Source organism: Halovenus halobia (genome assembly GCF_051414135.1).
Classification (GTDB): domain Archaea; phylum Halobacteriota; class Halobacteria; order Halobacteriales; family Haloarculaceae; genus Halovenus; species Halovenus halobia.
This window is the reverse complement of sequence record NZ_JBLKOA010000002.1, coordinates 281,611-336,655: the sequence shown is the minus strand read 5'-3', so window position 1 is coordinate 336,655 and position 55,045 is coordinate 281,611. Positions and strand designations below refer to the sequence as shown.

Sequence of the window (55,045 nt, the reverse complement as noted above, 5' to 3'; positions counted from 1 at the left end):
GTCAGTGACCGAGACATCTGGTTCTCGTAGTACTGTTACCGACCCATCCTGCACCTCTAAGACCCCCCCGCCCTGGTAGACGGTCAACACGCCATCCTGTCCTTCGTGTGTGATTGTCCCGAGGGTAATCTTTTCGGAGTTGAACTGTGTGGCCGCGTCGACTAACCCCCCGTCTACCCTACGGCTGGCCGTCCAGTAGGTGTCGTTTGTCCGTGCGGTCACGTTGATCGTCCCCTTGTCACCGTCGGCCTCAAAATCCTCTGCAGTCCCCTGCGGAACCTCCCACGTTACCGAGTTTCCGACCTCGTCATCGTTCAAACTGCTCAACCGGTCGTCGAGTTCGAGCACCGAATCCTGTGCTAGACGGTCGTTTGCGCTGGTTGTCGTATCATTTAACACAAAGAACCCCACACCAACGAGCGCGACAGCCGTCACGAATACGAGCGCGAAAATCAGAACTGTCCCGTATATCTCAGAGATGCCACGATTGTCTGTCTGTCCCGTAACTAACCCCATTGTTACAGGATACAATGCAACTGGTATTTAAAAATACATTGTCTGGTTTCAGTTTTGTTTATTACCCCCTCTGGTCGAAAGACCTGCCCTCCATCTGTTGATTTCACTTCTGATATTTGCGAAAATTTGTGGGAGTCGTTAGCACATATCGCTTCAACTCCCGGTGGCTGCGGTACTGTGCAAACACGATGTCACAGTGTCCGGCGTGGGAGAATTGCCAGTTCGATGGTCGACACTCGGATAACGACGGTTTCGACATCTGGCCCGAAGCTGTAGACGTTGTTGGTATTGTCCCAACTTCCAGATTCGATTTCCTCGAAGAAGTATCCCCACTGGCGTGGATAGGCTGTGTCTGAAACGTCGATTTCGAGGTCGTCGGCACTGGTTTCGTAGACTCGTTTTTGATCCTGCCATTTGGCGCTAAAGCTGACAAATTGTCGGTCTGTCGATACCGGCGAGCGCTGTGGAACGGAGGTTGGGTCGAGCGTGATATCGGGCCTGTATGCTCCCGAGCGGTCGATGCTCTCGTCGGTGGTCAGGTTGACCAACGAGACGATTGCGGTATCACCGTCGACTTTGATTCCCGGTTCGTATCGCGCCCGAGCAGTATCAGAGCGGAAGACACCGCCGCCTTCGTAGGCAATATTCACTGTCTCATCGCTGAGGTCGAACCGGTGTTCGAGTGCGTTGAGTTCGATTCGAGCCTTGTTGCTTGTCCCACCAAGCTCCGTGAGATTGGGGTCTCCGGTCGGTGTCTTGAGTGTCAACGCTGTCTCGTTGAACCAGATATTCCCGCCGCTCAGTGAGAGGTCGAACTCGCGGTAGGTGTCGTTACTCCGGTGAACGTCATCGACGGCAACGGCCGCCGCCTCCATCCCACGTTCGCCGTTGTCAACTTGCTGGTCGGCGGTAAACTCGGTGAGTTGGTCGAAGCCGCCCGTCGAAACGACGCCGACGCCGGTGATGATAATCGAGAAGGTGAGCACGAACGCCACCACATCGGACACCCCGCGGCTACTGTCAGTTCGTCTGCTCATATGTCACACTCCCCCAGTTTGATTTCTTCGCCCTCACAGAGGTTGATTTCGGCGTCTGCACCGCTGATACCGGACGGGCCAATCTCTGTCTCTGTCTCTATCGGAAACTCCACTGAGCGGCCCAACTGCGTAGACCGCACCACGAGACTGTCGTTGTTGAGCTGTATCGTGTACCGGAACGACCCGGCGATTCGCTCGGGATACTCGGGCTTGACCGAGACATTGACATTATCGCCGGTTGCGTTCAGTCGGTCGAAGGTATTGATATAGCTCGCGGCGTCACTTCCGATTTCCCGGAGTTGCTGCTCACCGACGTTTTGCTGTTGCGATTCGAGCAACGTTCCCGCACCGATGATGAGTCCAGAGACTAATACCGTCGAGATAGCGACTGTCAGTGCGTGCGTGATTGCGACTGATACTGCGCGCGTGTCTCCGTTCATTCGTCGGCCCCCGTGAACAGTGTATACTCGCTCTCGTAGGCAACACTCGGCGTCTGATAGGAGATTTCGACCGTCGGGTTAACGATGACGTTTCGCTCGCGGACTGCGAACCCAGGCTCAGCGACGTCGCTGCCGTCGCGAACACCGCTGACGTTGAACGTACCGTCGCCAGTCCCGGTGCCGCCGATCTCGATAGTATAGGTGTCGAGTTCGCCGCGTTCGTACAGCGTGAACTGACACAGGCCACCAGTAGCGCCGCGAATCTCACCACTCCCATGGGTCAATATGAGCGTTGCCCGCCCGGGAGACAGCGAACAGTCCTGGAGACTCCCGGTTTCTCCATATTCTGTATTCGCCCCATCGAGTACAACTCGCTTGTTTGTCCCGCCGGAGCCAGTGATATCGATTTCGACCGGTTGCTGTGAATCTGAGGCGTTGACCCGCAGGTATGGGATTGACTCGGCATCGTCAATCACCTGTTCCGGAACGAGGCTCGGGATTGACCCGGCGACGAAGTCACCCTCCGCACCGCCGAGGTATGTGACGTTGGTAACTACTGGTTTCTCTCTGGAAACAAACGTCCCCAACTGTGCGTTGTACGCCGTGACGTTTGGCCCAAGCGCTCCAATCTCGGCGTACGGCTGTTGTTTCTCCCCATCGCCCGTACTCGTGGCAAAGAACAGCTTCCGGACGTGGTGGTGGAGTTGTTCAGTCATCTGTTCTGTGTCCGAGAGGCTCTGGGCGTCACTCTGTGCCTTCACGTTCGGCGAGGAGTGGACGGCATTCAACAACACGACTGCCCCGAGAATAGCTGTCGCAACCAGGATGGCTGCGATCAGGACTAACTGCCCCCGCTCGCGGTGACTGTTCACCATGCGACCACCCTGACCCTGACAATCGCATAGACGTGCTCGTCACTCGACGGATTCTGGTCATCGAGGTAGATATCGTCATCGTCCTCACCGAGGGTCCCGACCTGTCGACACCGTCCGTCTTCGACCTCGTAGACCGGGTCGGTCTCCGACAGCGTGAGATACCGCGACGCGCTCACTGTGTCGACATCTGCCAGCGGCGGTCGTGGCCCGATCTGCTTGCTTTCGTACCCGCTGGCTGTGGGATACGTGATACTAATCCGGTAGGTGTACTGGCCTTTGAGTGTTTGATTCAACACCGGTCCGAACTCGGTTACGTTAGCGTCGGCTGCCGCGACCTCTGGATGAGGGTTGCCGTCAGCGTCGACACATGTCACTGCCGTCTGTAATGCACCAACGTCTTCGGCCACGGCCAGCGTATCTGTAACCTCGGCTCGGGTTTCGGAACTACCGAACTCCTGGTTGCCGGTCCACGGCGCGATATCGACTGCTTGCAGTCCCAGTACCAGCGCCGAGATGACGATAATCGCACCAATAATCCCTTCCAGAGCGTACGCTTGTCCCCGTCTGTCGTGTTCCATCGGTTGCATTGTCACCACACCCAGACTACGAGTTGGCACCCATACTCGCACGGACCGCCGGTTGTCCGCACCGTCCGTACGGTCGTGGCCGACGGTTCGTTCCCAAGTCGCTCGTCGCCGGCCTGTGCAATCGTTTTCGTCCGCGTTTGTACGGTAATATTGAGGCTGCGATACTCGTTCACCCCCGCCCGTTTTTTCAGCCCCTCCACGTAGTCGTCGTCACCGTCCAGTCCGCTCACGTTGAGCGTCCTATCACCCGCCACTGTTGCGTTATCTTCGAGCACTTCTTCGGCGACTCGGTCGGCCATCTTCTCTTTGTCTGCCGATACCGGGTCGACGAAGGGGCCGAATACCTGCGGGAACAGTGATAGCGCCGTAATAATCGCGACCAATAGCAGTACGATCCCCAAGAGGTAATCGTACGCTGTCTGTCCCCGCTGGTTCATGACTCGGGGTGACTCGCTCGTATCTTTTCAATCTTTTGACTTGCTCTGGTCACGACCGTCCGGCCGGCCGGTGTCACGAGCAGGAGCAGGGCGGTTGCCGATTCGGAACTGTTCGCGCTCGAGATCTGCTCGACGATCGTCCACGTGATCAGCGTTATCGTCGCCAGGATGACGGCGTATTTCAGCCCGGCCATCAGTTCGACACTTCTGATGTAACCCGCGATGAACGAGGAGACGACAGCCTGCAGCGTCACCGCGTGGAAGAAGACCATCGAGAGATAGCCAGTATCGATATCTGCCCCGAACTCGCCGGAGGCGCCCTCACTGCCGCCGCCAGTGCTGCCCAGGTTCGCCATCGTGTCGAGGAACTGCACGCGCAGTAGCCCCATCACCGCAAGCAACGTCAGGAAGGTCATGATGATAATGACCATCTGCATCCGCGTTCGGGCCTTCCGCTCTCGGGCGATTTCATCCTGATTCTCCGAGGCCACCGCCGCTGTCGAGAGCACGTCCTGAATCTGACTCGACGCCTCCTGTGCCTCGCTGATGAGTTTCACAGTTCTGGCGAGTCGCGGGAGGTGGTATTTGTTGTTGAACTCCCGCATAGCGTCTTTCAGACTCGTCCCGTAGTTCACCTTCGCGTGCATGGTCTCGAACTCGTCGGAGAGTTTCCCCGAGGAGGTGTCAGAGACGGTTCTGATCGACTCCAGCAGCGTCATTCCAGTGTCGTTCGCGCTCGCGAGTTTCCGCAGGTTCTCTGAGAGGTTCCCGAGAATGCCTTTCCGCGAGATGACATTCCACTCGTGGAAGACTGCGAGCGGCAACATGTTCATGTAGATCGGGAGATACATCCAGACGAACGTCCCCCAGACCGGGCTGTCCTGAATTCCGCCAACCGATGTCGGTGCGCTCCCCGACACCACCAGCCCGATCATCACGAGCGCAGTCAGCGGCGTCGTGATCAGGAGAATCATCTTCGGGTGGTCTTTGAAAAAGAGGTGTGGCGACCGGAGAATCTCCATCAGTTCGTGGGTTCCTTCACGGCGCTTGATCTGGTCGAACACCTTCTTGTCGCCGGTGTACTCTTCGACGAGTCCGGGGTTGAACACGCCAATCCCTTCTTCGACAGTGAACGCCTCGTCGGCCTCTGGGCGCAGATACCCGTCACCGAGTTCGTCCTGTGTGACCGTCGAGACGAGAATCAGAAAGGCCGCCCCAATCAGTGGAATCAGGCCATACACCGTCCCATTTAGCAGGAATCGGTCGAGTCCGCCGCCCATGAGTCCCATGATCACCAGAATAATGATCAAAAGCAGTGGGAACAGCGACAGCGTCATGTACATCTCGCCGAACAGCTCTAGCGTGTCGAGCTGTTTTTTCTGCTCCTGCTGGGCGGTCCGGAGCTGTTTGTTCTTCTGGTCTTCGAGGAAGTCGGTCATGTCACCCCCGGAGTCGACAATCGACAGCATATCGGTCAGGAACTGTGAAAGCTCATCGCTGGGCGTTTCCAGCGCTTGATTTCGTATTGCAGTCCGATAATCTGTATCGAAATACTCCGTTTCGAGAACAATCGATTGGAACTCCTTTGCCACCTCACCATACGTGTCGTCGGCCTTGGCCATCGCCCGGAGAATCTCCAGCTGGTTCATCCCCCCGACTGACAGCGCGTACATGAACGACACTGAGTCCGCGAGCAAAATGTTGATCTCACGCTCGCGCGCACCGGACCGGAAATACGGCACCGAGATCAGTGACCCGAACCCGATTGCGAACCCAATGGAACCGAATATCAGCCCGGACACGATCAAAATTGCTGGTTCACGGATGATATCCACCACCTGCGAGAGCGCGTCGGGCAACGGGACGAGTCCTTCCCAGCCGACGATCTGGAGGAAGAGATAGCCAAGCAACATGCCGAGAATCCACAGTCCAAGTCCGGCGATAAGCCCGACGGCAAGCGCACGCGAGATGAACAGTTCGACGTTGTCGGCCATCCGGGCCTGTGCGAGTTTCTTCTCGACACCGCTGACGAAGTCACTATCCTCGTTGAACAGTCGCTTGTACAGCGGATAGAATCGCCCGCCCAGCGAGCTATCCTGGCGGGCTTCCTCTGTCTGTGCTTCCTTGGTCTCGATGCTCATTCCTCCTCAGCCTCCGAGCCTGCTTTCGGGACGAACTGACCGAAGTCGAACTCCTCGCCTTCGTCGGCGTCGGCCTCGATCTCTTCGGTGTCGTTGGCACCCGACAGCGCCGCCACGAGGTCACCTGTCTCCCTATCACGGTACTGCTGAAGCAGGCGTTCGGCCTGAGAGAGGACCTCGTTCGTCTCGTCGACCAGTTCGTCGCCGGGGTCTGGCCGCGGCACGAGTTCCTCCTCGTCGGGGTCGACGTTGATTTTGACTGATTCCATCTCTCGGAGGTCCTCGAGTGACCGCGCGAGCTTATCCTGTGAGATGATTGCGAGGATAGTTTCCGGGTCGTTGATGAACGCCTGCACAGTCGCCGCCACTTCTGTGTAGGTGTTCAGCCCGTTCTGGATGAGGTACGCGAGGACTGTCTTTCGTTTGAACAGCTCCTCGTTGAGTCGTTCGTCGGACCACCCGCGGTCGAACTTGATCTCTTCGAGGGTCGAGGACGACCCCATCTGAATGTAGTTGTCCGTCTCGGCGCGCCACTCGTAGACGTCCCGGACGTTGATCTCGTCGTTCTCCGGCGAGTACTCGTTGATTTCGGTGAGCACCTTGTTTCGACGAACCTTGTGGCCGTCGACACGGGTCTGGGTCTGAATCGAGACCAGGTCCAGCGCGGTAAACAGCGTCTTCGAGACGTTAATCGGGTCCGTGGTGAACCGCTTGATAACCTCACCCACCGAGTCGGCGTGGAAGGTGGTGTAGGTGGTGTGACCGGTCGACATGACCTGGAAGGCCGTTCGACCCTCCTCACCACGAATCTCACCCATCACGATATAGTCTGGGCGCTGTCGGAGTGCGGCCTCCAGCAGGTCGAACTCGTCGACGTCGCCGGTATCGTCTTCACCGAAGGAGGGCCGGGTCACGCTTGCCACCCAGTTCCGCTGTGGCAGTTCGACCTCGCGGGTATCCTCGATAGAGACGATCTTTGCACTCGACGGAATAAACAGCGACACCGCGTTCAGGCTCGTCGTCTTCCCTGACGCCGTACCACCAGCGAAGATCAGCGATTTGTGGTTCTCGATACAGAGCCAGAGGAAGGCCATCTCGTCGAGGTTGAACGTGTTCCAGTTGATCAGGTCGACCGGGGTGAACGGCACATCTTTGAACTGACGGATGGTGTAGTTCGTCCCGTGGTCGGACACTTCCGCACCGAGGGTCAACTGGGCACGCGAGCCATCCGGGAGGGTGGCGTCGACCTGTGGCTGGCGTTTCGAGATACCTTTGCCCGACCGCTGTGCGAGTTTGACGACGAAGTCGTCCAGTTCGTCTTTGCCGTGTTTGACGTTCGTAATAATCTGCTCGTAGTCGGTGTGATAGGCGAAGACACGGCTGTTGTACCCGTCACAGGAAATATCCTCCACGTTGATGTCGTGTTTGATCGGGTCGATTCTGGAGTAGCCGATGAAGTTGCGTTTCAGAATGTAGAGTAGCTTTTCGACCTGATACTCGGAAAGTGTCTCGGGGTCGTCGGCGACAATCTCTGGTTCCGGCCGAACAGTAATCCCTTCGAGCTGTCGCTCGGCGGCCTGGATTGCTGTCTCACCGCTTCCGTTCGTTGCGGCGTCGCTCGGCTGTTCGTCTTCCCCACCAAAGACGCCCTTGAGCGAGGCCATCAGCCCGCCGTCGCCGTTGTTTGCTGCCGTGGACTGCCGTTCCTGTCTGGACCGCCCCGAGTACAGGTCGTACCGCCGGAGCAATCGTTCAGCCTCCCGCTGGATAACCTCCGCGCGGTCGGACTCACTCCCCTGTACGATCACTTCGTCTTCGGAGTATTTGATCGCAGTCTTGAGTTTCTGTGACAGGAAGTCGAGCAGTTCGTCTTCGATAGAATTGAAATGTGGCTCGATGACGTAGTACTTGATCTCGTTTTCTTTCTGCGATTTGAAGATGATAATGAACGCGTAGGGCTTGTTTACCCAGTAGCGGTCCTGCTCGATGAAGTGGGTCTTTTTCTCCATCGGCACTGCTTTCTCCATATCGTACCGGTTCGCAACGGTGACGCCGCCCTCGCGTGTCGAAAAGAACGCGTCCTCGTCAACCTCTTCGTTGACATTGATCGTGCGCTCGTCGACGAGGTCAGCCAGTGCTGACGCCTTGTCGCCGGCCGCACTCAGTCGATTCTCGGTCTGTTCGGGCTCGAAGCCGAGATACTCCTCGGGCTCGAAGGGGACCTTCTCGCCGTCCTTCCGCGGCGGCAGTCCCTCGTCGTCGTAGTAGTACTCCTGTTTGAAGTGTTCCCACGTGTACTGTCCCCTGACGACACCATGGCTTCCGGGGTCGCGGTAGTGCTCGACAATCTCGTTGAGTGTCTTTGCGCCGCTTGCCCCGGCCTGTACGTGCCGTGCTGTGTCCCGCGGGTCGAAGCCGAGATACTTGCTTCGGTCGAATCGTCCTTCGTCGTGTTCTTCTCGGCGAAAATCGCTCCACGAGTACTCCCCGACAGTAACTCCCTCGTCGAAGCGAACACCCACCCCGGAACCGCTATCGTCATCTGACCCTCCCGTTTCGTCTATTGCCATTACAGAACTCCTACTGTAAACAGACGAAAAAACTTTGCGGGAATTGCGTTCTTGTTTACGAGAATTTATATACAACAAATACTGTCTGGATAGGACCAACCTATCGGCGGTGTGAGCGGGGAAACGGCGGTTCCGTCTCGCTGTTTCTCCAAACCGTTGACTGAGCGATACCCGCCAGTATCACTCGATGAATTGCTCGATACGGTCCAGCGCCTCCTTCAGGTCCTCCATCCCCGTCGCGTAGGAGACGCGGAGGTGCCCCTCGCCGCCCTCGCCGAACACCGCACCCGGCACGACGGCAACTTTGGTCTCTTCGAGCAGCGCCTCCGCGAACTCGTGGCCGTCGTCCCACGGACAGGCCGGGAAGGCATAGAAGGCTCCTTTCGCACGGAAACAGTCCAGGCCCATCTCCTCGAACCGCGAGAGAACCAGTTTCCGGCGGCGGTTGTACTGCGTGCGCATCTCCTCGACAGCGTCGTCAGAGGACTCCAGTGCTTCGATTGCGGCGTACTGTGCGGTTGTTGGCGCCGACAGCATCGTGTACTGGTGGATGCGGTTCATCGCCGTAATTGCCTCTGTCGGGCCGAGCGCGTAGCCCAACCGCAGGCCGGTCATCGCGTACTCTTTCGAGAACCCGTTGAAGACGATGGTCCGCTCGCGCATTCCTGGAAGCGTGGCAATCGAGGTGTGCTCGTCCTCGTAGCTAAGCCCGGCATAAATCTCGTCTGAGAGCACAGTCAAATCGTGCTCGCGCGCGAACGTGGCAACCTCCTGGAGTTCGTCGCGCGTCATCGTTGCCCCGGTCGGGTTGTTGGGGTAGCAGTAGACCAGCGCCTCGGCGTCGGCCGCACCGCTTTCCTCGAGTACCTCGTAGGTGAGTTTGAAATCGTCCTCGCGGCGGGTCCGAACCGGACAGACTTCGCCGCCGGCGAAGGTCACGCCCGGCGAATAGGAGACATAACAGGGCTGTGCAACCGCAACCTTGTCACCCGGCTCGATTACGGTCCGGAAGGCAAGGTCGAGTGCCTCACTTGCGCCCGCAGTGACGAGAATCTGCTCGTCGGGGTCGTAGGAGAGGTCGTAGCTGTCGTCCATCGTCTCTCCGATCAGTTCCCGGAGTTCGCGTTTGCCCCGGTTCGCAGTGTAGGAGGTCTTGCCCTGTTCGAGGGAGGTGATTGCGGCGTCACGGGCGGCCCACGGTGCCGAGAAGTCAGGCTCACCGACCCCCAGCGAGATGATGTCGTCCATCTCCTCTGCGAGCTCGAAAAACCGACGGATGCCCGACGGAGGCACCTGTTCGACGCGGTCTGCGATTTTCATGGTGACACGGAGAGTCGGTCGTCGTCGCTGCCGTCACCGAACTCGATGCCCTGCTCTTTGTAGGTGGTCATCACGTAGTGCGTAACCGTCTGCGTGATTTCGGGAACGGGCGCGACCTTGTTGCTGATGAAATTCGACACCTCGCTCATCGAGTCGCCCTCGACTTCCATCTTGAAGTCGAAGTCGCCGCTGACGAGATGCAGCGCTTCGACGTTGGGGAACTTGGCGATTCGTTCGGCAACGTCGTCGTAACTGGTCTCGCGGTCGAGCGTGACGTTCAGTTCGACGACGGCCCGAATCGTCTCGTTTTCGAGTTTGTCGCGGTCGACAACCGCGCGGTAGCCCACGATGACACCATCGTCTTCGAGGTCTTCGATTGCGGCCTCGACCTCCGACGGGTCGCTGTCGGTCTGGCGGGCGATATCCTCGACGCTGTATCGTGCGTTCTCGCGGAGTAACTCCACGACTTCGTCGGAGAGGTCCATATCTGAAAGCACCGGAGTACGCACAAAAACGTTGCTATGGTGTGCCAGCAGTCACCACGTGCCCGGTGGATTAAGTGGTTCGCGGCCCCAGATTCAGGCATGGTTGCACTCGATTCCAAAGACGTGCTCGAACCTGGTGACGAAGCGCCGGACTTCGAACTCACGGGGACGGACGGCGAGACATACTCGCCTGCAGATTTCAGCGAGTACGACGCGCTGTTGCTTGTATTCACCTGCAATCACTGCCCCTACGCCAAGGCGAAATTCGCGGAGATGAACCAACTTGCCGAGGAATACGACGACGTTGCTGTCGTGGGTATCAACCCGAACGACGAGACCGAGTACCCAGAAGATGACTTCGAGACGATGGTCGAGCGCGTCGAGGATGGAACAATTCAGTGGGACGCCTACCTCCGCGACGACGAGCAGACTGTCGCCGCCGAGTACGGCGCAATGTGCACACCTGACCCGTTCCTGTTCGCCAACGAGGAGGGTTCCTTCCGACTGACCTACCACGGTCGCCTCGACGACGCGCCAAATCCCGACGACGACGCAGAACACCGAGAGATGACCGGCCATATCGAGAACCTGCTCGCTGGCGAGGCGGTCACTGACGAATTCCAGCCGTCTCGTGGCTGTTCCATCAAGTGGCGCGCGGGCAACGAACCCGAGTACTGGGACGCCTGAGATGTTCGACGGCGACGGCGCACTGATTGGGATGGTCCATCTCCCGCCGCTACCCGGTGCGCCCGAGTACGAGGGCTCTCGTGAAGCCATCCGTACGGCCGCCCGCAAAGACGCTCGCACGCTCGCAGACAGTGGCTTCGACGCCGTCCTCGTCGAGAACTTCGGCGACGCGCCGTTCTACCCTGACTCGGTCCCGCGACACACCGTCGCGGAGATGACCGCTGTTGTCGAGGACGTTACGAGGGCGGTCGATTTGCCTGTCGGTGTCAACGTCTTGCGCAACGACGCCGCGGCGGCCGTCTCGACTGCTGGGGCCACTGGTGCAGATTTTGTCCGGGTCAATGTCCATACGGGCGTTCGTGCGACCGACCAGGGCTGGCTCGAAGGACAGGCCCACGAGACGATGCGCCTGCGCGACCGCCTCGAGACCGATGTCTCTGTTTTCGTCGATATCGACGTGAAACACTCCGCAAGCCCCGTCGACCGCGACCTGGGCGCACTTGTCCGGGAGACCATCGACCGCGGACTCGCCGATGGGCTGATCGTTTCTGGCCCGGAGACTGGCTCAGCAACCGATTCTGGGCTGCTCAGCCGTGTCCTCGCTGCTCGTGATGACTGCGCACCCGACGTTCCGGTGCTGGTCGGCAGTGGTGTCCGTCCGGACAACGCCGCGGCGCTACTGGGACCTGCTGACGGCGCAATTGTCGGCACGGCACTCAAAAAGAACGGAGAGACGACGAATCGGGTCGACGCCGAGCGGGCGGCGCAGCTAGTCGAAGCGGTTCAGAGCTGATCGAGCCAGTCTTCGGCGGCTGACTCGCTGGTCTCTGCAATCTCTGCGAGTTCTTTGGGACCGTACTCGGCCAGCTCAGCGCGTGATTCGATTCCAGCCTCGAGTAGTCGCTCAGCGTAGGTCGGACCGATACCGTCGATGTCTTCGAGACTGTTTTCCTCTGCTGTCTCGCTTTCGTCCTCACCGACGGATTCGACTTCGATGCTCGCGGCAGCCTCGTCTTGCATCTCGTCGACGCTGGCTTCGGCCTCGTCTTTCGAGACGTCGTGGAACCAGTCACAGACCTGCGGCCAGACTTCGGCGTGGGTCGACCCAGACACAGACATCCCGATGTGGCCGGTCGGATATTCGATGGTCGTAATCTCGTCGTCGGGTGTACCGACAACGTCGTTGAACGGTTTGGAGGCCTGTGGTGGGATGAGGTGGTCGTACTCGCCCATGATTTGGAGGATGGGTACCTGAATCTCGTTCACGTCGACGTGCTCGCCGTTGAGCTCCATCTCGTTTTTGTAGAGGCTGTTGTTCTGGTAGATGTCCTGCAGGAATTCGACGTAGGCGTCGCCTGCGAGGTCAATCCCCTCGTCGAGCCAGCGTTCCATCCGGGCGAAGTTCTCGACGAACTCGTCGCTTTCGAGGTTCTCGAACAGCGTGACGTACTTCCGGACGTAGTTGTCGACCGGGTCGGTCATCTTGAAGCCGTCGTCGAGCATCGTCGAGGGGACGTTGCCGTAGGTGTCGACGACCGCTTCGGGGTTGTAGTATTCCTCGCTGCCCCAGCGTTCGAGCACGCCGCCGGTGTCGTCGAAGTAGAGTCCGGCAGCCATCAGCGCGAGCGCGTTGACTTTCTCGGGATACAGGGAGGTGTAGATGGCGCTGAAGGTGCCGCCCATACAGTAACCGAGGATGTTGATTTTGTCCTGGCCGGAGCGCTCGCTGACCTCGTCGACACAGTTGTCGACGTAGCGGTTGATGTAATCGTGCAGCCCGAGGTGCTGGTCGAGCCGCGATGGCTCGTTCCAGTCGATCATGTAGACGTCGTGACCGTCTTCGAGCAGGCGGCGGATGACGCTGCGGTCTGGCTGGAGGTCCAGAATGAACGGCTTGTTAATCAGCGCATAGACGACGAGAATTGGGACCTTATTCTGCTCGTCTTCGGGAACGTCGATGCCCGCTTCTTCTGGCTGGTAGTGTAGCAGTTCGAGCTTGTTCTCCGTGTAGACGACTTCCGAGGGAGTCATCCCGACGTCGATATTCTGAATTGTCTCGGCCTGCTCGGGAAGCTTCTTTGCGTTTTTTGTTGCGTCGGCGATGGCGTCGAGCGTGTTCGTGTGCGCATCGAGTGCCGCGCTGAATGGATTGTACGACATGGTTACTCCTCGAGTGCGTCGAGAATCTGGTCGAGCTTCTGTTCGACGGTGTGCTGGCGGCGTTCGAGTTCGATCAGGCGCTCGCCTACTTCTTGGACGTCCTCGTTGGTCGCAATGCCCATCGTGGCGAGTTGGTCCTCGGTCATCTCGGTCATCTCTTCTTGCATCTCCATGACCTGCTCCACCAGCTGGCCGTTTGCGTGGGCGAAGGCTGTTGTCGAGAGCACTTCCGAGAAGGCTTCGTTAGCCGAGCGCAGCCAGATGTCACGGAACTCCTGCGGTGCGACGTCGTCTCCCTGTGCGGCATCGGTGGTCCGCTCGAACATTTCCTCGGCAGCACTCATCCAGACTTCGTAGGCACCGGCCATCCCCTCCATTCCGTCACCCATGACTTCGTCATCCGGCACCGAATCCTCGAACGACCCCATCCACGACTCCATCATCGCGCTCTGTGCTTCGAGGTTCTTCTCGAACGACTCTGCGACCGCTTCGTTCATCTGTCCGAATAGGTCTCCCCATTCCTGTTGCTGATTGCTCATACCAACCAGTACGCACGGAGAATATATAAAGGCCCGGCTATCTCCGGCCAGAACCGTCTCGCGTGTTCGGCTACCGCCCTCTGTCGTCTTTTGGCAGTTGCTGGTGGTTAGATTCATACCAGTGCTGCGGTGTGGGACTTGCCGCTACACTGCTGAAAAAGAACCCTCGATTCAGTTCTGCATGTCGCTGACCTGCTGCTGGACGTTCTCGAGCTGGCCCTGAAGCTCTTCGAGCTGTTCTGTGACGCCTTCGGCAGCCTCGACGGACTGCGATTCGAGGTCTTCGTGGGCGTCGATGACCATTTCGAGTTGGTCGTCGAGGGCGTCTAGGTAGTCGGCGACGAATTCGTCGTAGGTCTGGCTACCGTCTTCGATACCGGAGGCGATGCTCTCGAAGGCTTCTTCGTGGTTATCGAGGAGCATGTCGAACTGCTCGTCGACAGTCGAGCGGACCTCTGCGGTGGCGTCTTCCGCGCCCGGAATGTTCGTCTCGACAGTTTCGAGTGTGTTGAGCAGCGCCTCGCGCTGGAGTTCGACGACTCGTCGCTGGGCGTCTTCCTGCCCGTCGAGTCCGTCAACCATCGCCTGGTTGAAATCTTTCTGGAATTCGATGCCCTGTTCGAGGGCTTCCTGACTCTGTTTGATTGTCTGTCGCTGCAACTCGAATGTCGCCGTGATTGGTGACGTGTAATCTACCATTGGTATTATTCGTCGTCGCGGTTTCGTTTGACAGGAACGACAACAGCCTGCACGATGTCGCCTTCCTCGATGTCCAGCGTCTCGCGCTCGGCGTCGGGAATACTGATCCGGCCGCCACTCTGGACACGTGTTTTGAACGTGGCCGTCTGACTCATCGCACCAAGCTGGTTCATATCCATCCCCCCGGACATACCGGCTCCGAGCATCTGTTTCATCAGCTCCTGCTGTTTCTCGACGGCCTGCTCGCCCGTCTCTGTGAACAACTTCATCATATTTGGCGGCCACGACGGGCCATCGCTGTCGTCTGCCATCTGTAATAAAGAGGTAGCTCTTGCCTGTACATAAAGGTTGTGCGTTCTGCCACGTTGGACCATCATACGGCATTTAATGTCGCTCAGGCCGCCACAGCTCCCCCTCTTTCCGAAACTTCGGCCCGCCACGCAGGAGTAGTGGCGTTTGCAAAAACGATAATCTATCCTCAGTATTTATTACCCGTTACCACATAGCGGTAAGAGATGAGTACTGACTGGTACGGTAATCCATTTCTTGACAAATGGGCCGAGACATCCACCCAGATGGTGGAAAATGCTATCGCTGCCAACCGGGCCGCCGTCGAGGCCTGGAGTGTCCCCGCAGACGACACTGGCACAGAGACCCCGCCGCTCGACCGCATCGAACCGGCCGGTGACCTGCCCGAGTGGCACGCCGAAATGAGTGCTGAAGACCCGACAGAGGTCTCCGTCGGCGACTCGTTCACGTTCACGAAAACGATCAGCGACGGCGACGTGAAGAGTTTCGCCGCTGCCAGCGGTGACACGAATCCGCTCCATCTCGACGAGGAATACGGGTCGAAGACCCGGTTCAAGGGCCGCATTGCTCACGGTACGTTGGTTGGGGGTCTGATCAGTGCCGCGCTCGCGCGAGTGCCCGGACTGGTCATCTACCTCTCGCAGGATCTCGAGTTCCTCGGTCCCGTTCGCATCGACGACCGCGTCTCCGCGAAATGTGAAATCGTCGAGGATCTGGGCGACGACCAGTATCGGCTCCGGACGCGGGTCCTCAACGGCGAGGATGTCGCTATCGACGGTGAGGCCGTCATCCTCATCGACGACGAACCCGACGAGTAAGCATCTGCTGCGGCCGTAGTTAGCACACGACCAGTCAGCGTCACCGTTCGCAGTTCGATTTCTGTCTGTGAAGTAGACTGTCTGGGAGAGGGACTCCTTTAGGGACGGCTCTCGTGAGTATGACGTATGGATAGTCGGATCACAGAACACGCACAGACACTGGTCGACTGGAGTGCCCGTATCGAAGACGGCGACGACGTAGTTGTCTCCGTCGGCGAGGGGGCACACGAACTCGGCGTCGCTGTTGCTGAACAACTCGGCGAGCGTGGGGCCAACATGGTCGTCACCTACGACTCCGAGGAGATGGACCGGGCCTACCAGCGGGCCAGCGACGGGAGTTTCGAGACTGACCCCGAGTTCGAGCACGTGCTGTATGCTGAAGCTGACAGCGTCCTCTCGCTGCGCGGGACGCGTAACACGACCGCGGGGGCAGACATCCCCGAGGAAACCCAGACTGCATTCGCGCAGGCCCGCGAAGGAATCCGCGAGGCCCGCCTCGACACCGACTGGGTCTCGACAGTCCACCCGACACGCGCGCTCGCCCAGCAAGCGGGGATGAGTTACGAAGCCTATCAAGACTTCGTCTACGACGCGATCCTCCGCGACTGGGAGGCACTTGCCGAGGAGATGGCCCAACTCAAAGACCTGCTCGACGCGGGGAGCGAGGTCCGCATCCGCAAAGGCGACGGGACGGATCTGACGATGTCCATCGCGGACCGAACCGCGGTCAACAGCGCCGCAAGTGTCGCCTACGACTCGCACAACCTCCCCAGCGGCGAGGTCTTTACCGCCCCTGCCGAAACCGAGGGCGAGGTGTGTTTCGACGTGCCGATGACCATTCGCGGGACTCGCGTCGAGAACGCTCGGCTCACCTTCGAGGACGGCGCCGTGGTCGATATCGAGGCCGACGCTGGGGAAGATGTGCTCAGAACTATCGTCGAGACTGACGCGGGTTCGGACAGACTGGGCGAACTCGGCATTGGGATGAACCGGGGCATCGACCGGGTGACGGACCAGATCCTCTTCGACGAGAAGCTGGGCGGGACAATTCACCTCGCGCTCGGCCGCGCCTACAGGGCCTGTCTACCAGATGGCGAGGACGGCAACCAGAGCGCAGTCCACGTCGACCTCATCACGAATATGCAAACCGAAGGGACAGTGCTCGAAATCGACGGCGAGGGTATCCAGCGCGACGGCCACTTCCGCTGGGAGGCTGGCTTCGCTGACTGATTGGTCAGTCAACTAGTAGTTCTGTTCGCTGAATCGCCGGAAATCGGGCGTGTGAGTCTCTCACGAACCGTACAAGCTTTTTTCACCACCCGGCTCCTGATACTGGGTATGAGTGGTGTCGACTGGAAAGACGACGATCCGTTCGAACAACAACGGGAGAACATCGAGAACCCGATGAAACGGCTCTTTTTCGTCTACGGGGCCGACTACAAGGGCTCGGTGATCGTTGGGATCGTCTCAAGCCTCTTTGCCCGTCTCCTCGATTTGGTCCCGCCTATCCTGCTTGGATTCGCCCTCGACGCGATCATCCGACAGGACAAGAGTTTCGCCGCCATCTGGTTCGTCCCGGACCGGTTCATTCCGGCCGACCCGCAGGGACAACTACTGTTAACCGTACTGTTGATCGGTGGTGCCTTCGGTCTCGGCGCGCTCTTTCACTGGGTCCGCAACTGGGGATTCAACAACTTTGCACAGAATATTCAACACGACGTCCGGACAGACACGTACGACAATATGCAGCGGCTGAATATGGATTTCTTCGCAGACAAGCAGACTGGCGAGATGATGTCGATTCTCTCGAACGACGTCAACCGCCTCGAACGCTTCCTCAACGACGGGATGAACTCCATGTTCCGCCTGAGTGTGATGGTAGTTGGCATCGCTGCTATCCTGTTTTACTACAACTGGCAACTCGCGCTGGTTGCGCTGCTTCCGGTGCCGCTGATCGGGCTGTTCACCTACTACTTCATCCAGATCATCCAGCCCAAATACGCCGAGGTACGCTCGACGGTCGGTCGGACGAACTCACGACTCGAAAACAACCTTGGCGGCATCAAGGTCATCAAGTCCTCGAACACCGAAGAGTACGAGTCTGATCGGGTCAACGAAGTCAGTCAGGATTACTTCGACGCCAACTGGGACGCCATTGGCACGCGAATCAAGTTCTTCCCCGGTCTGCGTGTGCTCGCTGGTATTGGCTTCGTCGCCACCTTCCTCGCCGGTGGACTGTGGGTTCTCTCCGCAGAGGGAGAAGCCCCGTGGATTTTCACCGAACCGCTCTCGACCGGTGAGTTCGTCACCTTTATGCTGCTCACCCAGCGGTTCATCTGGCCGATGGCGCAGTTCGGCCAGATTATCAATATGTACCAGCGTGCGCGGGCTTCCTCCGAACGCATCTTCGGGTTGATGGACGAGCCATCTCGCATCGCCGAAGACCCTGCGGCAGAGGACCTCGTGGTCGGTGGTGGCCGCGTCGAGTACGAGAACGTTGACTTCGGCTACGACGACGAGCAGATTCTCGACGACATCACCTTCGAGGCCGACAGCGGCGAGACGATTGCGCTCGTCGGGCCGACCGGTGCCGGGAAGTCGACGGTGCTCAAACTCCTGCTCCGGATGTACGATGTCGACGACGGCGCGATTCGTATCGACGACCAGGACCTCCGGAACGTTCGGATGTCGAGTGTCCGACGCGCCATCGGCTACGTTGGCCAGGAGTCGTACCTGTTCTACGGCACGGTCGAGGAGAACATCGCCTACGGCTCCTTCGAGGCTGACCGCGACGAGGTCGTCGAGGCCGCGAAGATGGCAGAAGCCCACGACTTCATCGAGAACCTCCCCGACGGCTACGAGACCGAGGTTGGCGAGCGCGGCGTGAAACTCTCTGGTGGGCAGCGCCAGCGCGTCGCTATCGCCCGAGCCATCCTCAAAGACCCCGAGATTCTGGTGCTGGACGAGGCGACGAGTGACGTGGACACGGAGACGGAGATGTTGATCCAGCGCTCGCTAGACAACCTCAGCGAGAACCGGACCACCTTCGCCATCGCGCACCGACTCTCGACGATCAAGGACGCAGACCAGATTCTCGTCCTCGAAGACGGCAAGATTGTCGAGCGCGGCACCCACGACGACCTGCTCGACGACGACGGGCTCTACGCCCACCTCTGGGGCGTTCAGGCCGGCGAAATCGACCAACTTCCTGAAGAGTTCATCGAGCGGGCCTCGAAGCGACAGGCTCGTACGCAGGTCAACGACGACGACTAATCGAACGAGACTGTTTTCAGCGAGGCTCTCTCTACAGGACGATAATGCTCGTCTCTGTTTCCGACACCCACCGACGCGACGACCCGGGCCTGCCGGCACACCTGCGCTCCGTGATTGACGACGCCGATGTTCTCACCCACACTGGCGATTTCACGACCGAAGCGGTGCTCGACGCCTTCGCCGAACGTGCGGACTCATTCGTGGCTGTCCCCGGCAACCGCGACAGTCCGGCGGTGGAGAATCGACTGCCTGCCACGACAACGACCGAGTGGGCTGGCTATCGATTGCTTCTCGCTCACGGCCACGAACACGACGAAACGCAGTTATCGCTGTTGGCTCGGCAGGAAGACGCCGACGTAATCATCACGGGTCACACGCACCGTCCGGTCATCGATACGATTGGCGAGCGCCTCCACATCAATCCCGGCAGCTACGCCGACCCACGGCGGTATCGGCCCGCCTACGCGGCTGCTGAGCAGACCGCCGACGGGCTTCGAGTCGAGCTGCGCGAGCCCGACGGCGAGGCCTTCGAGAGCAAGAGTCTGTGAACAACCCCGCCTAACTCTCAGTTAGAGCCAGTCGCCCGGAACGAAAAGCACTGTCCCGGAGAGGTCGTCAGTGTACGCTTCGATTCGTCGGACAGCAGTTGCAATTTTGCCTGGCGACGCGGCGGTATCGCACGCTAATACCCCAGGGTGTGTGCCGACCGCTAGCTCGGGATTCGCTCCGCGGAAGTCGGTATCTTCGCTCAGAATGGTGCGGTTCGTCTCGCGGGCAAACTCCAGGAGGACGGTATCTTCGGACCCGAGTTCGACTTCATCACCGACGACCGCAACATTGTGGCCCTCGCCACGCAGTGCCGAAATTACCGCTGGCGGTACGTGCTCGTCCGTCAGCAGTCTCATGGTTCGGGTTCGGAACGCGCTTCTGTATCGAGGTCTTCGGGACCGCGAACCGTCTCGACTTCCTCGGGAACTGACCGACGCGCTGCCTGCACCCTGCGCATCTCGACAGGGTTGTCGTAATAGTAGGTGAGTGCGCGGTGTACGTCGGCGATATCGAGGTCGTAATCTGCCGCGACCTGCTCCGGCGACTCGCCAGCCTCGATGACGCGCTTGGCGACGTGGTGGACGCCGATACGGCGGCCGTCGATACGTGGTGCACCACCCAGCACACCGTCAGTCGAGACGATTTCACTCATTGGTCGGTGATATGTGACAGCTACAGATAAGAATGCTGCTGGATTGTCCCTGTACGCCCCCCGCGGTGAATAGGAAGAAACTTAACGCCGGACGGCTTCAGCAACGATTGCGAGCGCGGGTGGTCTAGTCTGGCATGACAAGGGCCTTCCAAGCCCTTAACCCGGATTCAAATTCCGGTCCGCGCATCCACTATTCTTCCTCGATGGCTTTTTTGACGACTTCGCTGACGCTGTCGACCAACTGGTCCACAGTGTCGCTTTCGGCGTAAATCCGGACGTACGGCTCCGTCCCGCTCGGTCGCACGAGCGTCCACTCCCCGTCAGCGAGTTCCAGTCGCACACCGTGGTCGGTATCGACGCCTGCGTCGGGGAACGTCTCTGGCAGTCGCTCGCGGAGTGTCTCCATGACCCCACCCTTCGCCTCGTCGGGACACTCGATACTTACCTTTCGGTAGGGTCGTTCGCTGACTGGTTCACGCAGCGCTGGCAATCCGTCTGCGGCGACGAGTCTCGTGAACACCGCTGCCGAGGCGACGGCGTCGATCCAGCCGCCTAACCCGGGATGAATGTGTTTCCACGGCTCTGCCGCGAAGACGATTCGAGTCTCGGGGCCGCCCGCCTGTTGGGCCGCTGCGATTCCTTCGTGGAGCGCACCGAGTCGGACGCGCTCGACACGGCCGCCCGCCGCGTCGACGCGCTCGTCGATTCGCCCGGAGGCGTTCGGTGTTGTGACGACAACTGGGTCGGCGGCGGTGCTGGCCTCGACGTACCGCTCGGCGATGATTGCGAGAATCGTATCTTCGTGGACAACCTCGCCGTCGCCGTCGACGATGACGATTCGGTCGGCGTCGCCGTCGTGGCCGATGCCCAGTTTCGCTGGCCCGGTGGCGACGAACCGACGCAGGTCAGTCAGCGATTCGGCAGTTGGCTTGCTCTCTCGTGCGGTGAACTGCCCGTCGATGTTCGCGTTCAGTGCCTGTACGTCCCCGCCCAACGTCGTCAGTATCTGTGGGGTCGCCAGCCCGGCCATCCCCGACCCGCAGTCGACGGCGACGGTCAGTCCGTCCAACTCCGCGCCAATCCCGCGGGAATACGTTGCCACGCGTTCGCGGTACGCTTCGAGTGGGTCAAGACGCTCGACGTCTCCCCACTCCATCGCACCGGCCTGTGGAGGCCCCTCCTCGACCAGCTGGGTGATTTCCGCTTCGGCCGTACTGTCGTACTCGCTCCCGTCGGCGAACAGTTTGATGCCGTTGTCCGCGGGCGGGTTGTGACTGGCCGTAATCATCATTCCGTGCCGACCCTCCGAGGCACAGGCCAGCGCCGGCGTTGGCAACTGCCCCGCCCGCCTGACCGGACTGCCGCCGCTGGTGAGCCCCGCCTCGGCGGCGCTGGCGAGTGTCTGCCCCGTCTCTCGCCCGTCACGTGCGATGACGACCATCTCGCCGTCCAGTCGCGCGGCGACCGCTCGGCCGACCGTCAGCGCCAGCGAGGGCGTCACCTCCGTGACCGGCCCGCGAATCCCTGCTGTCCCGAACAAGTCCATATGCCTCCTACCGGTGGCTCCTATATGAGCCCCGGGGATTTATCGGGCGGTTCAGACGCCCCAGAACACGAGTAGCCCGACAGTTGTCACGACTGCGAGCAACAACTGCAGGGGCGCGCCGACGCGCAGGAAGTCGGTGAACTTGTAGCCACCGGGGCCGTAGACCATCAGATTCGTCTGGTAGCCAATTGGGGTTAACATCGCTGTCGACGCGCCGAAGGTGACCGCGAGCACGAACGTGAATGGGTCGGCACCGATCTCTGTGGCCGCCTCGACTGCTACGGGGATCATCAACACGACACTTGCGTTGTTGCTGATCAGGTTCGTGATCAGCGCGGTAAAGAGATAGAACAGGCCAAGCACCAGCGCTGGCGAGAGCCCTGCCGTGACGAGGAGAATGACAGCGGCGAGCCACTCCGCAGCGCCGGTCCGTTCCATCGCGACACCGAGTGGAATCAGCCCTGCCAGCAGGAAAATCACACTCCAGTCGACGGACTGGTACACTTCCTCGGGCTTGACACAACCTGTTGCGACCATTGCAACGATGCCGCCGAGTGAACTCACCACAATCGGGAGAACCTCGAACGCAGCGAGGCCGACAACTGCCCCAACAATCCCGAGCGCAACTGGAATTCGCTCCGAGCGAAAGTCAGGCAGCGTGAGTGACTGCGCCACGATGAAATCTCGGTCGTTGGCAAAGCGCTTAACTGTCGTCTCTGAGGCCTGAACGAGCAGCGTATCCCCCGGCCGAAGTTTGCGCTCGTCCATCCGTGCGTGGATCACGTCGCCGCCCCGGCGAATGGCCAGCACCGTGGCGTCGTAGCGGTCTCTGAAACTGAGTGTTTCGAGTGTCTTGCCCAGAATTGAGGCTCCCGGGGCGACGACAATCTCGACGAGTTCCTGGTTTGTCGAGGGCTCAAGCTCTTCGGCGGTCGCGTCAAGGGTATCCTCTGACACCGGGGCGTCCGGTGCCAGTTCGAGACCCTCTGTTTCGAGGAAAGTCATCACGCTCTGCTGGTCGGTCCGCAAGACGAGAATGTCGCCGGGTCGGATTTCCTTGCGCGCCAGTGGCTCGGTGTACACTCGCTCGTCTCGTATTACCTGGATTACGTCTCCTTCCACGTTCAGCTGGGCGACACTCTGGGCGACTGTCAGTCCGACGAGGTCTGAGTTTTCGGTGACGACAACCTCCGTCAGATACTCTGCCATCCCGAACTCGTCGATGAGTTTGTCGCCCGTTTTGATCCGCTCGGGAATCAACAGCGGGCCGACGGTGCCCAGATAGACAACGCCGGTCAGCAATACCAGTGCGCCCAGTTGCGTGAACTCGAACATCGAGAACGGCTGGCCGATCAACCGCGCGGACACATCTGAGGCGAGAATGTTCGTCGAGGTGCCGATCAGCGTCAACATCCCGCCCAACATCGCGGTATACGAGATCGGAATCAACAGCTTCGACGGCGAAATTCCGGTCCGCTCGGAGAGCGTGCTGACCATCGGAATCATCACCGCGACCACCGGCGTGTTGTTGATAAAGCCGGCCGTTCCGCCGGAGAGTCCGAGCACTGCGAGCAACTGCTTGTACTGGCTCGACCCGTAGCGCTCGGCGATGGCGTCGCCGATCATGTTGATCAGGCCGGTCCGGCGGATACCTTCGCTGATGACGAACATCGCCAGCACTGTCAGCGTCGCCGAACTCGCAAAGCCACCAACACCGGTTTCGGCGCCGACGCCGGTCCACGGTTCCAGTACGATCAGGCTCACCAGCACCGCGAGCGCGACGATATCGATTGGCAGTGGTTCGAGAACGAACAGCACCAGCGCTACCGCGACAATGGCGAAGACGAGCAGAATCTCAGCTGTCAGTGGCGGGACGCTACCAGCCTGCGAGAGCACGACCGGGCCCATCTACTGCCACACACTCACAGCAAGACAAAAAGCCACGCGGTTAGCTGGTCACTCCGAGAGAATCGACCGCGAGCCGTACCGAAAGGAGCCAATTTCTTCACTACCGGTCGGTGACCCGTTGCGGTCGGTCGTGGACTCTCTGCCTGTGACGCTGTGGGCGTACTCCACGACAGGTTTCGGTCGTTGCCCGTCGTCGGCGCGATACGCCTCGACAATCTCCCGGAGGTGTGATTCGAGTGACACCCCCCGCTCGTCGGCCTCGGACTGCAACGCCGCTGTTGTCTCTGCCGGCAGACGAAGCGTAATCTCGTTCATACACTCACGAACAACCCGGGGATACAAGAACTCACGTCAGTCGGCTGGCTGACTTCTGTCTGACAGTTACAGTTCACCGAGTTCGTAGTCGTCGATGTCGACGCCATCTTCGGTCACTTCTGCGACGAACACGCCGTTCCCGGAGCCAGTGTCACGCTCCGCGGCGGCTTCGATGGCGGCGGCGGCCGTCGACCGCGCTTCGTCCATCGAGAGGTCTGGCTCGTAGCGGTCTTCGAGCGTCCCGTAGGCGACGGTCAGGCCCGAGCCTGTAACGGTGTAATCGTCCTGCATGACACCGCCGGCGGGGTCGATACTGTAGACGTGGCTGCCATCCTCGTCGACACCACCGAGGATGGGATTGATGGCGAGGAATGGGCCGCCGCGGGCGAAGTTGCCTGCAAGCGTCGCGAGCGCCTGAATACTCATCTGCTTGTCTCGCCGTGTCTCGTAGAGCTTTGATTCTGCACGAAGCGTTCGGATAAACGACTGAGCACCGCCGACAGAACCGACGAGCGTGAGCGCCGCAGTCGGGTGAATCTGCTCGACCTTCTGGACGTTTTTGTTCGAGACAAACCGACCGCCGAGACTCGCTCGCTGGTCGGTGGCGACCACGACGCCGTTGTCGGTAGCGATGCCGATGGTCGTCGTCCCGGTCTTGTTGACGGCTTCGTCGTCGTTGTCAGCCGCAGGAAGCGAGCCAAGTTCTGGCTCTGTCGGGTTGGTGTTGAACCGGTCGGTGTGCTGTCCGATTGAAAACTGTGAGTCGGCGTTGTGTTCCATTACCTACGGCTACCGCGTGGTCACGTAAGAAACTATTTGTTCTGAAAACTGCTTAGTTCGCTGTCGCCTGCTCGTAGCGCTGTTTCAGCCCAGTCACCAGTCGGTCGACTGGCGGTCGAAAGCCAAGCCGCTCGGTCAGCATCGCGACCGGCAACAGCAGGATGCCGGCCAGCAGCGTGAATTGGTACAGGACCAGTAGCGCGAATCTGTGGAGTCGTTCCATTTTCCGTATCTCTCTGGGGACGACGTACACATATAAGTCTTCGGGGCGAGGCTACTGGCATAATTCGACTGCAGTCTGGTGGTTTTACGACTTCACCTGAACACACCCTATGGACTCGGTCACTGGCTGGAGTGTCACGTAATCGAACCATACCACAGTGTCGACATCGTCATAACTTATGCGGATTATTGCAATCCGGTGCGCCGTGATCTGTGACGCCCGGGGGAAATCAAAAAAGACGAGTAGGGTGGGCGTCACAGTATGTGTATGAACTACCGTGTCTGGCTGGAAGCCGCTTGGTTGGTCCACGATGTAGACAACGTTGACGACGCGATCGGTGTGGCAGTCAGCGAAGCAGGGAAACGATTGAACGAAAAAGACATGGACTACGTCGAAGTCGAGGTGGGGCTGACGGACTGTCCGGCCTGTGGGGAGCCGTTTGACTCGGCTTTCATCGCCGCCGACACCTCGCTCGTTGGTCTCCAACTGGAAATGAAGGTGTTCAACGCCGAGAGCACAGAACACGCCCAGCGAATCGCAAAAAGCGACATCGGCGGCGCGCTCCGAGATGTCCCGCTGAAAGTCGTCGCTACCGAGGAATTCGCGGACGACGAAGCCGAAGCAAGCAGCTAACGTCGCGGCGCTGCCGGTGCTTTTTTATATTACTACTGGTTATTGTCGAGTATGGACTTACCGACGTCGGAAGACCTTCGAGAGCGGCGAAATGAGCTGGGCTTGACCCAGAGTGACCTCGCCGAGCGAGCGGATGTCTCACAGCCACTGATCGCTCGGATCGAGGGTGGTGATGTCGACCCGCGGCTCTCGACACTTCGCCGGATTGTCAACGCGTTGCAGGAGGCCGAGGGTGGGCTATTGCACGCCCGCGAACTGATGCACTCGCCGGTCGTCAGCGTCGAACCAGACGAGAGCGTTCGCGAGACGACCGAACTGATGGACACGAAAGGCTACTCACAACTCCCAGTCATTCGCGACGGCGCGCCGCTGGGGCTGATCAGCATGTCCAGTATTCGCCAGCAGGCCGACGAAAACGTCGGCGACCTGCCCGTTGCTGACGTGATGAGCGAATCCACCACAACGGTCGAACCCGCCGAAACCATCGCCGATATCGAGAGTTCGCTCGACCACAACGACGCCGTGCTGGTCAAAGAGGACTCAGAGATTGTCGGGATTATTACGGAAGCAGATATCGCTCGCAAGAAATCCGAAGCCAACTCCCCGGAGTAACTCACTCCATCGACGGCAGCGTAAATTCGTGTTCCTGGACCCCGCCGTCGGCGCTCCGACCAAGTGCGGCGATTCGGTCTGGTGTCTCGACAAGAATGGCCTCACCGCCGTCGCCTCGGCGGTTGTTTCTGATGACGTTTTGGCAGATGACGCTGCCCCGACGAACCGGACTGTCCTGGCGCGTGTGGCCAACAATCTGTGCCGGTGCGTCCTCGGGCATGAACTCGAAGTCGAGCCACGCGATTCCAGCCTCGGGGCCCCGGCCAGTCTGGCCGTCGACGCCAAATACCGCTGGATACTCGACGACGAGTTGTTCCTGCCTGTCGACTTCCTCTGGGTCGCCGATGACCGATTCGAGTGTTGACGCCCCGGCCGCAAACTCGTCGTTGATTGCACTGGCCTCGTAGGGGGTCGGTCGCCCTGCGTGGGCGTACGTGACGTTGTATCCTTCGTAGGCAGCAGTTACGTGTCCCTCCTGAATCGACCGGATGAACTGCTTGCGCTGTTGGTCGCTTCGCGTCACCGAGTACCAGTCTCTCCACTCGAAGAAATCCGGCGTGAGAATACCCATCTCGTGGTTCCCAAGGAGGACGCGGACGTGGCCCGGTGGTGCTTGTTCGGCGAGGCGTTCGACCATCTCGACGACTCTGTCACTATGTGCACCTCTGTCGATCAGGTCGCCGTTGACGACCAGCACGTACTGGTCGCCGCCGGCCCAGTCGAGTGAGCGAAGGCGGCCGGGTTCGACGATCGGGTCGTACTCGGGATGGTCTGAGAGCGTCAGCAACGCGCTCCGTGCTCCCTCGATGAACCCGTGGATATCGCTAATGCTGACGATTGTCGGATTTGCTGCTGGCAACGCCGAGACAGTATCCCGGATTGCCCCCTCAACCGGCGCTCTGTCGTGGTCGTGCAACACGGTCCTCTGACTCTTCGGCTATCGATTTGTGACCGGCGCACATAAATTCCGCTATTGGCTCAAAAATACGCTCTACTGTTGTAATTCAGGTCACTATTCGCTTTCCGCCGTTCCATTGTTATCGTCTTCGCTCGCGGTCGCTTTGCTGTCTTCCTCCTCGTCGTTGCGTTCGGTGTCACGCGCGTCTTCACCCGTAGCCTCGTCGCTGGTCTTTTCGTCATCTTCGCCGTCAGTCTGTTCGTCGTCCTCGTCGCTGGTCTCTTCCTCCGCTCCGGTCTCACCGGGGGCGACGCCCCACTCTTCAGCAGACTCCTCCTCTGCAGAGTCAGCCGCAGCGTCGTCGACAGACTCGTCTTCGCTATCTGCTTGGGCTGTGTCGTCGCTGCTCGCCCCAGAACCATCCTCGTCAGCGTCGTCGTCGGCTGTCGGTTCCTCGCCCGAACTACTACCCGACTCTTCGGTTGTCTCGGCCACCGCGCTCTCCTCGTCTGCGTCTCCACGAAATGCCTCGATTCGCGGTGTGCGCTCGATTCCCGCGAACACGACGAGCACATCGAGCGAGTCTGCCCCCGACATGGGGAGGTCGCCGCTCCGCAAGCGTTCGATCCCGACACGGTCGGCGAGCCACTCTCGCCCTCTGGAAATGGCGTCGCCGCGCAGCCACTCTGGCGGGCCACGAAAGGCGACCAGCCCGTGCGTGGCCGCGTCTCGTGGACACTCGAAGGTGAGCGTGCCGCGTGTGGCCCACCCGAGCGTCCGCTGAATCGCGACGCCGCGCTCGAAATCCTCCGTATCATCGCCCAGCAAACTTCGTTTCAGCCCGTCGAGCAGCGACGAACTCGCGCCACGCCAGGCAGCCAGCGAACGACTCGCGTACCCAACCGTGACCAGCCCACCACCGTCGAGCGTCGCGAGCACGTCTCGTGCGTCGATGACCTGCTCGCCAACCGTCTCTCTCCCTTCCTGACCGACCGTGAGGAGTTCGCCAACGCGCTCGGTCAGGGCCGCGTTGAGGCGGCCGCTGTGGGTGCGTATCGACCGACTACCCCACAGCCACGCCTCGTTGTCGAAGACAATCTGTGCGGTCGCGGCCTCGTTCAGGTCGGTCAACGCCTGGGCTGTGTTGGCCCGCTGTTGGTCCTCAGTCTCCCCGGCCGGGAGCACCGAGATGGTGTAGACTGGCTGTTCGTAAACGTTCGCCAGTCCTGCGACCAGTGCCGGCGTGACTGCCGAGGCTGTCCCACCCGCCAATCCAGCCGCGACTACGATTGCGTCGACAGTCGTCGGAATCCCATCCTCAACCGCCCGCCGCAGTTCAGTCCGCTCGTTTTCGACAATCTCCGCTGCCAGTTCGCGGTCGCCGCCGGTGCCGTCACCGCCGGTCTCGAACTGTCCAATTATGTGTCGATTCGAGCGCGGAATTGCGCCGAAGGCGTCCAGACTCTCGGTATCGGTATCGATGGCGTGGACTGTTTCGAGTGGTGAGCCGCCTCCGGTACTCAGTTCTCCGGCCAGTCGGTCGATAATCCGCCCGCCAGCGCCGCCGACGCCGATGCCCGCGATTTCCATACCGGTCGTTTGACAGCGGGATACAAAAGTCCCGGCGCCCGCTCAGGAAAGTGTCAGTCCGCGAACCCCGACGCTCCCGTTGTCGTCGGATTCAGTCACCCGACCAATAACGCGTCCATCAGTCTCGTCTGCGAGCGTCTCGGCGTCGGATTCGGGCAGTGCCGCGACGAACCCGGTCCCCATGTTGAACGTGCGGTGCATCTCCTCGTCGTCGACGTTGCCCTCGCGCTGGACGAACTCGAAGACCGGCTGGGCGTCGAAGGGGTCGGTAATCTCGTAGCGGTGCTCGCCCAGTCGGGTGAGATTCGTCCACCCGCCGCCGGTGATGTGGGCCGCGCCGCTGACGCCCGCTTCCCGGAGTGGACCGAGCAGGTGCGTGTACAGCCGCGTCGGTTCGAGCAGTTCCTCGCCGATGGAGCGGTCGGGATTCGGCGGGAACGGGTCGGTGTACTCGTTCTCGCGCGTGACGGCTTCTCGGGCCAGCGTCAGGCCGTTCGAGTGAATCCCGCTAGAGGGCCAGCCGACCAGCGCGTCGCCAACCTCGGCCTCGCCGTCGAAGACGGCTTCTTTCGGAGCCAGTCCGGCGCAGGCACCGGCGATGTCGAAGCCCTTGATGACGTCGGGAAGCACCGCCGTCTCGCCGCCGACCAGTGCTACGCCGGCTTCTTCGGCACCGCGGCGCAGTCCCTCGCCGATGGCCTCGGCCATCTCGTCGTCGGGCTCTTCGACGGCCAGATAGTCGACAAACGCGACGGGTTCGACTCCCTGTGCGACGAGGTCGTTGACGTTCATCGCAAGGCAATCGATGCCGATTGTGGAGTAGTCGCCGATGGCCTCGGCAACGAGTAGTTTCGTCCCGACGCCGTCGGTTGCCAGGGCGAGATACTGCTCGCCCAGGTCGACCAGTCCTGCATAATCGCCCTCGAACTCGCCGGCCGCGCCGACGAGTGCGGCAGTCGCGGCCTCGCTGGCCTCCAGGTCGACGCCAGCCTCGGAGTAGGTGAGTCCCTCGTCTTCGTCTTCGCTCATATCTCCGCGAGCGCCGCGAATGGGCAAAAGCCCGTCGTTACAGTGACCGTCACGATTTAGTAGCGCTCGTGACAACGTGTGAATATATGGTCTCCGCAGAAACACGCGCCGGTGTCTTGACGCTCGCTGGCGTCCTCTGTGCCGCGCTGGTCCTCCGCGCTGTCGACGCAGTGGTCAGGCTGGCACCTAGCTGGCACACTGTCGCCGCCTTCGTCCTGTTCACTGCCTTCGGCTTCGTCGTCCCACAGTTGTACCTCGCGCGAGTCGACGACACTGTCCCCCTCTCCTACCGCCGCGGATTCGTCTTGCTCGTCGTCCTCTTTTTTGGGGCTGCTGCCGGCGGTCCGCTCTCGCCGCCCGCGTCGTGGGTCGTCTGGCTACTCGTTGGTCCCACAGTGTCCGTGATTGTCCTTTCGGAGGTCCGCGACGGCTACCAGAGCGTCGTCGGCAACGAGGTCACGTAACACTCGCTCTTTTACCCGTCCCGCCTGATATCGAGGTATGCCATCCGTTTCAGACACCTACATCGAGAACCGCCAGCGCGTCCAGCCGACCCACACGAACAACTACTCGGCCGCTCACGGGGGTAATATCGTCAAGTGGATGGATGAAGTCGGCGCAATGAGCGCGATGCGCCACGCTGGCGAGACCTGCGTGACCGCCCGAATCAACCAACTCGACTTCGAGCGCCCAGTCCCGCAGGGTGACACCTGTATCGTCGACTCGTACGCCTACGCCGCCGGCAAGACGAGCGTCAAGGTTCGATTGCGGGCCTATCGTGAATCTCCGCGCACCGGCGAGCGCGAGCAGACGACTGATTCCTATTTCGTCTTCGTTGCCGTCGACGAACAGAACAACCCGACGCAGGTGCCTGACCTCACCGTCGAGTCGGACCGGTGCCGGGAGCTTCGCAAATCGGCACGCGAGCGTGACGACGAGATATAATCGTGCTCAGTCGTCGCCGGCCGCCACCGCTGGTTCGCCGTGGCTCACTTCGTCGCCGAGCATATCGATGAACTCGGCCAGCCACTCGGGGTGGTCCGGCCAGGCTTGCCCGGTGACGAGATTTCGGTCGCGGGTCACGCCGTCGACCCACGAACAGCCCGCAGCCTCGACTTCCGCCTGTACCGCCGGATAGGCAGTCATCTCGTAGCCCTCCAGCACGTCGGCGGCCGCGAGAATCTGTGGTCCGTGACACAGCGCGGCGACCGGTTTCTCTGCCTCGAAGAAGTGCCGGACTGTCTCCAGCACCTCATCGTAGGTGCGGAGATACTCCGGTGCCCGCCCGCCCGGAACACAGAGTGCGTCGTACTCACTCGGCTCGATATCGGCCATCGTGGCCGTCAACTCGAAGTTGTGCCCACGCTCTTCCAGATACGTCTGGTCCCCCCGGAAGTCGTGGATTGCAGTCTTGACCGATTCCCCCTCGGATTTGTCGGGACAGATAGCGTCGACGGTGTGGCCGACCATCTCTAATGCCTGAAACGGCACCATGACCTCGTAGTCTTCGCTGAAGTCCCCGACGATCATCAGAATGTTCTGTGCCATGTGGTACCACCACTTGCATCATACCGCACAGCAGAAAATAAGTATTGCTGTCAGTTACAGACCGAATCCAAACACGAGCAGGTAGCCGACGAGTGCTGTGGCGGAGACGCCAAGCACGGCCGCGAATACTGTCAAGTCCCACTCTTTGACCGTGTTGCCGTCGAGCGGTCCGAACGGCACCATATTGAACGCCGCCAGAAAGAGGTTGACGAGGACGCCCATCTGGGCGACGGCACCGACGAAGCCGCCGATAAAGAGGAACGGCACGAAAAACACCACTGCGAGCACGAGATTCGTCACCGGCCCGGCAACAGCAATAATGCCGTTTTGCCTGACCGTGATCTGGCCACGATGATATACTGCTCCCGGTGCCGCGAAAAAGAAGCCGGCGAGTCCGCCCGCCACGGCCAGTCCGAGCATCCCGTAATCCGCCCGGAACGCCGCGACCTGTCCGAACTGGACAGCGGCGACCTTGTGTGCGAGTTCGTGCAGCAGAAAGCCGACGCCGACGGTGAGCATGCTCAACAGGAACGTCTCGCCGAACGCGCCCGCGCCGTTGAGCATTCGCTGAATCGTCACCGGCTCTAGAAAGAGGGCAAAGGCAACGCCAAGGGCAACCCAGGCGATAGCCAGGTCACGCAGTTCCTCTCGGTAGAACGTGATATCCCCCACTCTAAACATTAGGTCAGCAGCCTCCAGATGAGCTCTGCGCTGTTTTGTGCACCCGCGAGCATCTGTTCACCCAGTCCGGCAATCCCGCCGATATCGGCCGCGAACTGTGGCAACAGCACCGTCGCGAACAGGATTGTCGCGATGAAACTCCCGATGTTCGTCATCGAGACGACGAGAATCAGCCGGAAGGTTGGCACGTCGCGCATCTGCCCGAGCAGTTCCCACAGCGACAGCGACGGGTCAGAGAGCAGGTCGTTGAGTCGGCCAATATCCGCTGGATTGACCTTCGTGTACCGTAACTCGACGTACCCGGCGAACCAGCCCGGCGCGAGCAGCGGATTGACACTCGTCAGCCACGCCACCGCGCCGCCGACGCTCGCACTGGTCCAGTGGGCACCAGCCAACTTTGCCAGCCCGGCCGCGATGAGGCCGTTGACGAGGAACCACGCGATGAAGATGTTGATCAGCAGGTCACCCTGCACGCCCGCCATCGCGAGCAGAATGAAAAAGAGCAGGAAGCCAAGCGTGAAGCTGTATCCAATGGCCTTGTAGAGCACAGTGCGCCACCGACTGCTCGACTGCTCGCCAACCAGCGTATCGGGGTCTGGCAGTGTTTCCGGATTTGCGAGATAGTTCTCGATGCCCTCCCGGTGGCCCGCACCGACAACCGCAACGACGTGATAGCCCTGGTCACGGAGCGAGACAAGCCGGTGAGCGATGTATGCGTCTCGCTCATCGATCAGCGCCTGTGCGCCGCCTGGTGAGAACCGGCGGAACTCCTCGATCATCGCCGTCACCACGTCGGCGTCGGTCAACTCGGACATATCTAGCTCCTCGGCTTCGATTGTCCCTGTTGCTCGTGCCAGCAGCGCGCCAATCGGCAGGCCAATCAACAGCGAGATACCGAGGACGACGAGTAACGTGTCGAGGGTCCCACCCAGCGAGCCGAGCAGGCTGCCGATGATTGGGATGCCGACGCTCTCGCTGATTCCAGCAGGGACGATGTATGGCCCGCCAAGCGCGCTCGCGACGAGACCACCAATCAGTCCGAACGAGAAGCCAATCGACCAGCCAGCGGTCCACGGCCCCAGCGTCTCGACGAGGAGGGCGGCGACGATGGTCAACTTCTCACGTATCCCCATTCCGGACCACAGGCGCTGGACGGTCACCTGAATATCTCGGTCGACCAGCGCAACGGCACTGCCGTAGCTTTCTGCGGCCTCGACAGCAGCCATCATGTCGGCACCGGGTTCGACGTCGAACTCGTCGCCCAAGCGAGCCTGGACGTACGAGAGCAACCAGTAGGCGAGAAACTGGTACATCGTCTTGCCGGAGATGAGGTCTTTGCCGTCGATGTTGTCGGGTTCCCCGCCTTTGAGTCGCTCGTAGCGCGTCCTGTCGAGTTCGACCGCGACGACATCTGGTCGCTCGCGCTCGATTGTCTCCTCGACTTCGCGGACGCTGTCCTCAGAGACGTGTGCCGTCCCGACGACGGTAACTGAGCCCCCGCTGGCCCCGTCGCCGTGGGCGTTCGCATCAGGGTCGAGCACACCCTCGTCACTCATTGTCCTGCATTATCCGGCCCCGGCTTACAAGGGTTTCGAGGTGTCCACGGAGAGCCGACACATCCATCACTGTCTCCCTCGAACGCACCTGTATGCCCACAGTAGAGGAATCCAAGGTCGAAGCGCGCCACCTCGTCCTTCCGGAGGACGCCAGCCCAATCGAAACCGCCCACGGCAGTAACGTCCTGAAATGGATGGAACGAGCCGGTACGATGAGTGCAATGCACTTCTGTGGCGGTGATGTCGTCACCGCTGGCTTCGACAGCGGTCGGTTCCATAACCCCATCCCGCAGGGCGGTATCGCACTGGTCGACGCCTACGTCTACGAGGTGGGGGAGACGAGCGTTACTCAGCGCGTGCGCTGTTTCCACGAGAACCACGAGGCCGGCGACCGGACGCTCACCTCCGACGCGAAGATGGTCAGCGTCGCCGTCGACGACGAGGGCGACCCCGTTTCAGTGCCAGAGCTTCAGGTCGAAAGCGACGCCGGACAGCGTCTGCTCGACGAAGCACGTAACGCCGAACGCTGACTCTCGGTTCGCTTAAACGTTGCCGACACCCTGTCGTATTTTTGTCTGGCTGTCATTTCGGCACCTGTGAGCCGACCCGAAACCCCGCGACTGAACATCTCCACCACTGCCTTGGTGCTGGGCGTCGCAGTCTCCTACCCTGCGCTGTTCTGGGTCGCTCGCCTCGACCCGGCAAGGGCGATGGTCACGGCCGTTCCGCTCGGACTCCTCGCCGGGGGGACCGTCTGGGCTTCAGACTTCCTGTTCGAGGTTGTCCAACGGTGGCAGCCGAACCTCGACCCGACAGAATCGCTATCAGGCGCCATCGTAACCGGCGTACTCGTCGGTCTGGTCCTCTCGGTTCCGATACCGCCGACTCCGACCCGGCCCAGTCTGGAGGCGGTTGTGTTCTCCATCGGTTTCCCTACGTTGTGTTGTATTGGTGTGTTTGGGCTGTGCTCGGCGTACCGCGGCGTCGCTCGACCCTCTTCGCAGACAGACGAACACTCTTGAGGGTTTTTATATCGTGACTGTTTGCATAGAACTGTGAGTACGCTGGTCGTCTGTCTCTACCGCGGTCCTGCCCTCTCGGACGCTGAGCCGCCGTATGTCGGCCGTGAGGCTGTCGAGCGGTTAGTCACCTCCGCAGGGGTCGAAGACCCAGAAGACAGCCGCGTCAACTGCCTGCTCGAAGGCCTCCGAGTCGCCCGTGATCTGGACGACACGACGGTGGCTGTCGTCACGACAGCCAGTGATAGCGTCACGGGTGACCGCGAGATTGCTGGCCAGATTGACCAACTCGTCGCCGAATACGACCCCGACTCGGCGGTTGTCGTCGTCGACAGCGCCGAGGACGAGCGTCTCGTCCCGCTGGTCGAGAGCCGTGTCCCCGTCGACGCCGTTGACCGCGTCGTCGTCCGACAGGCTCGGGACATCGAGTCTACCTACTACCTCCTCAAGCAGTTCCTTGGGGACGAACAACTCCGGAAGACGGTACTTGTTCCGGTCGGCATCGCGTTGCTCGTCTTCCCGGCGCTGCTTGCCGTCTTCCAGAGTCCAACGCTGTCGCTGGGATCTATTGCGGCCGTTCTCGGTGTCTTTCTCCTGTACAAGGGGCTGCGAATCGACGCCTTCCTCGCGACGCTCTCCGAGCGAATCCGCGACTCGCTGTACTCGGGACAGGTGTCGCTGGTTACCTACGTCGTCGCGGCTGGACTGGCATTGGCTGGCGCCTTTGTCGGCGCACTTGGCACGACATCGCTGGGGAGCGAGACCGGCGAGTTGATCCTCGCGACTCAGTTCGTCCACGACGCGATTCCGTGGGTGACCGGCGCGGCACTCATTGCCAGCGCTGGCCGCTTGCTCGACGAGTTCATTCGCAACGACGAACTCGGGACGGCCTACATCAACCTCCCGTTCGTCGCGGTGGCGGTAGGCCTCACAGTCCGTGGGTTCTCGGCGTATTTCCTCCGACTTGCCGACGTGTTCGAGCCCGCGATTATTCCCGAAATCGAGATTGGGTCGAATGGTATCGACGCCGTCACGCTCGCGCCGGGCACCCATCTCGCAGTGTTCATTCTCGCCAGTATCGTCGTCAGCCTGATTGGCGTTCGCGTCGCTGCCTATCTCTCCAGTGCTGACTACGAGAACCAGATTGGCAAAGGCGCTTAGTCAGTTGCGCCGTCTGGCAGCGTCTCGTCGGCCGAAGACAGCGGCTGAGCAACGACGCCGTCCTCTCGACTCAACACGCGAGCGTGTGCCGCACAGACTGGCCGAGTCTCTCCCCACGGCATGTGTAACTCGACGGCCGCCTCGGCCTCACAGTCTGTCTCGGTACACTCCATGCTGGACGTTGAGAGCCATCACGTATAAGGCTCACTCACAGCACGATAACAACGACCATCACCACGAGTATCGTGAGCGTCACGAGCAGTTCGACGATTGCCGAGCCAACCGTGGCGAGCACAACTGCGGTCGCAGCTTTTGCGCTTGCTGTCGCGTCGCGCTGGCGGCGGTACTCGAGTGCGAATACTGTCACTGCCGAGCCGATAATTGCGCCCAGCGGGCCAAGGACAAAGAAGCAGGCGAACCCGACGACGCCGGCGGCGGCCGCTGACCAGCCCGAGGCACCCCCCAGCCGTGCGGCGATAACGTCCTGAAAGAGCCCAGCGACGACGACGAGCGCGGCGAGGAGAGTGACGACGACTACCACTGCCGTCGACGGTTCGGCGTAGCCGCTGGCCCACCAGTAGACGAAGACGCCACTTACTGAGAGCAAAACGCCGGGAACGTTTGGAATCACGCTGCCGATTACGCCCGCGACGAGCAGGACAACGGCCAGCACCACGAACAGAAGGCCGGTCATTGCTCTCCCTCCCGGTACAGGTCGGCCAGTTGACCGATGACTGCCCCCAGTCGTCGCTTACAGGCCGCCGCCGACGGCAGGTCGACAGCGTCGGCAACCTGCGACCACGGCTGTCCCTGCACGCCTTTCCGGACGAGCAATTCTTGCTCCGTCGGCGAACACACCGCCTCCGCGGGGTCGACGAGGTGTCTGAACGCGAGCCCTTGCGGTCCTCGCGGTGCAGTCTCGAAGATTGCTGAGCCGTCGGCCATCCCAGCTGCGTGGTCCCACTCGGTCTCGCTGAGACGCAGTTCGGGCGTGCCGGCGGCCGTCCGGCAAGCAGCCTCGACAACCGCGGGCTCGGCGTCGGTCAGCGACTCGCGAACCGCTGCCGGGGTGCGCTGACAGAACCAGGCGGTGTGGTGGTCGAACAGTTCTTCGCCGGCCGACGACAGCGGGTCGAGCATCACTGCGGAGTGCTCGCCACTGCGAGCGTTGCGCGTCGTCGAGAGATGCACCGTTGCGAACCCGTTCGCCGCCCAGAAGTCGGCAAGTTCGGGCGTCAGCCCATACGAGACGCCGAGATAATCGAGGTCTTGTTCGGCTGCACGGACTCGAATCTGGTCAAGCAGTGCCGACCCGAGTCCCTCGGACCGAACAGCCTCGTGGGTCGCGATGCGCATCACGCGCCACCCGGTCGCCTCGCCTGCCCTGCGGTCCCGGAGTTGACTCGTTAGCACGTCGGGGATGAGATTTCCGCGAACGCGCTCGCCCTCGTGGATTCGCTGGCACAGGTCGGCGTCGAATCCGCCTTCGCGCGCCAGCAGCGCCACGGCCGCGACGTGGCCGTCCGCGAACAGGCAGTGGACGCTCACGTTCGGCGCGTCCAGTAGTCGCGCCAGGTCGTTCGGGGTCGTTCGGTAGTGTGCGTCGACAAGCAGCCCAAACACCTCCCGGAGTAGTTGGTCATCCTCGCGTAACTCCTCGCCCGATACTGTCCGATACGCCACTGACGTTGGGGTTGCGTCCGCAACAAGCTGGTCGGCGGCCGCGCTCGCGTCCAGCGCCAGCGCTCGGAAGGCCCATACCTCGATTGGGTCAGCCGGTGCGTACCTGATGGGTTCCGTCAATTTCTGCTCGGTCACCTCGTGGCGACTCTCAGCGAGGCGGTCACGGAATCGAATCGAGAACCCTCGGCCAGCGCCCTCGTAGCCGTGGACGGTCGTACTGTACGCGACCGCTGACGCGTCGAGCGTTGCTTCGAGCAGTCGGACTGGGAGGCCTGCTGCTTCGTCAACCACGACAACATCCGGATTGTCCGGCAACTCGGCGGCGTTGACCGGTGACTCGTAGCGCACGGTTCCGGTCTCGGTTCTGAGCTGTGGCTTCTCTCCATCCGGCTCACTCTCGACTGATTCTGCACGGTGGGTCAATAGCTCTCTGGCGCGGTCGAACAGTGCGGCGGCGCTGTTGGCGGTTGGTGCAGTAACGAGTACATCCTTGCCCGTGCGTGCGAGCGAACCAGCCGCCAACCCGGCAGCGCTCGATTTTCCTCGCCCCCGGTTCGATTCCACAACGACAGCCTGCTCCGTGTCGTGGAGGCGTTCGAGCGCCTGAACGGTGTTCGCTTGGTCGGCCGTCAGGCAGGCCTCGTAGGCAGCGTCCGGAAACTGCGCGCCGTCGGGCACCGCTGGTCTGGGGAAACACTGGGCCGGCGTGAAGTCGAATCCGCTGTCGATTTCGACTGTGCCGTCTTCGGCGTCAATAACGACGATTCCACGATGTGCGCGCAGCGTTTCGACAAGCCGCTGTCGAAAGTTCGTGCCCACATCTGCTGTACCGTACGGCGGAACCGCCAGCGACTCGTCGAACGCGTCTCGGCGGTCGGGCCACGCCGACAGCGGCGGCGTAAGCAAGATGAAGAGGCCACCGCCGGACACGGTGCCGACCAACCGCCCGAGCGTGTTTGGCTCGCACCGCTCGTGACAGTCCAGTACGACGGCTTGCCGCGAGGTCCCGAGTAGTTGGTCGGTCTCGTGCCGGCCGAGCGATTCACAGTGGAACGCCTCGCTCGGCCCGACGTAGGTCGTCTCACCCGGGCCAATGTCCGTCTCAGCGAGTGCCGTCTGTGCTCGCTCCCGACACTGTTCAGGGTCGCCGGTGATACCGAGGAGTCGCCGCTGGTTGCTCTGGCGGGCCTGCTCACGGAGGCGGGCGGCGACGGTCATACTGGTGCTGTGTCGGGGTCACCATTGAGCGTGTTGGTCGTTCGGCTCGTTTCTGCCAATTAAATTAAGACCCTCGGTGTGTATTTGCTGGGTATGACAGAGTTGATTACGTTTGGGGAGACGCCGCTGCGACTGTCGCCGTCGGGGAACGAACGGCTCGAACGGGCGCGGCAAGCCTCGATTCAGGCCGATGGGACAGCGAGTAACGTGGCTGCCGCAGCCGGCGAAATCGGTGCCAAGACGCTCTGGCTCTCGAAGCTGCCGGACTCACCACTCGGGCGACGGGTCAAATCGCAACTCGAAGAGCAGGGCGTCGACACGGCAGTGGCCTGGAGTGACCAACCGGACCATCGACAGGGGCTGACGTTCCGGGAGGACGGCGTCACCCCCCGCGAGAGTAAGTACTATCACGACCGGGGCAACACGGCTGCTGCCACAGCGACGCCTGCTGACTTTCCAATGGACCGCGTGCAAGACACAGAAATCATTTTTGCGGGGCTTGGGACGGCAGTCCTCTCGAAACAGGCTGCCGAGACGACCGGTGCGTTGCTCCGGGCTGCCAGCGGCGGCGGCGCGATGACGGCTGTCGACCTCGATTACAGCCGTGGGCTGGCACCGCCAGACACCTACAGTGGCGTCCTCGAAGAACTCGCCGGCGAAATCGACGTACTGTTCGCCGACGAGGCTGACGCCCGCGAGGCGCTGGACCGCAGCGGCGGCCCGCGAGAACTTGCAAACACCATCGCCGACGAATACGACCTCGAGATCATCGTGGTCCGTCGCTCGAACCGCGGTGCAGTTGCACTGCGGGATTCGCCCGGCACGAACATCATCCACGAACGTGAGGCAATCGAGACGGAGACAGTCGACCCGACCGGCGAGAACGGCGCGTTTGCCGGTGCGTTCCTCGAACAGTTAATCGACGGCTCCGATACCGCCCGCTCGCTCACCTACGCTGTCGCCGCGGCGACACTCACTCGAACGCTACCTGGCCCGTTCCTGACACTGGCTGAGGCTGAACTTGACGCTGTTGCTGAGGATGTCGTCGACAAATCCAAGTAAGGGGCGGCGGTCTGAAACCAGCCGGTAGGCATATATGAGCCCTCTCCGATAGCTTACATATGTTCAAAACGAGTGTATTGGTTTCTGCGCTCGCGCTCGTCACAGTCCTCCTCGTCGGCGGTGTCGCCGCCGAGGAAATTGCCTCCGAACAGGCACCAGCGGAAACGACGGCCGCAACACAAGAACAGCAACTCATCGAAGTAGAGGTCATCGTCGAGGACCGCAACGGCGACCCGCTCCGTGATATCGAGGTGGTCGCGACGTGGGGTGAGAATGGTACGGTCTTGGATACCTCCACATCTCAAGGCCGCGTCTTGCTGGATGTCCCGGCAAACCAGCGCGTCGAGCTTACCGTTAACGACACTGACGGCGAATACGTCCGCAACCACCAGCCACGCCGTGTCCGGCCTGCCTCACTGAGCGAACCGATTACGATTCAGATGGCTGTCCGCGGGCAAATTGATTTCACTGTTGTTGACATGGACGACGAGCCAGTCGAAGAGACTCGCCTCCGGCTATCCCACGACGACGACCCCCGGACCGTCGACACCGTCTTTACCGACGAGACGGGCACGGCTGTCATCTCTGGCATCGAGCAGCGGAACTACACGGTGGAAGTGCTCCGGGCAGGGTACAATAGGACCCAACAGACAGTCGAACTGGACAGTTCCGCCACGACCAGTACCATCGAAATTGAGAGCAACAGCGTCAACGTCGACTTCACTGTTGTCGACGACCACTTCGAGGAGCCCCAACCGCTCGAAGGCGCGACCGTCGACATCGAAGGTGTCGGCTCGCCAATCCCGACCGACGACGACGGTGAGACACAGGCTCGCCTGCCGGTCAACGACAACTACGACTTGACCATTCTGCTGGACGGCTATCAGGAGACGACGACGACGCTTCGACTCGACCAGGAACCGACTGCAATCGAACTCCAGACCCAGCGTGACCCTTCGATTAGCATCAACCAACTCCAGAACGCGATTGTCGTCGGCCAGCCGACACAGGTCACCGTAACGAACTCGTACGATGAGCCTGTCGGAAACGCCCGCGTGTCGCTGAACGGCGAAACTGTCGGCCGGACCGACGCACAGGGTCAGATTATCTTCAACATCACAGAGGCTGGCAGCAACACCATCGAGGCAACGGCGGAGGGGCTGTCTGCCTCGGAGACGCTGGAAGGTGTTGACCCGAATGCCTCCCCTGACGACGGCACTGACGATTCCGACGATGGCGAGCCAGCAGACGGTGCTGACGACTCCGCGGCGGACGACGGCTCTGGTAGCGCTGACGCAATCGGCCCTGGATTCGGTCTTCTCGCCGCAGTTGGGGCGCTGTTGACGCTGGCGCTGCTCGCTCGCCGGGCGGAGTAACTGTTCTCTCCTTCGGGACGCTTAACTCTCCGGCCGTCCAGTTGTGACGTATGACTCTCCTCTCGTCTGTCCATGAAGACCACCAGGCGACCTTCGAGCAGCGTGGTGGTCGCCGCGTTGTTGCCGACTATGGCCGTCCAGAGCGCACACACCGCGCGGTTCGTAACGTCGTCGGTGTCATCGAACACGCTGTCGACGTGCTGACCGTCACCGGCGATGACCGCGTCGATTACGTCGACAATGCCGTCTCGAATCGCGTTCCAGCCGAGGAAGGTGCCGGTGTCTATGCTCTCCTTCTGAATCCACAGGGCCGAATCCGAACCGAGATGTACGTCTACAACGCTGGCGAGCGCCTGCTGGTGGTGCTGCCGCCGGGCAAGGGCGACGGAATTGCCGAGGAGTGGCAGGAGAAAACCTTCATCCAGGATGTCGATATCGAGTATGCAACCGACGACTTCGCCATCTTCGGCGTCCACGGCGCGAAGGCAACCGAGAAAATCGCCAGCGTCTGCAGCGTCCAGACGCCGGACGAGCAACTTACTTTCGTCCGCGGGTCGATGGACCGCGCTGGCGTGACGGTCGTCCGGACAGACGGGCTCACCGGCGAGGAAGGCTACGAGGTCATCTGCCGGGCTGAGGACGCCCGCGATGTCTTCGATACGCTGGAAAACCGCGGGCTGAACGCCGTTCCGTTCGGCTATCAGGCCTGGGACTCGCTCACGCTCGAAGCCGGTACCCCGCTGTTCGAGACCGAACTCGAAGACGAGGTGCCGAATAATCTCGGCCTTCGCAACGCTGTCGACTTCGAGAAAGGCTGCTTCGTCGGGCAAGAAGTTGTCTCCCGCGTCGAGAACCGCGGTCAGGCAACCAAACAACTTGTCGGGCTGACGACCGAGACTGTCCCCGAGGCTGGCGCGACGGTCTTTGCCGGCGACGAGACTGCTGGAACGGTCACTCGCGCTTGCGAGAGTCCAATGCTAGAGACGCCCGCCGCGCTTGCACTGCTTGACCGTGGCGTGGCGACAGCGGTCGCAGACGCAGACCTTGCTGTTCGCGTCGACGGTGAGGACGTGTCCGCAGCGGGGCAGCGACTCCCCCTCATCGAGGGCTCGGATACGTCTGCGCGATTGCCAAGCTACTGACTACGCGTGGTAGCAAGCAGGTACCGACTCGAAAAACTCAGTGCTGTTCGATATCTTGCCACTTGTCGTTGAACATCTGTGGCGTCTCGTTCGTGTTGAACGGGTCGAAGGTTCGTGGTGCGGTGCGCGTTGTCAGGCGTGTTCGTTCAGTTGGGGTCTGTGCTGCGGTCGGGGTTCGTTTGGTGCTCATGGGTTTGGGTTGTGTGGTCAGCGAATAATCAGCGGGCGAGACAATCGTCTACTGGTGAAGAAGGCAACGTACAGATACCCCGAGCGCTGTCATTGTACATCTACCTCTATTCCGGTCCTTAATAAATGTTCATGATGGAGGCCGCAAGCTGAGAATCGGGGGAACTCAGCCGACCGTGAGTTCGATGTCGTACTCCGTGAGGTTCTCGTAGCCGTCCTCGGTCACGACGAGCAGGTCTTCGATGCGCACGCCGCCAATCTCTGGGTCGTAGAGCCCGGGTTCGATGGTGATGATGTGGCCGGGTTCGAGTATCTCGCCGCTGTTGGCGACGCTCGGAAGTTCGTGAACGTCCAGTCCGACCCCGTGGCCAGTACTGTGGATAAATCCTGTTTCTGTCGTCGGGTCGGTGCGCAGCGTCGGCAGGTCGGCGTCTTCGTAGACATCGCAGGCCGCAGCGTGGACCTCGTCAGCTTCGATACCCGGTTCGACGGCCTCGATTGCGGCTTCGCGTGCGCGGTCGGTCAACTCGAACCACTCTTCGAGTCGCTCGCTCGCCTCGCCGTGACAGAAGGTTCGGGTCATGTCGGCGTGATACCGACTCGCCTTGTTCCGCGGAAAAATGTCGATAATAATTGGCTCGTCGGCGAGCAGTGGCCCGCTTCCCCGGTCGTGTGGGTCGGCGGCGTCTGCGCCGCAGGCGACAATCGTCTCGTCCAGCGCACAGCCCTGGCGCAACAGCGTTATCTCGATTTCTTCGGTGACACGCTCGCTGGTCAGCACCTCGCCGTCCAGCACAAGTTCGCCGTCTGCGTTGGTCTCGGCCGAACTGATCAACTCCTCGGCGCGGGCCATCGCGGTTTCGTTGGCCCGCTGTGCCTCGCGGATGTGTTCGATTTCTTCTTCGGTCTTCGTGGCGCGGACCTCCGTGACGGCACCTGATTCGTCGGCAGTTACCGTCAGTCCGTGCTCGCGCAGGCCGTCTGCGGTCTGGAGGGGAAAGCGCGGCGGTGTCGCGACCGACTCGACGCCGTATTCTTCGCAAAACGCTGCGAGGACACGACTTCTGGCTTCCGTCGGGCCGTACTCCTGGGCCTTCTCGGCGTAGCCGTAGTCCGAACCACGCTCGATGGTCGCTGCACGGGCCTCCTTCTTCGCACGGCCGTACTCGAGACTCCGTGTAAAGAGCAGGTGAACCTCGCCGTCGTACAGCGTGATGAAGGGGTCGGGGGCGTCGAAACCTGAGAGATAGTACTGGTCTGCGTCCTCCGAGTCGGCGTCGATGAGGTAGCCATCGACGCCTGCCTCGTCGAGATACTCGTCTAACTCCGTCAAGTCCGGGTTCATACGCCAGCAACGGCTGGCGGACACTTCAATCTCCCCGATGCAGCGCCGACGTTTCCGGCTGTTTATTGGGTCACCGGCCGAACTGTCGGTATGGCTGAGGACTCGACGTCCGGTCCCGACATCGCCGTCGCCGTTGTGGACGCGGAAACACCGGGCAACGTTGGCTCGATTGCCCGGTCGATGAAAAACTTCGGGCTCTCGGAGTTGTTGCTGGTTGACCCGCCTGACCTCGACCCCGACGGCGAGGCGTATGGCTTCGCCGGTCAGGCCCGGAACGATATTCTCCCCGACGCGACTGAACTCACCTTCGACGAACTCGCCGAGCAGTATCATACCGTTGCCTGCACAGCAACGACCAACGAAGACCCGCAAAACCACGTCCGCTATCCAGCAATTCCGGCCGCTGACCTCTCGGACCACCTCGCTGGCGTCGACGGTGATGTCGCAATCGTCTTCGGCCGCGAGCGAGTCGGCCTGTCGAACGAGGAACTCGCCGCGCTGGATATGGTTTGTTCAATTCCTGCTGACGACTCCTATCCGGTACTCAACCTCGCACAGGCCGCGACAATCATCTTCTACGAACTCCGCGCGCTCACTGTCGAGGACACACAGCTCCCCGAGACTGTCCACCAACTCGCCGACAAACCCTCGGTCGAGCGCGTGCACAACTACTTTGGCGAGTATCTCGACGCAATCGGCCACCCCGAAGAGAAACGAGCGAAATCGGCGCGGATGTTCCGGCGTGTGCTCGGCCGGGCGCAACTGACGCCGCGGGAGGCACAGACCTTGCAGGGACTCTTTCGGGACGGGACGCAGCGACTCGAGAACGCAGACCCTGAGGAGTAATTACATCTCGACCGGGGTGAACCAGTCCTCGTACTCTGTAGGCTGTTCTTCGACAATCTCGAAGAACTTCGTCTGGAGGGCGTCGGTCACCGGCCCTTTGGTGCCGGAGCCAATCACCGTGTCGTCGACGGACGTAATCGGCGTCACTTCTGCTGCTGTGCCGGTGAAAAACAGTTCGTCGGCGGTGTACAGTTCGCCCCGAGAGATTGTCGCCTCGTCGTGGACGGTGTAGCCCAGGTCTTCAGCAATCTGAATCGCCGAGCGTCGGGTGATTCCGTCGAGGATACTCTCGGCGAGGCCAGTCGTGTAGATTTCGCCGTCGCGGACGAGGAAGATGTTCTCGCCGGGGCCTTCTGCGACGTTGCCCTCCTTGTTGAGGACGATTGCCTCCACGTAGTCGTTGCGCTTGGCCTCTAGGCTGGCGAGCACGCTGTTGACGTAGGCACCGGTCGTCTTGGAGTTGGTCGGAATCTGGCTCGAGGAGTGTTTCCGCCACGAGGAAACAGCCACGTCGATACCCTCTTCGAGTGCTTCCTCGCCGAGGTACGCGCCCCACGGCCACGCAGCGATAGCGACCTGTTCGGGGCACTCCGAGGGGTTCAGTCCCAGCATCTCGTAGCCGTAGAAGGCAATCGGGCGGATATAACACGACTGGAGTTCCTGGCGCTGAATCAGTTCCATCGTCGCCTCGGTCAGTTCTTCGCGCGTGTATGGAATATCCAGTTCGTACGGTTTGGCGGACTCGTACAGGCGGTCGAGGTGTTCCTCCCAGCGGAAAATCGCCGGGCCCTTGTCGGTGTCGTAACAGCGCACGCCCTCGAAGACGCCGGTCCCGTAGTGCAGACCGTGCGAGAGGACGTGAACGTCCGCCTCGTCCCACGGCACGAACTCACCGTCCATCCAGATGGTGTCGACATCCATCTCGTCGAAGCTCATAATCGCATAGATTGGCCCCATCGTTAAGTAGCTTCACGATTCGCGAGGATGAGGATGATACTGTTCAACCGCTGACAATCTCTGGAACTGAATATCGAATAGGGGGACACCGAAAGCTCTTGACCGGTTCCAGACCCGGGACCGGCCTTGCCTTCCATCCGCTATGCATCGGCTGTGTCATGGGCTACTTCCTGGTGGATGAAAGGGCGAGGTCGTCTGGCGGTCGCTGAGCGGGCACTACCCGAGCGAAGCGAGGGTATCCCGGTCAGCGTGACCCGGGAGGCCGAGCAGAGCGAGGTCTCCAACTGAGCGAACGGGGAGCAGAGTGACCCGTGAGCGCGCGAGCGACCGAGGGCTTTCGATGTCTCGAATCCAGAAGTGACGTTCAGCCCGTTAATAACTCGGATTACAAAACAACCAATCACTCAGAGCGAGTTCGCCCGTTCGACCAGCACAGACCCCTCGATGTAGGGGATTCCGTGTGAGTCGGCGTAGGCCGCAGCGTCGGCGGGTGTCATCGCCTCATTTGTGTGGTCATCGAGCATCTCACAGACCACAACTGCGGGTTCGACGCCGGCGAGTTCGGCAAGCGCGAGACCGAGTTCGGTATGACCCTGCCGGTCCGCGAGCAGGCCCGGTGCGCCCCGAAGGATATGGACGTGACCGGGCGAGCGGAACTCGCTGGCAAAGTCCACCTTGTCGGGCGACTCGGCCGCGCGTGCGAGTTCACGAATCGTCAGCGAGCGGTCCTCGTCGGTGATTCCCGTTCGAGTATCTCGATGGTTGACCGGCAGCGAGAACGACGAGCGGTCGTCGTACGCGAGGTCATGTCTCGCTGCGGAGGGATGGTCAATCTCAGACTGGAGGAACGGCAGGTTGAACGCCTTCGAGACGGCGTCGCTGAGCGCGACACAGATCAATCCGCCGGCGTCGTTGCGCAGTCGCGCCACCGCTTCGGGCGTGACCGCGCTGGCCGGATAGATCAGGTCCGTCTCACCTTCGCGGTCGGCCGCGTCGTGGATACAGACGGGTTCGCCGCGCTGGAACACCTCGATAACGGCGTCGAGTCCGCTTGCGACTGCCGTCGCGTCACTGCTGTGCGACAGAGACCGTCACCTCCGTTCCATCTTCGAGGGCGAGTTCGGTTCTGAGTTCGTCCGGCGCGATGATTTCGAGGTTGTCGTCGCCGTGGTGGGTCCGCTCCGGCGAGATGACGTGTGCTTGCTCGTACTCGGTGTCACCGACAGTCAGCGTCGCTGGGTAACAGTATGCCGGGCCGTAGGTCCGCTCGTCGGACTCCCAGCCCTCGATCGTTACGGGGTCGAACGCGTCGAGACGAGCGCGCGAGCGAATGCTCTCGGTCGTCAGGTCGACATTTAGCGTTCCGGCGAATGGCTCGTAGCCGAGTTTCTCGCGGAACTGCTCCATATATCCCGAGAGGCTGATGTAGTGGCGACCTTCCCCCATGCCGCTGGTGACCGAGCCGTGGAGGTCGACAGCCTGTGCGCCCTCGAAGATCTGCTGATAACTGGCGTACTCGGCCTGTAGCCGCTGTTCGCCGGCAGCCGTAATCTCGATCCACTGGCCGTCGCCGACGATTTCACGAGTGACGTAGCCACCCTCGTCCAGTTCCTGCAGTCGCCGCGAAGCGGTCTGGTTCGACGCTTCGAGCCGGTCCGCGAGCAGCGAACAGGAGAGCTTCTCCTCGCCGTCGAGCGCACCGAGCAGTGCCAGCTCCTTCAGCGTCGTCACCTCGTCGCTCCCGAGCGCCTGCTGTGTCTCTGCCATAGTTCACAGTCAGGCGTCTCGACCCTTAAGAATAACGCATCTGTTACCCATATCAAAAATGGAACGAATGTGGGTCGTACACGTCTATCCAGGGAATAGACTAAGTTAACGCCGTTGGTTTGGGCGGCCGTCACGCACCGGAGTTGGGGTCCGAGTCGGGGTCTGGTTCCGCTCCAGCAGCCGCGTCGGCTGTCGATTCGGCGCTTGCGGTGTCGGCGGCCTCGTCGACGGTTGCTTCCTCGGCGCTGGCGGCGGTCGGAGACTCGCCACCGACATCGAGAATTTCCCGCACAGAGCGGTCACCGCGGTTCTCGTCCTCCTCGCCGAAGCCAGCACTCAGAATCCGCGTCAGCGCTTGTTCGACTGAATCGTCGATCTCCTCGTATCTGTCCTCCTCGACTTCGATGACGAACCCCGAGGTGATGTTCGGAGCCGTCGGCAAAAAGAGAATATGCCGTCCATCTGCGGTTTGTTTTCCGGTCTTGAACGCGGTCATCCGGAGGCCATCCCACACTTCGAGTCGTACCGGGGCCTGCAGGTCACTCGTCCCTGAGAGTGCGGTTTCGACGGCCATCTTCGAGGCGTTGTAGATGACCCGCAGCCCCGGCAACTGGTTAATCATGTCGTCGAGCGCCCGTTCGAGGACAGAACCAACTGCAGTCCGCATCAGATAGCCAACAGAGAAGACGAGCAGGACGAAAATTACGATCGATAGCAGCGCTCGCGTCGGTTCACTCTCGACAGGAATGGGCACCTGCGTGAGTCGGTTGTAAATCCAGGCGAGCACGACAACTGTGACCAGTATGGGGACCAGAATGATGAGTCCGCTCGCAAAATCACGCTTCCACGAAGCCATTAGGAAACTATCAGCACGGCTGGATAATGAGTTCTTGCTTTTCTTGCTGTCAAACGTGACAACTAAACGCGGCCCCTGTCTGCACTCGGGTATGAATCTCCTTGTTGTCGTGGCGACAGCGGTGTGGCTCATGTTGCCCGCCTACATCCCGAATAACGCGGCGGTGCTGGCCGGCGGCGGCCGGCCAATCGACGGCGGCCGGACCCTCGGTGACCGCCGACTGCTGGGCGATGGCAAAACCTACCGCGGCACCGCTGTCGGGACTGCTGCCGGCGCACTCGTCGCTTTGGTCCTGAACCAACTCAATACGACTGCTGGCAACCTGCTCGGGGCAGCACTCCCAACGTTTCCGACGCTCGTGCTCGTTGCCCTCCCACTGGGCGCGATGCTCGGCGATATCAGTGCCTCCTTTCTGAAACGCCGGACCGGCCGCGAGCGCGGCGCGCCCTTCCCCGGCGTCGACCAACTCGATTTCGTCGTGGTTGCGCTTTTGCTGGCCTTTCTCGCTGCGCCCGACTGGTTTCTCGATTCGTTCACCCTCCCGGTGCTGGTCGTCATTCTCGTCCTGACGCCGCTGTTGCACGTACTCACGAACGGTATTGCCTACGTCATCGGCGTCAAAGACGAACCGTGGTAACGCATATTTGACCGCCGCGCGAAGATAACCTGTGCTCTCGACAGCCGACTGTGAGCGTGAAATTCGTGAGCTTCACGACTGCTTCGTCGAGTTGTACACCGGACTGCGCGAGGATATCGAGCGCGTCGAACAAGCACTCGGCCCTGACTTTCGACTCGTTCACCCCAGCGGCGAGCGCAGCGACCGCGAGACGGTTCTTGACGGGATTCGTTCTCAGAAAGACAGTTACGGGCCCAGCGAGTTCGACATCGAGATTCGCAACGTCGACGCAATCGAGGTCCGCGAGGACCGCGCGCTGGTCAGCTACGAGGAGTGGCAGACGACGCCCGATGAACAGACTGGACGGCTGAGTACGGCGTACTTTGTGCCGAGCGAACGGGTCGCCGCCGAGTGGCGATATCTCCAGGAAACCTGGCTCTAGGGCGCGCTCGCCTCGGTCAGCCGAGCGTATTCCTCGTCGGTCAACTCGATGGCCGCGGCGGCGACGTTCTCCTCGAGATGCTCGGGGCTCGAGGTGCCGGGAATCGGCAGGGTGACCGGCGAGTGCTCCAGCAGCCATGCTAGCGCAATCTGGTACCGGGTCGCGTCGTGGTTCGCCGCGACGGCTTCGAGGTCATCTTCGAGTCCGCCGAGGTCACCTGCCGCCAGTGGGAACCACGGCATGAAGCCGATATCGTACTCCTCGCAGGCCTGCAACACGTCCTCGTCGTCGCGGTTACCGATGTTGTACTGGTTCTGGACCGTCGCAACGTCGATGTGGTCGCGAGCAGTTTCCAGTTGCTCGACGGTAACATTCGAGAGGCCGATGTGGTCGACCAGCCCTGCGTCCTTGCACTCGGCGAAGGCTTCGATGCTGTCCTCGAATGGCGTATCCGGGTCCGGGCGGTGGAACTGGTAGAGGTCGATCGAGTCGACGCCCAGTCGGTCACGGCTGACGAGCACCTGATTGCGGATGTAGTCAGGCTCACCGTGGGGAAGCCACTCGCCGCCACGTTCGCGTAACAGCCCCGCCTTCGTCGCAACGACGATCTCGTCGACTGGCAACGCTTCGCCGATGAGGCGTTCGCTGACGCCGGGGCCGTAGGAATCTGCGGTGTCGATGAAATCGACGCCAAGGTCAACCGCTTGCTGGAGGAGTTGCCGTGCAGCGTCCTCGTCCTCAGGTGGACCGATGATATCCTCGCCGGTGACTCGCATCGCGCCATAGCCCATCCGGTGGATTGTCAGTTCGCCGTTCAGGTCGAACGTATCGCTCTCGTTTGAGACCATGCACCTACGGCGAGCGCAACGGGCAAAAATCCTTGCCGCAAGGCACCGTCCGCACCCGTTCGGTCGCTCACTTATAATCCCCACATACCCGCGCTAGTCCATTATAAGTCCCACAGTCAAAACACAGTTGTGTCTCCCCAGAACTATGCCGACCAGGCGAGTATTCTTTTCGTGTCGGCCGGCGCGGCGGTTGACGACCGCACCGACCAACTCGCCGCTACGACCAACACGACCGTAACAACAGTCGATTCGGTTGCCGAAGCGATGTCGATGGTCCGCTCTGCGGACGGCGTTGACTGCATCATCAGCGACCAGCATCTCCCCGAGACTGATGGGATTGCGTTTCTCGAAGCTGTCCGCGCCCAGCGCCCGCATCTGCCCTTCATCCTGTGTACTGAACACGGGAGCGAAGAACTCGCAAGCCGTGCAATTTCTGCGAACGTGACCGAGTATCTGGTTGCCGATGGGGCGGAGCAACGGTGGGGTCGCCTCGCTGACCTCGCGACCGACGCGATCCGCTCCGCACGGCGGCGCGAGCAACTGTTCGAGCCACACAACCGGGCTCGAACGCTGCTCAATGCGACCCGTGACACAGTTGCGGTGATACAGGACGGCGACCTTGCCTATCTCAATGCGGCCGGACGAGAACTGTTCGGCGTCGGTCCGGATGAACCAGTTACTGCACGGCCCGTCGAAAGCGTCATCTCGGCTGTCGATGACACCATCACGTCGGCGCTGGAGGCGGTTGCTGCCGGGCGTGAACCGGTCGCCAGACGGGAGTGTACCCTCGAACGCGACGGCGGCGTTCGAATCCCCGTTGAGTTCACACTCACCGAAATCGAGTGGGCGGGTGAGCCGTCGATTGTCTTCGTCGCTCGCAACGTCAGCGAACGCAAACACTCAGAGTACGAACTCCAGCGATTTCGGAAAGCAGTGGAATCTGCTGGCCACGCGATCTATATTACGGACACCGACGGGACAATCACCTACGTCAATCCTGCCTTCGAGCGAATTACTGGCTACGACAGCGCCGAGGCTATCGGCAACACGCCGAAGATTCTCCAGTCCGGCGAGATGTCAGACGAGTACTATCAACGGCTGTGGACGGATATTAGCGCCGGTGAATACTGGGAAGAAGAGATAATCAACGAGCGTCGCAATGGTGACCTCTACCACGCAAACCAGACCATCGCTCCGGTGACCAACGACGACGGCGATGTCGAACAGTTCGTCGCGATGCAGACGGATATCACGGAGCGAACGGAGGCGAAACGCGACCTCGAACGCTACCGCAAGATGGTCCAGCACCTCGACGACCCGATTGCGCTGTACGACCGCGATGGGAACTTTGCTGTCGTCAACGACGCACTTGCAGGTCTTGCTGGCTGTCCGCGCGAGGACCTGGTCGGCAGTGACGAGTCGGCGTTTCTCACCGGAGACGCGCCGTCGATGTTTGCCCAGTACCGCGACACGGTCCGTCAGACCAGTGAGCCGTTCGAAATCGAGCGCCGGATCACCACCCGTACCGGTACTGACGCAACCTACAACATTCGGTGGTATCCCTACTACGACGCCGACGGGGACTTCGTTGGGACACTTGCCATCTGGCGGGATGTCACCGAGCGCAAACAGCGGAAGGAAGAACTCAAACAGTACGAACAGGCAGTTACTGGGTCAACTGACCTGATTGCCGCAACTGACGAGCAGGGCCAGTTTCGCTTTGCGAACCCCAAGTACTGCCGGTATCACGGCCTCGACCCCAACGCTGTCACAGATCTAACGCTGCAGTCGCTGTTTGCCGACCGGGAGGGGTACGAACAGCTCCAGAACAGGGTCGCCCGTGCGCTCGACGGAAACACTGTCAAGTACCGAACAACCCGTGTCCACCCGACTCGCGGAGAGCGAACACTCGACGTTCGATATTATCCGCTGTCTGATGATGGGACGATTAGCGGCGTCGTCGCAGTGTTACGTGACGTAACTGACCGGACGAACCGCGCGAAACAGCTCCGGGTCGTCGACCGGGTGCTGCGACACAATCTCCGCAACGACCTGACGGCAATTCGACTTCGGACACAGGAACTGGGGGCCGCGCCGGAGGCCGAGCGGTCGGAACTGGTCACGGAGATTCTCGACACCGCTGACGGACTGCTAACGACGAGCGAAAAGTCCCGTTCGATCACTGATATCCTCGCTGACCCGCCGGAAGTTCGCCAGCGAGACGTTGGCGCAGAAATCCGGCGTCGGGTTGACTCGCTGCGCACCACCTACCCACACGCCGACGTTGCGTTCAGCGGTGACCACTCCGCGACGGCAATTGCAACACAGTCTCTCGGCGAGGCGATTGCTGAACTCCTCACGAACGCTGTCGTCCACCACGATGGCGACCGGCCAACCATCGATGTCCACGTCAGCACACAGCCCGAGACTGTCGAGATACGGCTCACCGACGACGGCCCCGGCATTCCGCCGATGGACCAGGATGTCCTCCTGACCGGTCGGGACAGCGACGAATTATACCACGGGAGCGGACTCGGTCTGTGGCTCGTCTACTGGGTCGTCCAGCGCTCCGGTGGCGATATCGATATCGCTGACGGCGACCCTCGTGGGACGACGATTACGCTGACGCTCCCACGGCGTCCCTCCTGAGTGGGTTCGGTGAGCCACCGGGAGTTGACCGACGCCGAGACGGTCCGTACCGTTGTCGCCGAGGAGAACCCTGACGAAAGTGAGGCGATAGCGACAGCGGAACTGCCCGTGAGCGCGTCACAGAGGTTGCATCCACGACGACTGAGCTACTCGGCGACCGGTAACTCGACGACGAAGACACTTCCCTCGGGTTCGTTGTCCTCGATCCAGACTGTTCCCTCGTAGCGCTCGACGAGCGTGTGGACCAGAAACAGCCCTAACCCTGTGCTGTTGCTATCAACGCCAGTTTCTCCTTCGTCGAAGATTTCCCCCTTTCGGTCGTCTGGAATTCCTGGCCCATTGTCTGCAACCCGGACCTGCACGGCTTCGCCCACGTCGACAGACACCTCCACTTCCGGTAGTTCCTTGTCGTTGTGGATGACAGCGTTGTTCAGCAGGTTTCGGAAGACTGATTCGAGCATTTCGTCAGCCAGTACCTCAACCTCCGGAACCGTGCCATCAAGCGTCACCAGTGCCCCCTCGTAGCTTGACCGAATTTCGTCAATCTGTTCTTCGATGACGTAGCGGAGCTGCACTGGCGAGCGGTTTGTCCCCGACTGCAGGAGCACCTCCGTCACGTCACGTGCCGTCTCGGTAATCTTGACCGCGTCTTGGGCGGCTTCCCGGACTTGTTGCACATATTCCTGGCCGCCCTCTTCGACGTGGTCTTCGAGCAACTCCGAGTACACTTGCACAAGCTGGAGGTCGTTACGTACGTCGTGGCGGACGACCTTGTTCAACACTTCGAGGTTATCTCGTTGGCGTTCGAGCGTCTGCTCGTAGCGTTTGAGTTCGGTCACGTCACGGGCATATCCGAGGATTGCCTCTTCCCCACTCCCTGGCACCTCGTAGGGCATCTTCGTGGTCTGAAGCAGTCGCGTGTCGCCGTCGGCGGTCACCAGTTCCTCCTGAATTTCTTTCGGTTCGCCGGTTTCGAGGACCTCCCGGTCGTCGCCGCGGAACTCCTCGCCTTGGTCGCTATCTGGGAGAACCTCGTCTTCCTCGTGGCCACCGACTTCCCCGGGTTCGACGCCGAAGGCCTCGGCAGTTGCTTCGTTGGCAATCAGGTACTCACCGCGGCTGTTCTTGACGAAAATGAAGTCTGGAACGAGGTCGATAATCTGTCTGAGGCCTTCTCTGGCGTTTTCCAGCGCCTCCTCCGACTGTTTGCGCTCGTCGATATCGAGGTGGATACCGACGGCTCGCAGCGGCTCGCCGTCGGCGTCGCGCTCGACGACGCGACCGATATCCTGAATCCACTTCCACTCACCGCTGGCCGTTCGCATCCGGTGCTCGGTGTCGTAATACTCCGTCTCGTCGTCGAGATGCCTTTCTAACACCGCATTCACGCGGTCGATATCCTCCGGATGCACCCGCTGTTCCCATTCCTCGAGGGTCGGACTAATATCATCGGGGTCGTAGCCCAGCATCGTCGCCCAGTTGTCGTTGAACTGGACCACATCGGTCTGCAGGTCCCAGTCCCAGACGCCGAGGTTCGCCCCGCCGACGGCCAGTTCGAGTCGCTCTTTCAGTCGCTGGAGCTCCTGTTGGCGTTGCTTGCGCTCGGTGATATCCTGCAGGACGCCGACGACTCGCGTCGCTCGGCCGTCAGCACCGCGTTCGACAACTTTGTTGAAGCTCTGTACCCACGTCCACTCGCCGTCGCTCGACCGCACGCGGTACTCGTCCTTTGCAAAATCGCGGTCACCGGCCAGAAACCCTTCCAGGTCGGCTTCCATCCGGGCGTAATCCGCCGGGTGAACCCGGTCGTGCCACTCCGACAACGACCCGTCGAACTCTGCCGGGTCCGCCTCGAACAACTCCGGCACACGGTCGCCGAAGGTAATCTCGTCCTCGACGACGTTCCAGTCGTAGATACCCAGTTTCGAGGCCTCCAAGACGAGTTCGAGTTGCTCTGTACTCACGTCCAGCCCCGCCCCAAGCGGGTCCGGTTCGTCTTGCTCTCGGGCTGTCCCGACCAGTTGTACGACTCCTCCGCCTTCGAGGACCGGTTTCAGCGTTGTCTCCCATCGAACTGACTGGTCGGACGTGGCGAAGCGTTGTTCGTACTCGACAGGATCGCCTTCCTCAACCGCTTCGAGCCCTCGTTCGGACACCGTGGTCCCGAGTGGTCCGAGCGCCTCTCTGGGAGTTTTACCGTGGAGTTCTGTGTCTTCGTGACCAACCAGCTGCCGATAGGTGTCGTTTGTCCGACTGAATCTCACCTCGCCGCTGTCAGCCGCGACATCGAGGATAAATAGTCCGTCATCGGCTGCGTTGACCATCGTCTCGTAGGGGTCAGTGGATTCTCGCTCGCTGCCGTCCGTCTCTGCGATGGAGTCGTCCACAGGTCCCAACCTATCATGGACTGATGTGGTCCTTGTATAAGAATATAACCCGGCTGGTGACCACGAAAT

At 60.9% G+C, this 55,045-nt stretch carries 58 protein-coding genes and 1 tRNA gene (1 of these 59 cut by a window edge); 21 read left to right on the top strand and 38 right to left on the bottom strand.

Features of this window, described 5'->3' with window-relative positions:
* The 10 genes from ACMGFM_RS08655 to ACMGFM_RS08610 all read right to left on the bottom strand — a co-directional run.
* Positions 1-516: the 5' end (the start) of a DUF7289 family protein gene (locus ACMGFM_RS08655; RefSeq protein ID WP_436902086.1), read on the bottom strand. It extends 5,049 nt beyond the left edge of the window; only the first 516 of its 5,565 coding nucleotides appear in the window; the start codon lies at positions 514-516; its stop codon lies off the left edge, out of view.
* Positions 517-707: 191 nt separating this feature from the next.
* Complete coding sequence (locus tag ACMGFM_RS08650; RefSeq protein WP_436902084.1) at positions 708-1,553, bottom strand: DUF7289 family protein; 846 nt, start codon at positions 1,551-1,553, stop codon at positions 708-710.
* The gene (locus ACMGFM_RS08645; RefSeq protein ID WP_436902083.1) at positions 1,550-1,993 is read right to left on the bottom strand and encodes a DUF7266 family protein; all 444 of its coding nucleotides are present in this window, start codon (positions 1,991-1,993) and stop codon (positions 1,550-1,552) included. The genes ACMGFM_RS08650 and ACMGFM_RS08645 overlap by 4 nt, the downstream gene beginning before the upstream one ends.
* Positions 1,990-2,868, bottom strand: a complete 879-nt coding sequence (locus ACMGFM_RS08640) for a DUF7261 family protein (protein WP_436902082.1) — start codon at positions 2,866-2,868, stop codon at positions 1,990-1,992. The genes ACMGFM_RS08645 and ACMGFM_RS08640 overlap by 4 nt, the downstream gene beginning before the upstream one ends.
* Entirely contained in the window at positions 2,862-3,455 is a 594-nt protein-coding gene (locus ACMGFM_RS08635) for a DUF7288 family protein (RefSeq protein ID WP_436902081.1), read from the bottom strand. Before ACMGFM_RS08635 ends, ACMGFM_RS08640 begins: the two co-directional genes overlap by 7 nt.
* 2 nt (positions 3,456-3,457) lie before the next feature.
* The gene (locus ACMGFM_RS08630) at positions 3,458-3,892 is read right to left on the bottom strand and encodes a DUF7287 family protein (RefSeq protein ID WP_436902080.1); all 435 of its coding nucleotides are present in this window, start codon (positions 3,890-3,892) and stop codon (positions 3,458-3,460) included.
* Positions 3,889-6,033: a type II secretion system F family protein gene (locus ACMGFM_RS08625; RefSeq protein ID WP_436902079.1), complete on the bottom strand. Its 2,145-nt coding sequence runs from the start codon at positions 6,031-6,033 to the stop codon at positions 3,889-3,891. Before ACMGFM_RS08625 ends, ACMGFM_RS08630 begins: the two co-directional genes overlap by 4 nt.
* Positions 6,030-8,603 (bottom strand): type II/IV secretion system ATPase subunit, encoded by a 2,574-nt coding sequence (locus ACMGFM_RS08620; RefSeq protein WP_436902078.1) that lies wholly within the window; start codon positions 8,601-8,603, stop codon positions 6,030-6,032. The genes ACMGFM_RS08625 and ACMGFM_RS08620 overlap by 4 nt, the downstream gene beginning before the upstream one ends.
* Before the next feature lie 180 nt (positions 8,604-8,783).
* Complete coding sequence (locus ACMGFM_RS08615) at positions 8,784-9,923, bottom strand: pyridoxal phosphate-dependent aminotransferase (protein ID WP_436902077.1); 1,140 nt, start codon at positions 9,921-9,923, stop codon at positions 8,784-8,786.
* Positions 9,920-10,408: an Lrp/AsnC family transcriptional regulator gene (locus tag ACMGFM_RS08610; protein ID WP_436902076.1), complete on the bottom strand. Its 489-nt coding sequence runs from the start codon at positions 10,406-10,408 to the stop codon at positions 9,920-9,922. The genes ACMGFM_RS08615 and ACMGFM_RS08610 overlap by 4 nt, the downstream gene beginning before the upstream one ends.
* Before the next feature lie 99 nt (positions 10,409-10,507).
* Here ACMGFM_RS08610 and ACMGFM_RS08605 point away from each other — a divergent pair, with 99 nt between their 5' ends.
* A complete protein-coding gene (locus ACMGFM_RS08605; RefSeq protein WP_436902075.1) occupies positions 10,508-11,095 on the top strand; it encodes a thioredoxin family protein in 588 nt (195 codons plus the stop codon).
* Between the two features lies 1 nt (position 11,096).
* Positions 11,097-11,888, top strand: a complete 792-nt coding sequence (locus tag ACMGFM_RS08600; RefSeq protein ID WP_436902073.1) for a BtpA/SgcQ family protein — start codon at positions 11,097-11,099, stop codon at positions 11,886-11,888.
* Here ACMGFM_RS08600 and phaC read toward each other — a convergent pair.
* From phaC to ACMGFM_RS08580, 4 genes are all read right to left on the bottom strand, one after another.
* Positions 11,879-13,255: a class III poly(R)-hydroxyalkanoic acid synthase subunit PhaC gene (gene phaC / locus ACMGFM_RS08595; protein WP_436902071.1), complete on the bottom strand. Its 1,377-nt coding sequence runs from the start codon at positions 13,253-13,255 to the stop codon at positions 11,879-11,881. The two genes, ACMGFM_RS08600 and phaC, sit on opposite strands and share 10 nt — an antisense overlap.
* A gap of 2 nt (positions 13,256-13,257) precedes the next feature.
* Positions 13,258-13,794 carry a poly(R)-hydroxyalkanoic acid synthase subunit PhaE gene (locus ACMGFM_RS08590; RefSeq protein ID WP_436902069.1) on the bottom strand — a complete coding sequence of 179 codons (537 nt, stop codon included), beginning with the start codon at positions 13,792-13,794 and terminating at the stop codon, positions 13,258-13,260.
* A gap of 171 nt (positions 13,795-13,965) precedes the next feature.
* Entirely contained in the window at positions 13,966-14,493 is a 528-nt protein-coding gene (locus ACMGFM_RS08585; RefSeq protein ID WP_436902067.1) for a hypothetical protein, read from the bottom strand.
* Between the two features lie 5 nt (positions 14,494-14,498).
* Positions 14,499-14,804, bottom strand: coding sequence for an AbrB/MazE/SpoVT family DNA-binding domain-containing protein (locus tag ACMGFM_RS08580; RefSeq protein ID WP_436902065.1), 306 nt, complete (start codon positions 14,802-14,804; stop codon positions 14,499-14,501).
* Between the two features lie 204 nt (positions 14,805-15,008).
* Here ACMGFM_RS08580 and ACMGFM_RS08575 point away from each other — a divergent pair, with 204 nt between their 5' ends.
* The 4 genes from ACMGFM_RS08575 to ACMGFM_RS08560 all read left to right on the top strand — a co-directional run bounded on the left by ACMGFM_RS08575 (position 15,009) and on the right by ACMGFM_RS08560 (position 19,441).
* On the top strand, positions 15,009-15,620 hold the full coding sequence (locus ACMGFM_RS08575; RefSeq protein ID WP_436902063.1) for a MaoC family dehydratase: 612 nt from the start codon (positions 15,009-15,011) through the stop codon (positions 15,618-15,620).
* A 126-nt stretch (positions 15,621-15,746) separates the two neighbouring features.
* Positions 15,747-16,850, top strand: a complete 1,104-nt coding sequence (locus ACMGFM_RS08570) for an aminopeptidase (RefSeq protein ID WP_436902061.1) — start codon at positions 15,747-15,749, stop codon at positions 16,848-16,850.
* Positions 16,851-16,958: 108 nt separating this feature from the next.
* Entirely contained in the window at positions 16,959-18,893 is a 1,935-nt protein-coding gene (locus ACMGFM_RS08565) for an ABC transporter ATP-binding protein (RefSeq protein WP_436902058.1), read from the top strand.
* A gap of 44 nt (positions 18,894-18,937) precedes the next feature.
* Positions 18,938-19,441, top strand: coding sequence for a metallophosphoesterase (locus ACMGFM_RS08560; protein WP_436902056.1), 504 nt, complete (start codon positions 18,938-18,940; stop codon positions 19,439-19,441).
* Positions 19,442-19,462: 21 nt separating this feature from the next.
* On the opposite strand, the gene ACMGFM_RS08555 is transcribed toward ACMGFM_RS08560, so the two are convergent.
* A complete protein-coding gene (locus ACMGFM_RS08555; protein WP_436902054.1) occupies positions 19,463-19,798 on the bottom strand; it encodes a DUF5615 family PIN-like protein in 336 nt (111 codons plus the stop codon).
* Entirely contained in the window at positions 19,795-20,094 is a 300-nt protein-coding gene (locus ACMGFM_RS08550; RefSeq protein WP_436902051.1) for a DUF433 domain-containing protein, read from the bottom strand. The genes ACMGFM_RS08555 and ACMGFM_RS08550 overlap by 4 nt, the downstream gene beginning before the upstream one ends.
* Before the next feature lie 113 nt (positions 20,095-20,207).
* Here ACMGFM_RS08550 and ACMGFM_RS08545 point away from each other — a divergent pair.
* Positions 20,208-20,280: transfer RNA gene (locus ACMGFM_RS08545), tRNA-Gly, on the top strand.
* Positions 20,281-20,284: 4 nt separating this feature from the next.
* Here the strand turns inward: ACMGFM_RS08545 and ACMGFM_RS08540 are convergent.
* From ACMGFM_RS08540 to ACMGFM_RS08520, 5 genes are all read right to left on the bottom strand, one after another.
* Entirely contained in the window at positions 20,285-21,640 is a 1,356-nt protein-coding gene (locus tag ACMGFM_RS08540) for a phosphohexomutase domain-containing protein (RefSeq protein ID WP_436902048.1), read from the bottom strand.
* A gap of 51 nt (positions 21,641-21,691) precedes the next feature.
* A complete protein-coding gene (locus ACMGFM_RS08535) occupies positions 21,692-23,548 on the bottom strand; it encodes an SLC13 family permease (RefSeq protein WP_436902046.1) in 1,857 nt (618 codons plus the stop codon).
* Between the two features lie 48 nt (positions 23,549-23,596).
* On the bottom strand, positions 23,597-23,863 hold the full coding sequence (locus ACMGFM_RS08530) for a ribbon-helix-helix protein, CopG family (RefSeq protein ID WP_436902043.1): 267 nt from the start codon (positions 23,861-23,863) through the stop codon (positions 23,597-23,599).
* 66 nt (positions 23,864-23,929) lie between these two features.
* Positions 23,930-24,643, bottom strand: a complete 714-nt coding sequence (psmB, locus tag ACMGFM_RS08525; RefSeq protein WP_436902041.1) for an archaeal proteasome endopeptidase complex subunit beta — start codon at positions 24,641-24,643, stop codon at positions 23,930-23,932.
* A gap of 52 nt (positions 24,644-24,695) precedes the next feature.
* Positions 24,696-24,866, bottom strand: a complete 171-nt coding sequence (locus tag ACMGFM_RS08520) for a hypothetical protein (protein ID WP_436902040.1) — start codon at positions 24,864-24,866, stop codon at positions 24,696-24,698.
* Positions 24,867-25,133: 267 nt separating this feature from the next.
* On the opposite strand from ACMGFM_RS08520, the gene ACMGFM_RS08515 reads away from it, so the two are divergent.
* Positions 25,134-25,499, top strand: a complete 366-nt coding sequence (locus ACMGFM_RS08515) for a DUF555 domain-containing protein (RefSeq protein ID WP_436902038.1) — start codon at positions 25,134-25,136, stop codon at positions 25,497-25,499.
* A gap of 51 nt (positions 25,500-25,550) precedes the next feature.
* A complete protein-coding gene (locus tag ACMGFM_RS08510) occupies positions 25,551-26,111 on the top strand; it encodes a CBS domain-containing protein (RefSeq protein ID WP_436902035.1) in 561 nt (186 codons plus the stop codon).
* A gap of 1 nt (position 26,112) precedes the next feature.
* On the opposite strand, the gene ACMGFM_RS08505 is transcribed toward ACMGFM_RS08510, so the two are convergent.
* From ACMGFM_RS08505 to purM, 3 genes are all read right to left on the bottom strand, one after another.
* Positions 26,113-27,027, bottom strand: coding sequence for a metallophosphoesterase (locus tag ACMGFM_RS08505; protein WP_436902034.1), 915 nt, complete (start codon positions 27,025-27,027; stop codon positions 26,113-26,115).
* 96 nt (positions 27,028-27,123) lie between these two features.
* Entirely contained in the window at positions 27,124-28,599 is a 1,476-nt protein-coding gene (locus tag ACMGFM_RS08500) for an FtsZ/tubulin family protein (protein ID WP_436902032.1), read from the bottom strand.
* Positions 28,600-28,641: 42 nt separating this feature from the next.
* Positions 28,642-29,628, bottom strand: a complete 987-nt coding sequence (gene purM, locus ACMGFM_RS08495) for a phosphoribosylformylglycinamidine cyclo-ligase (protein WP_436902030.1) — start codon at positions 29,626-29,628, stop codon at positions 28,642-28,644.
* Positions 29,629-29,714: 86 nt separating this feature from the next.
* Here purM and ACMGFM_RS08490 point away from each other — a divergent pair, with 86 nt between their 5' ends.
* Both ACMGFM_RS08490 and ACMGFM_RS08485 read left to right on the top strand, forming a co-directional pair.
* The gene (locus ACMGFM_RS08490; protein WP_436902029.1) at positions 29,715-30,092 is read left to right on the top strand and encodes a hypothetical protein; all 378 of its coding nucleotides are present in this window, start codon (positions 29,715-29,717) and stop codon (positions 30,090-30,092) included.
* A gap of 37 nt (positions 30,093-30,129) precedes the next feature.
* A complete protein-coding gene (locus ACMGFM_RS08485) occupies positions 30,130-30,573 on the top strand; it encodes an acyl-CoA thioesterase (protein WP_436902028.1) in 444 nt (147 codons plus the stop codon).
* A gap of 6 nt (positions 30,574-30,579) precedes the next feature.
* Here the strand turns inward: ACMGFM_RS08485 and ACMGFM_RS08480 are convergent, their stop codons facing one another.
* Genes ACMGFM_RS08480 through ACMGFM_RS08470 form a run of 3 tightly spaced genes read right to left on the bottom strand, consistent with a single transcriptional unit; the run spans position 30,580 to position 33,413 of the window.
* Positions 30,580-31,176, bottom strand: coding sequence for a DJ-1/PfpI family protein (locus ACMGFM_RS08480; protein WP_436902027.1), 597 nt, complete (start codon positions 31,174-31,176; stop codon positions 30,580-30,582).
* A 54-nt stretch (positions 31,177-31,230) separates the two neighbouring features.
* Positions 31,231-31,857, bottom strand: a complete 627-nt coding sequence (locus tag ACMGFM_RS08475) for a zinc metalloprotease (protein WP_436902025.1) — start codon at positions 31,855-31,857, stop codon at positions 31,231-31,233.
* Entirely contained in the window at positions 31,857-33,413 is a 1,557-nt protein-coding gene (locus ACMGFM_RS08470) for a TraB/GumN family protein (protein WP_436902024.1), read from the bottom strand. Before ACMGFM_RS08470 ends, ACMGFM_RS08475 begins: the two co-directional genes overlap by 1 nt.
* Before the next feature lie 92 nt (positions 33,414-33,505).
* On the opposite strand from ACMGFM_RS08470, the gene ACMGFM_RS08465 reads away from it, so the two are divergent.
* The 3 genes from ACMGFM_RS08465 (at position 33,506) to ACMGFM_RS08455 (ending at position 35,593) form a co-directional block, all read left to right on the top strand.
* On the top strand, positions 33,506-33,943 hold the full coding sequence (locus ACMGFM_RS08465) for an acyl-CoA thioesterase (RefSeq protein ID WP_436902023.1): 438 nt from the start codon (positions 33,506-33,508) through the stop codon (positions 33,941-33,943).
* Between the two features lie 66 nt (positions 33,944-34,009).
* Positions 34,010-34,435, top strand: coding sequence for a hypothetical protein (locus tag ACMGFM_RS08460; RefSeq protein ID WP_436902022.1), 426 nt, complete (start codon positions 34,010-34,012; stop codon positions 34,433-34,435).
* A 33-nt stretch (positions 34,436-34,468) separates the two neighbouring features.
* Entirely contained in the window at positions 34,469-35,593 is a 1,125-nt protein-coding gene (locus ACMGFM_RS08455; protein WP_436902021.1) for a DUF373 family protein, read from the top strand.
* Here the strand turns inward: ACMGFM_RS08455 and ACMGFM_RS08450 are convergent.
* Genes ACMGFM_RS08450 through tmcA form a run of 3 tightly spaced genes read right to left on the bottom strand, consistent with a single transcriptional unit; the run spans position 35,590 to position 38,494 of the window.
* Positions 35,590-35,766: a DUF8014 family protein gene (locus ACMGFM_RS08450; RefSeq protein ID WP_436902020.1), complete on the bottom strand. Its 177-nt coding sequence runs from the start codon at positions 35,764-35,766 to the stop codon at positions 35,590-35,592. The two genes, ACMGFM_RS08455 and ACMGFM_RS08450, sit on opposite strands and share 4 nt — an antisense overlap.
* A 35-nt stretch (positions 35,767-35,801) precedes the next feature.
* Entirely contained in the window at positions 35,802-36,287 is a 486-nt protein-coding gene (locus tag ACMGFM_RS08445; RefSeq protein ID WP_436902019.1) for a DUF456 family protein, read from the bottom strand.
* Complete coding sequence (gene tmcA / locus ACMGFM_RS08440; protein ID WP_436902018.1) at positions 36,284-38,494, bottom strand: tRNA(Met) cytidine acetyltransferase TmcA; 2,211 nt, start codon at positions 38,492-38,494, stop codon at positions 36,284-36,286. The genes ACMGFM_RS08445 and tmcA overlap by 4 nt, the downstream gene beginning before the upstream one ends.
* A 93-nt stretch (positions 38,495-38,587) precedes the next feature.
* Here tmcA and ACMGFM_RS08435 point away from each other — a divergent pair, with 93 nt between their 5' ends.
* Genes ACMGFM_RS08435 through ygfZ form a run of 3 tightly spaced genes read left to right on the top strand, consistent with a single transcriptional unit; the run spans position 38,588 to position 42,074 of the window.
* Positions 38,588-39,556 carry a PfkB family carbohydrate kinase gene (locus tag ACMGFM_RS08435; RefSeq protein ID WP_436902017.1) on the top strand — a complete coding sequence of 323 codons (969 nt, stop codon included), beginning with the start codon at positions 38,588-38,590 and terminating at the stop codon, positions 39,554-39,556.
* A gap of 59 nt (positions 39,557-39,615) precedes the next feature.
* Positions 39,616-40,932, top strand: coding sequence for a carboxypeptidase regulatory-like domain-containing protein (locus tag ACMGFM_RS08430; protein ID WP_436902016.1), 1,317 nt, complete (start codon positions 39,616-39,618; stop codon positions 40,930-40,932).
* A 50-nt stretch (positions 40,933-40,982) separates the two neighbouring features.
* A complete protein-coding gene (ygfZ, locus tag ACMGFM_RS08425) occupies positions 40,983-42,074 on the top strand; it encodes a CAF17-like 4Fe-4S cluster assembly/insertion protein YgfZ (RefSeq protein ID WP_436902015.1) in 1,092 nt (363 codons plus the stop codon).
* Positions 42,075-42,111: 37 nt separating this feature from the next.
* Here ygfZ and ACMGFM_RS08420 read toward each other — a convergent pair whose 3' ends face one another.
* Together ACMGFM_RS08420 and ACMGFM_RS08415 are read right to left on the bottom strand one after the other, a co-directional pair.
* Positions 42,112-42,264, bottom strand: a complete 153-nt coding sequence (locus ACMGFM_RS08420) for a hypothetical protein (RefSeq protein ID WP_436902014.1) — start codon at positions 42,262-42,264, stop codon at positions 42,112-42,114.
* Between the two features lie 165 nt (positions 42,265-42,429).
* Entirely contained in the window at positions 42,430-43,608 is a 1,179-nt protein-coding gene (locus ACMGFM_RS08415) for a M24 family metallopeptidase (protein WP_436902013.1), read from the bottom strand.
* Positions 43,609-43,698: 90 nt separating this feature from the next.
* Here ACMGFM_RS08415 and ACMGFM_RS08410 point away from each other — a divergent pair, with 90 nt between their 5' ends.
* Complete coding sequence (locus tag ACMGFM_RS08410) at positions 43,699-44,454, top strand: RNA methyltransferase (protein WP_436902012.1); 756 nt, start codon at positions 43,699-43,701, stop codon at positions 44,452-44,454.
* Here ACMGFM_RS08410 and ACMGFM_RS08405 read toward each other — a convergent pair whose 3' ends face one another.
* The 4 genes from ACMGFM_RS08405 to ACMGFM_RS08390 form a co-directional block, all read right to left on the bottom strand.
* On the bottom strand, positions 44,455-45,390 hold the full coding sequence (locus ACMGFM_RS08405) for a branched-chain amino acid transaminase (RefSeq protein WP_436902011.1): 936 nt from the start codon (positions 45,388-45,390) through the stop codon (positions 44,455-44,457).
* Between the two features lie 425 nt (positions 45,391-45,815).
* The gene (gene ribB, locus ACMGFM_RS08400) at positions 45,816-46,496 is read right to left on the bottom strand and encodes a 3,4-dihydroxy-2-butanone-4-phosphate synthase (RefSeq protein ID WP_436902215.1); all 681 of its coding nucleotides are present in this window, start codon (positions 46,494-46,496) and stop codon (positions 45,816-45,818) included.
* The gene (locus tag ACMGFM_RS08395) at positions 46,480-47,178 is read right to left on the bottom strand and encodes a DUF120 domain-containing protein (protein WP_436902010.1); all 699 of its coding nucleotides are present in this window, start codon (positions 47,176-47,178) and stop codon (positions 46,480-46,482) included. The genes ribB and ACMGFM_RS08395 overlap by 17 nt, the downstream gene beginning before the upstream one ends.
* 130 nt (positions 47,179-47,308) lie before the next feature.
* On the bottom strand, positions 47,309-48,034 hold the full coding sequence (locus ACMGFM_RS08390) for a DUF502 domain-containing protein (protein WP_436902009.1): 726 nt from the start codon (positions 48,032-48,034) through the stop codon (positions 47,309-47,311).
* A 91-nt stretch (positions 48,035-48,125) separates the two neighbouring features.
* On the opposite strand from ACMGFM_RS08390, the gene ACMGFM_RS08385 reads away from it, so the two are divergent.
* A complete protein-coding gene (locus ACMGFM_RS08385; protein WP_436902007.1) occupies positions 48,126-48,671 on the top strand; it encodes a CDP-2,3-bis-(O-geranylgeranyl)-sn-glycerol synthase in 546 nt (181 codons plus the stop codon).
* A gap of 31 nt (positions 48,672-48,702) precedes the next feature.
* Positions 48,703-49,092: a DUF4440 domain-containing protein gene (locus tag ACMGFM_RS08380; RefSeq protein ID WP_436902006.1), complete on the top strand. Its 390-nt coding sequence runs from the start codon at positions 48,703-48,705 to the stop codon at positions 49,090-49,092.
* Here ACMGFM_RS08380 and ACMGFM_RS08375 read toward each other — a convergent pair.
* Positions 49,089-49,940 carry an aldo/keto reductase gene (locus ACMGFM_RS08375; RefSeq protein ID WP_436902005.1) on the bottom strand — a complete coding sequence of 284 codons (852 nt, stop codon included), beginning with the start codon at positions 49,938-49,940 and terminating at the stop codon, positions 49,089-49,091. The two genes, ACMGFM_RS08380 and ACMGFM_RS08375, sit on opposite strands and share 4 nt — an antisense overlap.
* A gap of 171 nt (positions 49,941-50,111) precedes the next feature.
* On the opposite strand from ACMGFM_RS08375, the gene ACMGFM_RS08370 reads away from it, so the two are divergent.
* The gene (locus tag ACMGFM_RS08370; RefSeq protein ID WP_436902004.1) at positions 50,112-52,589 is read left to right on the top strand and encodes a PAS domain S-box protein; all 2,478 of its coding nucleotides are present in this window, start codon (positions 50,112-50,114) and stop codon (positions 52,587-52,589) included.
* Between the two features lie 146 nt (positions 52,590-52,735).
* Here ACMGFM_RS08370 and ACMGFM_RS08365 read toward each other — a convergent pair whose 3' ends face one another.
* On the bottom strand, positions 52,736-54,976 hold the full coding sequence (locus ACMGFM_RS08365; protein WP_436902002.1) for a PAS domain-containing protein: 2,241 nt from the start codon (positions 54,974-54,976) through the stop codon (positions 52,736-52,738).
* Positions 54,977-55,045 lie beyond the last annotated feature (69 nt).

Bases quoted from the DNA above. Each gene is read 5' to 3' on its own strand.
- ACMGFM_RS08600 (WP_436902073.1), top strand. From the start codon at position 11,097: ATGTTCGACGGCGACGGCGCACTGATTGGGATGGTCCATCTCCCGCCG.
- ACMGFM_RS08565 (WP_436902058.1), top strand. From the start codon at position 16,959: ATGAGTGGTGTCGACTGGAAAGACGACGATCCGTTCGAACAACAACGG.
- ACMGFM_RS08560 (WP_436902056.1), top strand. From the start codon at position 18,938: ATGCTCGTCTCTGTTTCCGACACCCACCGACGCGACGACCCGGGCCTG.
- ACMGFM_RS08430 (WP_436902016.1), top strand. From the start codon at position 39,616: ATGTTCAAAACGAGTGTATTGGTTTCTGCGCTCGCGCTCGTCACAGTC.
- ACMGFM_RS08555 (WP_436902054.1), bottom strand. From the start codon at position 19,798: ATGAGACTGCTGACGGACGAGCACGTACCGCCAGCGGTAATTTCGGCA.
- ACMGFM_RS08395 (WP_436902010.1), bottom strand. From the start codon at position 47,178: ATGGCAGAGACACAGCAGGCGCTCGGGAGCGACGAGGTGACGACGCTG.
- ACMGFM_RS08605 (WP_436902075.1), top strand. From the start codon at position 10,508: ATGGTTGCACTCGATTCCAAAGACGTGCTCGAACCTGGTGACGAAGCG.
- ACMGFM_RS08450 (WP_436902020.1), bottom strand. From the start codon at position 35,766: ATGGAGTGTACCGAGACAGACTGTGAGGCCGAGGCGGCCGTCGAGTTA.
- ACMGFM_RS08465 (WP_436902023.1), top strand. From the start codon at position 33,506: ATGCCCACAGTAGAGGAATCCAAGGTCGAAGCGCGCCACCTCGTCCTT.
- ACMGFM_RS08610 (WP_436902076.1), bottom strand. From the start codon at position 10,408: ATGGACCTCTCCGACGAAGTCGTGGAGTTACTCCGCGAGAACGCACGA.
- ACMGFM_RS08515 (WP_436902038.1), top strand. From the start codon at position 25,134: ATGAACTACCGTGTCTGGCTGGAAGCCGCTTGGTTGGTCCACGATGTA.
- ACMGFM_RS08470 (WP_436902024.1), bottom strand. From the start codon at position 33,413: ATGAGTGACGAGGGTGTGCTCGACCCTGATGCGAACGCCCACGGCGAC.
- ACMGFM_RS08535 (WP_436902046.1), bottom strand. From the start codon at position 23,548: ATGGGCCCGGTCGTGCTCTCGCAGGCTGGTAGCGTCCCGCCACTGACA.
- ACMGFM_RS08650 (WP_436902084.1), bottom strand. From the start codon at position 1,553: ATGAGCAGACGAACTGACAGTAGCCGCGGGGTGTCCGATGTGGTGGCG.
- ACMGFM_RS08630 (WP_436902080.1), bottom strand. From the start codon at position 3,892: ATGAACCAGCGGGGACAGACAGCGTACGATTACCTCTTGGGGATCGTA.
- ACMGFM_RS08640 (WP_436902082.1), bottom strand. From the start codon at position 2,868: ATGGTGAACAGTCACCGCGAGCGGGGGCAGTTAGTCCTGATCGCAGCC.
- ACMGFM_RS08540 (WP_436902048.1), bottom strand. From the start codon at position 21,640: ATGGACTTGTTCGGGACAGCAGGGATTCGCGGGCCGGTCACGGAGGTG.
- ACMGFM_RS08625 (WP_436902079.1), bottom strand. From the start codon at position 6,033: ATGAGCATCGAGACCAAGGAAGCACAGACAGAGGAAGCCCGCCAGGAT.
- ACMGFM_RS08475 (WP_436902025.1), bottom strand. From the start codon at position 31,857: ATGTTTAGAGTGGGGGATATCACGTTCTACCGAGAGGAACTGCGTGAC.
- ACMGFM_RS08385 (WP_436902007.1), top strand. From the start codon at position 48,126: ATGAATCTCCTTGTTGTCGTGGCGACAGCGGTGTGGCTCATGTTGCCC.
- phaC (WP_436902071.1), bottom strand. From the start codon at position 13,255: ATGTCGTACAATCCATTCAGCGCGGCACTCGATGCGCACACGAACACG.
- ACMGFM_RS08590 (WP_436902069.1), bottom strand. From the start codon at position 13,794: ATGAGCAATCAGCAACAGGAATGGGGAGACCTATTCGGACAGATGAAC.
- ACMGFM_RS08390 (WP_436902009.1), bottom strand. From the start codon at position 48,034: ATGGCTTCGTGGAAGCGTGATTTTGCGAGCGGACTCATCATTCTGGTC.
- ygfZ (WP_436902015.1), top strand. From the start codon at position 40,983: ATGACTCTCCTCTCGTCTGTCCATGAAGACCACCAGGCGACCTTCGAG.
- tmcA (WP_436902018.1), bottom strand. From the start codon at position 38,494: ATGACCGTCGCCGCCCGCCTCCGTGAGCAGGCCCGCCAGAGCAACCAG.
- ACMGFM_RS08480 (WP_436902027.1), bottom strand. From the start codon at position 31,176: ATGGCACAGAACATTCTGATGATCGTCGGGGACTTCAGCGAAGACTAC.
- ACMGFM_RS08645 (WP_436902083.1), bottom strand. From the start codon at position 1,993: ATGAACGGAGACACGCGCGCAGTATCAGTCGCAATCACGCACGCACTG.
- ACMGFM_RS08575 (WP_436902063.1), top strand. From the start codon at position 15,009: ATGAGTACTGACTGGTACGGTAATCCATTTCTTGACAAATGGGCCGAG.
- ACMGFM_RS08615 (WP_436902077.1), bottom strand. From the start codon at position 9,923: ATGAAAATCGCAGACCGCGTCGAACAGGTGCCTCCGTCGGGCATCCGT.
- ACMGFM_RS08635 (WP_436902081.1), bottom strand. From the start codon at position 3,455: ATGCAACCGATGGAACACGACAGACGGGGACAAGCGTACGCTCTGGAA.
- ACMGFM_RS08620 (WP_436902078.1), bottom strand. From the start codon at position 8,603: ATGGCAATAGACGAAACGGGAGGGTCAGATGACGATAGCGGTTCCGGG.
- psmB (WP_436902041.1), bottom strand. From the start codon at position 24,643: ATGGAACACAACGCCGACTCACAGTTTTCAATCGGACAGCACACCGAC.
- ACMGFM_RS08570 (WP_436902061.1), top strand. From the start codon at position 15,747: ATGGATAGTCGGATCACAGAACACGCACAGACACTGGTCGACTGGAGT.
- ACMGFM_RS08585 (WP_436902067.1), bottom strand. From the start codon at position 14,493: ATGGTAGATTACACGTCACCAATCACGGCGACATTCGAGTTGCAGCGA.
- ACMGFM_RS08510 (WP_436902035.1), top strand. From the start codon at position 25,551: ATGGACTTACCGACGTCGGAAGACCTTCGAGAGCGGCGAAATGAGCTG.
- ACMGFM_RS08420 (WP_436902014.1), bottom strand. From the start codon at position 42,264: ATGAGCACCAAACGAACCCCGACCGCAGCACAGACCCCAACTGAACGA.
- ACMGFM_RS08405 (WP_436902011.1), bottom strand. From the start codon at position 45,390: ATGAGCTTCGACGAGATGGATGTCGACACCATCTGGATGGACGGTGAG.
- ACMGFM_RS08415 (WP_436902013.1), bottom strand. From the start codon at position 43,608: ATGAACCCGGACTTGACGGAGTTAGACGAGTATCTCGACGAGGCAGGC.
- ACMGFM_RS08580 (WP_436902065.1), bottom strand. From the start codon at position 14,804: ATGGCAGACGACAGCGATGGCCCGTCGTGGCCGCCAAATATGATGAAG.
- purM (WP_436902030.1), bottom strand. From the start codon at position 29,628: ATGAGCGAAGACGAAGACGAGGGACTCACCTACTCCGAGGCTGGCGTC.
- ACMGFM_RS08520 (WP_436902040.1), bottom strand. From the start codon at position 24,866: ATGGAACGACTCCACAGATTCGCGCTACTGGTCCTGTACCAATTCACG.
- ACMGFM_RS08410 (WP_436902012.1), top strand. From the start codon at position 43,699: ATGGCTGAGGACTCGACGTCCGGTCCCGACATCGCCGTCGCCGTTGTG.
- ACMGFM_RS08530 (WP_436902043.1), bottom strand. From the start codon at position 23,863: ATGAACGAGATTACGCTTCGTCTGCCGGCAGAGACAACAGCGGCGTTG.
- ACMGFM_RS08485 (WP_436902028.1), top strand. From the start codon at position 30,130: ATGCCATCCGTTTCAGACACCTACATCGAGAACCGCCAGCGCGTCCAG.
- ACMGFM_RS08435 (WP_436902017.1), top strand. From the start codon at position 38,588: ATGACAGAGTTGATTACGTTTGGGGAGACGCCGCTGCGACTGTCGCCG.
- ACMGFM_RS08375 (WP_436902005.1), bottom strand. From the start codon at position 49,940: ATGGTCTCAAACGAGAGCGATACGTTCGACCTGAACGGCGAACTGACA.
- ACMGFM_RS08500 (WP_436902032.1), bottom strand. From the start codon at position 28,599: ATGGAAATCGCGGGCATCGGCGTCGGCGGCGCTGGCGGGCGGATTATC.
- ACMGFM_RS08490 (WP_436902029.1), top strand. From the start codon at position 29,715: ATGGTCTCCGCAGAAACACGCGCCGGTGTCTTGACGCTCGCTGGCGTC.
- ACMGFM_RS08550 (WP_436902051.1), bottom strand. From the start codon at position 20,094: ATGAGTGAAATCGTCTCGACTGACGGTGTGCTGGGTGGTGCACCACGT.
- ACMGFM_RS08445 (WP_436902019.1), bottom strand. From the start codon at position 36,287: ATGACCGGCCTTCTGTTCGTGGTGCTGGCCGTTGTCCTGCTCGTCGCG.